General features: G+C 67.7%; 63 protein-coding genes. 35 read left to right on the top strand and 28 right to left on the bottom strand.

Going from position 1 to position 55,342, the window contains the following annotated elements; translation table 11 throughout:
* The 6 genes from ON38_RS29185 to ON38_RS29210 form a co-directional block, all read left to right on the top strand.
* The coding region (locus tag ON38_RS29185; protein ID WP_039828308.1) for a 2-oxo acid dehydrogenase subunit E2 at positions 1–626 on the top strand (626 nt) is incomplete at its 5' end.
* Between the two features lie 12 nt (positions 627–638).
* Entirely contained in the window at positions 639–1,529 is an 891-nt protein-coding gene (locus ON38_RS29190; protein WP_039828309.1) for a TIGR01777 family oxidoreductase, read from the top strand.
* Positions 1,526–2,050: a GNAT family N-acetyltransferase gene (locus ON38_RS29195; protein ID WP_039828310.1), complete on the top strand. Its 525-nt coding sequence runs from the start codon at positions 1,526–1,528 to the stop codon at positions 2,048–2,050. The genes ON38_RS29190 and ON38_RS29195 overlap by 4 nt, the downstream gene beginning before the upstream one ends.
* On the top strand, positions 2,047–2,826 hold the full coding sequence (gene lipB / locus ON38_RS29200) for a lipoyl(octanoyl) transferase LipB (protein ID WP_039828311.1): 780 nt from the start codon (positions 2,047–2,049) through the stop codon (positions 2,824–2,826). The genes ON38_RS29195 and lipB overlap by 4 nt, the downstream gene beginning before the upstream one ends.
* A gap of 71 nt (positions 2,827–2,897) precedes the next feature.
* Positions 2,898–3,920: a lipoyl synthase gene (gene lipA, locus ON38_RS29205; protein WP_039828312.1), complete on the top strand. Its 1,023-nt coding sequence runs from the start codon at positions 2,898–2,900 to the stop codon at positions 3,918–3,920.
* Positions 3,921–4,153: 233 nt separating this feature from the next.
* Complete coding sequence (locus tag ON38_RS29210) at positions 4,154–4,441, top strand: putative quinol monooxygenase (RefSeq protein ID WP_039828313.1); 288 nt, start codon at positions 4,154–4,156, stop codon at positions 4,439–4,441.
* A gap of 7 nt (positions 4,442–4,448) precedes the next feature.
* Here the strand turns inward: ON38_RS29210 and ON38_RS29215 are convergent, their stop codons facing one another.
* A complete protein-coding gene (locus ON38_RS29215) occupies positions 4,449–5,177 on the bottom strand; it encodes a nuclear transport factor 2 family protein (protein WP_039828314.1) in 729 nt (242 codons plus the stop codon).
* Between the two features lie 120 nt (positions 5,178–5,297).
* On the opposite strand from ON38_RS29215, the gene ON38_RS29220 reads away from it, so the two are divergent.
* The gene (locus ON38_RS29220) at positions 5,298–5,915 is read left to right on the top strand and encodes a TetR/AcrR family transcriptional regulator (protein WP_039828349.1); all 618 of its coding nucleotides are present in this window, start codon (positions 5,298–5,300) and stop codon (positions 5,913–5,915) included.
* A 35-nt stretch (positions 5,916–5,950) separates the two neighbouring features.
* Here the strand turns inward: ON38_RS29220 and ON38_RS29225 are convergent, their stop codons facing one another.
* Genes ON38_RS29225 through ON38_RS29240 form a run of 4 tightly spaced genes read right to left on the bottom strand, consistent with a single transcriptional unit; the run spans position 5,951 to position 8,976 of the window.
* A complete protein-coding gene (locus ON38_RS29225; protein ID WP_157181982.1) occupies positions 5,951–6,415 on the bottom strand; it encodes a hypothetical protein in 465 nt (154 codons plus the stop codon).
* A gap of 48 nt (positions 6,416–6,463) precedes the next feature.
* Positions 6,464–7,363 (bottom strand): SMP-30/gluconolactonase/LRE family protein, encoded by a 900-nt coding sequence (locus ON38_RS29230; protein WP_085995511.1) that lies wholly within the window; start codon positions 7,361–7,363, stop codon positions 6,464–6,466.
* 39 nt (positions 7,364–7,402) lie between these two features.
* Complete coding sequence (locus ON38_RS29235) at positions 7,403–8,035, bottom strand: NAD(P)-dependent oxidoreductase (protein WP_039828317.1); 633 nt, start codon at positions 8,033–8,035, stop codon at positions 7,403–7,405.
* Positions 8,032–8,976 carry an EamA family transporter gene (locus ON38_RS29240; RefSeq protein ID WP_245564370.1) on the bottom strand — a complete coding sequence of 315 codons (945 nt, stop codon included), beginning with the start codon at positions 8,974–8,976 and terminating at the stop codon, positions 8,032–8,034. The genes ON38_RS29235 and ON38_RS29240 overlap by 4 nt, the downstream gene beginning before the upstream one ends.
* 79 nt (positions 8,977–9,055) lie before the next feature.
* Between ON38_RS29240 and ON38_RS29245 the strand changes: the two genes are divergently transcribed.
* Positions 9,056–9,946: a LysR family transcriptional regulator gene (locus ON38_RS29245; protein ID WP_039828318.1), complete on the top strand. Its 891-nt coding sequence runs from the start codon at positions 9,056–9,058 to the stop codon at positions 9,944–9,946.
* Positions 9,947–10,188: 242 nt separating this feature from the next.
* Here ON38_RS29245 and ON38_RS29250 read toward each other — a convergent pair whose 3' ends face one another.
* The gene (locus tag ON38_RS29250) at positions 10,189–10,578 is read right to left on the bottom strand and encodes a MarR family winged helix-turn-helix transcriptional regulator (RefSeq protein WP_039828319.1); all 390 of its coding nucleotides are present in this window, start codon (positions 10,576–10,578) and stop codon (positions 10,189–10,191) included.
* Between the two features lie 100 nt (positions 10,579–10,678).
* On the opposite strand from ON38_RS29250, the gene ON38_RS29255 reads away from it, so the two are divergent.
* Positions 10,679–12,121, top strand: coding sequence for an MFS transporter (locus ON38_RS29255; RefSeq protein WP_039828320.1), 1,443 nt, complete (start codon positions 10,679–10,681; stop codon positions 12,119–12,121).
* 221 nt (positions 12,122–12,342) lie between these two features.
* On the opposite strand, the gene ON38_RS29260 is transcribed toward ON38_RS29255, so the two are convergent.
* Together ON38_RS29260 and ON38_RS29265 are read right to left on the bottom strand one after the other, a co-directional pair.
* Positions 12,343–12,804 (bottom strand): nuclear transport factor 2 family protein, encoded by a 462-nt coding sequence (locus tag ON38_RS29260; RefSeq protein ID WP_039828351.1) that lies wholly within the window; start codon positions 12,802–12,804, stop codon positions 12,343–12,345.
* 270 nt (positions 12,805–13,074) lie between these two features.
* Positions 13,075–13,983 carry a hydrogen peroxide-inducible genes activator gene (locus ON38_RS29265; protein ID WP_039828321.1) on the bottom strand — a complete coding sequence of 303 codons (909 nt, stop codon included), beginning with the start codon at positions 13,981–13,983 and terminating at the stop codon, positions 13,075–13,077.
* A gap of 131 nt (positions 13,984–14,114) precedes the next feature.
* Here ON38_RS29265 and ON38_RS29270 point away from each other — a divergent pair, with 131 nt between their 5' ends.
* Both ON38_RS29270 and ahpD read left to right on the top strand, forming a co-directional pair.
* Positions 14,115–14,702, top strand: a complete 588-nt coding sequence (locus ON38_RS29270; protein ID WP_030523929.1) for a peroxiredoxin — start codon at positions 14,115–14,117, stop codon at positions 14,700–14,702.
* Between the two features lie 17 nt (positions 14,703–14,719).
* Positions 14,720–15,259 (top strand): alkylhydroperoxidase, AhpD family, encoded by a 540-nt coding sequence (gene ahpD, locus ON38_RS29275; protein ID WP_039828322.1) that lies wholly within the window; start codon positions 14,720–14,722, stop codon positions 15,257–15,259.
* A 236-nt stretch (positions 15,260–15,495) separates the two neighbouring features.
* Here ahpD and ON38_RS29280 read toward each other — a convergent pair whose 3' ends face one another.
* Positions 15,496–15,834, bottom strand: coding sequence for a hypothetical protein (locus ON38_RS29280; RefSeq protein ID WP_157181983.1), 339 nt, complete (start codon positions 15,832–15,834; stop codon positions 15,496–15,498).
* Between the two features lie 177 nt (positions 15,835–16,011).
* Positions 16,012–16,947 carry an AraC family transcriptional regulator gene (locus ON38_RS29285; protein ID WP_039828324.1) on the bottom strand — a complete coding sequence of 312 codons (936 nt, stop codon included), beginning with the start codon at positions 16,945–16,947 and terminating at the stop codon, positions 16,012–16,014.
* Positions 16,948–17,077: 130 nt separating this feature from the next.
* On the opposite strand from ON38_RS29285, the gene ON38_RS29290 reads away from it, so the two are divergent.
* The 3 genes from ON38_RS29290 to ON38_RS29300 all read left to right on the top strand — a co-directional run bounded on the left by ON38_RS29290 (position 17,078) and on the right by ON38_RS29300 (position 20,141).
* Entirely contained in the window at positions 17,078–17,770 is a 693-nt protein-coding gene (locus ON38_RS29290) for an NAD(P)H oxidoreductase (RefSeq protein ID WP_039828352.1), read from the top strand.
* Between the two features lie 402 nt (positions 17,771–18,172).
* On the top strand, positions 18,173–18,754 hold the full coding sequence (locus ON38_RS29295) for an ArsR/SmtB family transcription factor (protein ID WP_039828325.1): 582 nt from the start codon (positions 18,173–18,175) through the stop codon (positions 18,752–18,754).
* 7 nt (positions 18,755–18,761) lie between these two features.
* The gene (locus ON38_RS29300) at positions 18,762–20,141 is read left to right on the top strand and encodes an alpha/beta hydrolase family protein (RefSeq protein WP_051165428.1); all 1,380 of its coding nucleotides are present in this window, start codon (positions 18,762–18,764) and stop codon (positions 20,139–20,141) included.
* Between the two features lie 25 nt (positions 20,142–20,166).
* Here the strand turns inward: ON38_RS29300 and ON38_RS29305 are convergent, their stop codons facing one another.
* The 3 genes from ON38_RS29305 to ON38_RS29310 all read right to left on the bottom strand — a co-directional run bounded on the left by ON38_RS29305 (position 20,167) and on the right by ON38_RS29310 (position 22,227).
* Positions 20,167–20,550, bottom strand: coding sequence for a VOC family protein (locus ON38_RS29305; RefSeq protein WP_039828326.1), 384 nt, complete (start codon positions 20,548–20,550; stop codon positions 20,167–20,169).
* A 235-nt stretch (positions 20,551–20,785) separates the two neighbouring features.
* A complete protein-coding gene (locus tag ON38_RS36495; RefSeq protein WP_157181984.1) occupies positions 20,786–20,965 on the bottom strand; it encodes a hypothetical protein in 180 nt (59 codons plus the stop codon).
* A gap of 296 nt (positions 20,966–21,261) precedes the next feature.
* Positions 21,262–22,227, bottom strand: a complete 966-nt coding sequence (locus tag ON38_RS29310) for a hypothetical protein (protein ID WP_039828327.1) — start codon at positions 22,225–22,227, stop codon at positions 21,262–21,264.
* Between the two features lie 444 nt (positions 22,228–22,671).
* Here ON38_RS29310 and ON38_RS29315 point away from each other — a divergent pair, with 444 nt between their 5' ends.
* The 4 genes from ON38_RS29315 to ON38_RS29330 all read left to right on the top strand — a co-directional run bounded on the left by ON38_RS29315 (position 22,672) and on the right by ON38_RS29330 (position 25,058).
* Positions 22,672–22,899: a hypothetical protein gene (locus tag ON38_RS29315; protein ID WP_157181985.1), complete on the top strand. Its 228-nt coding sequence runs from the start codon at positions 22,672–22,674 to the stop codon at positions 22,897–22,899.
* Positions 22,900–22,937: 38 nt separating this feature from the next.
* Positions 22,938–23,465, top strand: coding sequence for a hypothetical protein (locus tag ON38_RS29320; protein WP_039828329.1), 528 nt, complete (start codon positions 22,938–22,940; stop codon positions 23,463–23,465).
* Positions 23,466–23,941: 476 nt separating this feature from the next.
* Positions 23,942–24,403 carry a DUF2510 domain-containing protein gene (locus tag ON38_RS38310; protein ID WP_083873199.1) on the top strand — a complete coding sequence of 154 codons (462 nt, stop codon included), beginning with the start codon at positions 23,942–23,944 and terminating at the stop codon, positions 24,401–24,403.
* An 88-nt stretch (positions 24,404–24,491) separates the two neighbouring features.
* Complete coding sequence (locus tag ON38_RS29330; protein WP_039828331.1) at positions 24,492–25,058, top strand: flavoprotein; 567 nt, start codon at positions 24,492–24,494, stop codon at positions 25,056–25,058.
* Positions 25,059–25,196: 138 nt separating this feature from the next.
* Here the strand turns inward: ON38_RS29330 and bla are convergent, their stop codons facing one another.
* Together bla and ON38_RS29340 are read right to left on the bottom strand one after the other, a co-directional pair.
* The gene (gene bla / locus ON38_RS29335) at positions 25,197–26,153 is read right to left on the bottom strand and encodes a class A beta-lactamase (RefSeq protein WP_051165431.1); all 957 of its coding nucleotides are present in this window, start codon (positions 26,151–26,153) and stop codon (positions 25,197–25,199) included.
* Positions 26,154–26,325: 172 nt separating this feature from the next.
* Positions 26,326–26,790 (bottom strand): NUDIX domain-containing protein, encoded by a 465-nt coding sequence (locus ON38_RS29340; RefSeq protein ID WP_051165433.1) that lies wholly within the window; start codon positions 26,788–26,790, stop codon positions 26,326–26,328.
* Between the two features lie 412 nt (positions 26,791–27,202).
* Here ON38_RS29340 and ON38_RS36500 point away from each other — a divergent pair, with 412 nt between their 5' ends.
* Positions 27,203–27,850 carry a DUF4272 domain-containing protein gene (locus tag ON38_RS36500; protein WP_157181986.1) on the top strand — a complete coding sequence of 216 codons (648 nt, stop codon included), beginning with the start codon at positions 27,203–27,205 and terminating at the stop codon, positions 27,848–27,850.
* A gap of 218 nt (positions 27,851–28,068) precedes the next feature.
* Here the strand turns inward: ON38_RS36500 and ON38_RS29350 are convergent, their stop codons facing one another.
* The 3 genes from ON38_RS29350 to ON38_RS29360 form a co-directional block, all read right to left on the bottom strand.
* Entirely contained in the window at positions 28,069–28,458 is a 390-nt protein-coding gene (locus ON38_RS29350; RefSeq protein WP_245564374.1) for an ArsR/SmtB family transcription factor, read from the bottom strand.
* On the bottom strand, positions 28,455–29,387 hold the full coding sequence (locus ON38_RS34470; RefSeq protein WP_051165435.1) for a ketopantoate reductase family protein: 933 nt from the start codon (positions 29,385–29,387) through the stop codon (positions 28,455–28,457). Before ON38_RS34470 ends, ON38_RS29350 begins: the two co-directional genes overlap by 4 nt.
* A gap of 215 nt (positions 29,388–29,602) precedes the next feature.
* The gene (locus ON38_RS29360) at positions 29,603–29,908 is read right to left on the bottom strand and encodes a hypothetical protein (RefSeq protein ID WP_039828333.1); all 306 of its coding nucleotides are present in this window, start codon (positions 29,906–29,908) and stop codon (positions 29,603–29,605) included.
* An 84-nt stretch (positions 29,909–29,992) separates the two neighbouring features.
* Between ON38_RS29360 and ON38_RS29365 the strand changes: the two genes are divergently transcribed.
* The 4 genes from ON38_RS29365 (at position 29,993) to ON38_RS29380 (ending at position 32,103) form a co-directional block, all read left to right on the top strand.
* Complete coding sequence (locus ON38_RS29365) at positions 29,993–30,250, top strand: hypothetical protein (RefSeq protein WP_051165437.1); 258 nt, start codon at positions 29,993–29,995, stop codon at positions 30,248–30,250.
* A gap of 198 nt (positions 30,251–30,448) precedes the next feature.
* Positions 30,449–30,766 carry a type VII secretion target gene (locus ON38_RS29370; protein ID WP_051165439.1) on the top strand — a complete coding sequence of 106 codons (318 nt, stop codon included), beginning with the start codon at positions 30,449–30,451 and terminating at the stop codon, positions 30,764–30,766.
* A 22-nt stretch (positions 30,767–30,788) separates the two neighbouring features.
* Positions 30,789–31,685, top strand: coding sequence for a hypothetical protein (locus tag ON38_RS34475; RefSeq protein ID WP_051165440.1), 897 nt, complete (start codon positions 30,789–30,791; stop codon positions 31,683–31,685).
* A gap of 28 nt (positions 31,686–31,713) precedes the next feature.
* Positions 31,714–32,103, top strand: coding sequence for a hypothetical protein (locus ON38_RS29380; protein WP_051165442.1), 390 nt, complete (start codon positions 31,714–31,716; stop codon positions 32,101–32,103).
* Between the two features lie 273 nt (positions 32,104–32,376).
* Here the strand turns inward: ON38_RS29380 and ON38_RS29385 are convergent, their stop codons facing one another.
* Complete coding sequence (locus ON38_RS29385) at positions 32,377–33,237, bottom strand: methyltransferase domain-containing protein (RefSeq protein WP_245564376.1); 861 nt, start codon at positions 33,235–33,237, stop codon at positions 32,377–32,379.
* A gap of 545 nt (positions 33,238–33,782) precedes the next feature.
* Here ON38_RS29385 and ON38_RS29390 point away from each other — a divergent pair.
* Positions 33,783–34,007, top strand: coding sequence for a hypothetical protein (locus ON38_RS29390; RefSeq protein ID WP_039828334.1), 225 nt, complete (start codon positions 33,783–33,785; stop codon positions 34,005–34,007).
* 322 nt (positions 34,008–34,329) lie between these two features.
* Here the strand turns inward: ON38_RS29390 and ON38_RS29395 are convergent, their stop codons facing one another.
* Positions 34,330–35,196 (bottom strand): methyltransferase domain-containing protein, encoded by an 867-nt coding sequence (locus ON38_RS29395; protein WP_083873201.1) that lies wholly within the window; start codon positions 35,194–35,196, stop codon positions 34,330–34,332.
* A gap of 239 nt (positions 35,197–35,435) precedes the next feature.
* Here ON38_RS29395 and ON38_RS29400 point away from each other — a divergent pair, with 239 nt between their 5' ends.
* Together ON38_RS29400 and ON38_RS29405 are read left to right on the top strand one after the other, a co-directional pair.
* On the top strand, positions 35,436–36,284 hold the full coding sequence (locus tag ON38_RS29400) for an LLM class flavin-dependent oxidoreductase (protein WP_039828335.1): 849 nt from the start codon (positions 35,436–35,438) through the stop codon (positions 36,282–36,284).
* 702 nt (positions 36,285–36,986) lie between these two features.
* Complete coding sequence (locus ON38_RS29405) at positions 36,987–38,441, top strand: SulP family inorganic anion transporter (protein ID WP_051165452.1); 1,455 nt, start codon at positions 36,987–36,989, stop codon at positions 38,439–38,441.
* Positions 38,442–38,614: 173 nt separating this feature from the next.
* On the opposite strand, the gene ON38_RS29410 is transcribed toward ON38_RS29405, so the two are convergent.
* Together ON38_RS29410 and ON38_RS29415 are read right to left on the bottom strand one after the other, a co-directional pair.
* Positions 38,615–39,178 (bottom strand): TetR/AcrR family transcriptional regulator, encoded by a 564-nt coding sequence (locus tag ON38_RS29410; RefSeq protein ID WP_039828337.1) that lies wholly within the window; start codon positions 39,176–39,178, stop codon positions 38,615–38,617.
* 320 nt (positions 39,179–39,498) lie between these two features.
* The gene (locus tag ON38_RS29415; RefSeq protein ID WP_083873202.1) at positions 39,499–40,380 is read right to left on the bottom strand and encodes a TetR/AcrR family transcriptional regulator; all 882 of its coding nucleotides are present in this window, start codon (positions 40,378–40,380) and stop codon (positions 39,499–39,501) included.
* Between the two features lie 141 nt (positions 40,381–40,521).
* On the opposite strand from ON38_RS29415, the gene ON38_RS29420 reads away from it, so the two are divergent.
* The 8 genes from ON38_RS29420 to ON38_RS29455 all read left to right on the top strand — a co-directional run bounded on the left by ON38_RS29420 (position 40,522) and on the right by ON38_RS29455 (position 50,883).
* Complete coding sequence (locus ON38_RS29420) at positions 40,522–41,613, top strand: homogentisate 1,2-dioxygenase (protein WP_039828338.1); 1,092 nt, start codon at positions 40,522–40,524, stop codon at positions 41,611–41,613.
* A gap of 79 nt (positions 41,614–41,692) precedes the next feature.
* Positions 41,693–42,868, top strand: a complete 1,176-nt coding sequence (locus ON38_RS29425; protein ID WP_039828339.1) for a serine aminopeptidase domain-containing protein — start codon at positions 41,693–41,695, stop codon at positions 42,866–42,868.
* Between the two features lie 96 nt (positions 42,869–42,964).
* Entirely contained in the window at positions 42,965–44,176 is a 1,212-nt protein-coding gene (locus ON38_RS29430) for a CaiB/BaiF CoA transferase family protein (protein WP_039828364.1), read from the top strand.
* Between the two features lie 254 nt (positions 44,177–44,430).
* On the top strand, positions 44,431–45,522 hold the full coding sequence (locus tag ON38_RS29435) for a hypothetical protein (protein WP_039828340.1): 1,092 nt from the start codon (positions 44,431–44,433) through the stop codon (positions 45,520–45,522).
* A 294-nt stretch (positions 45,523–45,816) separates the two neighbouring features.
* The gene (locus ON38_RS29440) at positions 45,817–47,313 is read left to right on the top strand and encodes an NAD(P)/FAD-dependent oxidoreductase (RefSeq protein WP_039828341.1); all 1,497 of its coding nucleotides are present in this window, start codon (positions 45,817–45,819) and stop codon (positions 47,311–47,313) included.
* A gap of 47 nt (positions 47,314–47,360) precedes the next feature.
* On the top strand, positions 47,361–47,954 hold the full coding sequence (locus ON38_RS29445) for a hypothetical protein (RefSeq protein ID WP_039828342.1): 594 nt from the start codon (positions 47,361–47,363) through the stop codon (positions 47,952–47,954).
* Positions 47,955–48,320: 366 nt separating this feature from the next.
* The gene (locus ON38_RS29450) at positions 48,321–49,616 is read left to right on the top strand and encodes a cytochrome P450 family protein (RefSeq protein ID WP_373281260.1); all 1,296 of its coding nucleotides are present in this window, start codon (positions 48,321–48,323) and stop codon (positions 49,614–49,616) included.
* 25 nt (positions 49,617–49,641) lie between these two features.
* Positions 49,642–50,883: a cation:proton antiporter gene (locus ON38_RS29455; RefSeq protein WP_051165447.1), complete on the top strand. Its 1,242-nt coding sequence runs from the start codon at positions 49,642–49,644 to the stop codon at positions 50,881–50,883.
* A 405-nt stretch (positions 50,884–51,288) separates the two neighbouring features.
* On the opposite strand, the gene ON38_RS29460 is transcribed toward ON38_RS29455, so the two are convergent.
* Positions 51,289–51,492: a cold-shock protein gene (locus tag ON38_RS29460; protein ID WP_039828343.1), complete on the bottom strand. Its 204-nt coding sequence runs from the start codon at positions 51,490–51,492 to the stop codon at positions 51,289–51,291.
* Positions 51,493–52,020: 528 nt separating this feature from the next.
* Here ON38_RS29460 and ON38_RS29465 point away from each other — a divergent pair.
* Positions 52,021–52,338, top strand: a complete 318-nt coding sequence (locus tag ON38_RS29465; RefSeq protein ID WP_245564385.1) for a MerR family transcriptional regulator — start codon at positions 52,021–52,023, stop codon at positions 52,336–52,338.
* 61 nt (positions 52,339–52,399) lie between these two features.
* Here ON38_RS29465 and ON38_RS29470 read toward each other — a convergent pair whose 3' ends face one another.
* From ON38_RS29470 to ON38_RS36715, 5 genes are all read right to left on the bottom strand, one after another.
* Positions 52,400–52,807 carry an ATP-binding protein gene (locus tag ON38_RS29470; protein WP_373281261.1) on the bottom strand — a complete coding sequence of 136 codons (408 nt, stop codon included), beginning with the start codon at positions 52,805–52,807 and terminating at the stop codon, positions 52,400–52,402.
* 244 nt (positions 52,808–53,051) lie between these two features.
* Complete coding sequence (locus ON38_RS29475; protein ID WP_039828344.1) at positions 53,052–53,306, bottom strand: hypothetical protein; 255 nt, start codon at positions 53,304–53,306, stop codon at positions 53,052–53,054.
* Positions 53,307–53,321: 15 nt separating this feature from the next.
* Positions 53,322–54,803 carry an ADP-ribosyltransferase gene (locus ON38_RS29480; RefSeq protein WP_039828345.1) on the bottom strand — a complete coding sequence of 494 codons (1,482 nt, stop codon included), beginning with the start codon at positions 54,801–54,803 and terminating at the stop codon, positions 53,322–53,324.
* Positions 54,800–55,126, bottom strand: a complete 327-nt coding sequence (locus ON38_RS29485) for a WXG100 family type VII secretion target (RefSeq protein ID WP_039828346.1) — start codon at positions 55,124–55,126, stop codon at positions 54,800–54,802. The genes ON38_RS29480 and ON38_RS29485 overlap by 4 nt, the downstream gene beginning before the upstream one ends.
* A gap of 14 nt (positions 55,127–55,140) precedes the next feature.
* Positions 55,141–55,341, bottom strand: coding sequence for a hypothetical protein (locus tag ON38_RS36715; RefSeq protein WP_169333312.1), 201 nt, complete (start codon positions 55,339–55,341; stop codon positions 55,141–55,143).
* Position 55,342 lies beyond the last annotated feature (1 nt).

Raw genomic sequence — 55,342 nt, forward strand, 5'->3', positions numbered from 1 at the left:
ACGAGGCCGATGTCACCAAGATCGCCGCGCTGCGCAAGCAGGCCAAGGCCGAATTCGCCAAGCGCGAGGGCGTGAACCTGACCTTCCTGCCGTTCTTCGCCAAGGCCGTGGTGGAGGCGCTCGGGGTGCACCCGAACGTCAATGCCAGCTACGACGCGAACAGCAAGGAGATCACCTACCACGCGTCGGTGCATCTCGGTATCGCGGTGGACACCGAGCAGGGTCTGCTGTCCCCGGTGATCCACAATGCCAGCGATCTGTCGCTGGCCGGCCTGGCCCGCGCCATCGCCGATATCGCCAACCGGGCCCGCACCGGCGGCCTGAAGCCGGACGAGCTGGCCGGTGGCACCTTCACCATCACCAATATCGGCAGCCAGGGTGCCCTGTTCGACACCCCGATCCTGGTCCCGCCGCAGGCGGCGATGCTGGGCACGGGTGCCATCGTGAAGCGCCCGACCGTGGTCACCGACGAGTCCGGGAGCGAGTTCATCGGTGTCCGCTCGATGTGCTACCTGCCGCTGACCTACGATCACCGCCTCATCGACGGCGCGGATGCCGGCCGGTTCCTCACGACCATCCGGCACCGCCTCGAAGAGGCGGCGTTCGAGGCCGACCTCGGCCTGTAAAGGACGACGACCATGTCGGTTGTGGTGGCCGGTTCGTCCGGACTGATCGGAACCGCGCTCGTCGCGGCGTTGCGCCGCGACGGAGAGCAGGTGATCCGGCTGGTGCGGCGACCGGCCGCCGCGCCCGACGAACGTCGCTGGGATCCCGCCCAGGGTGAACTCGACCCGCGGATCCTCGACGGTGTCGACGCGGTGGTGAATCTGTGCGGAGCCGGTATCGGCGACAAACGCTGGACCGGCGCGTACAAACAACTGCTCCGGGACAGCCGGATCACCCCCACCGATGTCCTCGCGACAGCGGTGGCCCGGGCCGGGGTCCCGACGCTGATCAATGCCAGCGGTGTCCACTACTACGGTGACACCGGTGCGCGCGCGGTGGACGAGAGCGGCCCCCTGGGAACCGGTTTCCTGCCCACGCTGTGTCGCGACTGGGAGGCCGCGACCCACGCCGCCACCGCGGCCGGGACCCGCACGGTGCTGCTGCGCAGCGCGGTCGTACTCACCGGCGCCGGTGGCATGCTTCCGCAATTGCGGACGCTGTTCTCGCTGGGTCTGGGCGGCCGGCTGGGCAGCGGACGCCAGTATCAGCCGTGGATCTCCCTCGACGACGAGATCGGCGCGATCCGGCACGCGCTCACCGAGGAATCGGTCCGGGGGCCGCTCAATGCCGTCGGACCCGCCCCGGTCACCAATGCCGCGTTCACCCGCGCGCTCGGCAAGGCCCTGAATCGGCCGACACCACTGTTCGTCCCGGGGATCGCGCTGCGCCTGGTGGTCGGCGAGTTCGCGGAGGCAGCGATCCTGCACAGTCCGCGGGCGCTGCCGCGGGTGCTCGAGGACACCGGTTACGAGTTCCGGCATGCCACCGTCGGCGCGGCACTGGCCGCCGCGGTGGGCCGATGACCGCCGGCGTGACCTCGGTCCGGGAGGCGCGGACCGAGGATCTGCCCGCGATCCTGGAGATCCACAACCGCGCCATCGCCGAGACCACCGCCATCTGGGACGACGAACCCGTAGCCCTCGACGAGCGCATCGCCTGGTTCCGCAATCGCACCGAGCACGGCCGTCCGGTACTGGTCGCCGAAGTCGGCGGAGAGCTCGCCGGCTACGCCAGCTACGGGCCGTTCCGACCCAAATCCGGTTATCGCCACACGGTGGAGAACTCGGTCTATATCGCCGACCGATTCCAGCGCCGCGGTATCGGCGCCATCCTGTTGGGAGAGCTGATCGCCCGCGCCGAGAAAGCCGGTGATATCCGCGCCATGGTCGCGGCCATCGAGTCGAGCAATACCGGTTCGATCGCTCTGCACGAACGATTCGGTTTCCGCACGGTGGGCGTGCTGCCGGAGGTGGGCCGCAAGTTCGGCCGCTGGATGGATCTGACGCTGATGCAGCTCACCCTGGAGATGAGCGTAACGTCATGAAGGTGAACAACACCCGCACCGCAACCCGGTCGGCGCGTTACGACAGCACCCCCGTCGACGTGCGTGAACTGGGTCTCATCGACTATCAGCAGGCGTGGGATCTGCAGCGTGAACTCGCCGCCCTCCGGGCGGACGGCGCCGGTACCGACACCTTGCTCCTCCTGGAACACCCCTCCGTCTACACCGCGGGCCGCCGTACCGAGGAGGCCGATCGGCCCACCGACGGCAGTCCCGTGATCGACGTGGACCGGGGTGGCAAGATCACCTGGCACGGCCCGGGGCAGCTCGTCGGCTACCCCATCATCCGGCTCGCCGAACCGATCGATGTGGTCGACTACGTCCGGCGCCTCGAACAGGCCCTGATCCGGACCGTCACCGAGCTCGGTGTCGAATGCGGCCGGGTGCCCGGACGCTCCGGCGTCTGGCTGCCCGCCTCCGGGCTGCTGCCCGAGCGCAAGATCGCCTCGATCGGGATCCGGGTACAGCGCGGGGTCACCCTGCACGGCATCTCGCTGAACTGCAATGCCGATCTCGGCGCGTTCGGCGCCATCGTCGCCTGCGGTATCCGCGATGTGGGTTCGACCAGCCTGAGCCAGGAACTCGGCCGCGAGGTCACCGTCGCCGAGGTCACGCCGCGTATCGCCGAGAACATTCCGGCCGCGCTCGACGGTGGGATACCGGTCACCGAGCACGATATTCCGCGGGCCGCCACCCCGGCCGACGCGGACCACGCCGCCGCCACCGCGGCACGCGATCCGAAAGGTGCAACAGCATGAGCGAGTCAGGCCCGGAGCCGGCAGCGCAGCGTAACCACGGAGGGCCCTCGCTCATGTCCAATGGACGTAGCATGTCCTCCGCCCAAGCCCCCGCCGGCCGAAAACTGCTGCGCATCGAGGCCCGCAACGCCGAGACCCCGATCGAACGCAAACCCGGCTGGATCCGCACCCGCGCCACCATGGGCCCGGAATACACCGAGCTCAAGGGCCTGGTGAAACGCGAGGGCCTGCACACGGTCTGCGAGGAAGCGGGCTGCCCCAATATCTTCGAATGCTGGGAAGATCGCGAGGCCACCTTCCTCATCGGCGGCGAGCAGTGCACCCGGCGCTGCGATTTCTGCCAGATCGACACCGGTAAGCCCTCCCCGCTGGACCGCGACGAGCCCCGCCGGGTCGCCGAGAGCGTGCAGGCCATGGGCCTGCGCTATTCCACCATCACCGGCGTCGCCCGCGACGACCTGGAGGACGGCGGCGCCTGGCTCTACGCCGAAACCGTGCGCGCCATCAAGAAACTCAACCCGGCCACCGGCGTCGAGCTGCTCATTCCCGATTTCAACGCGAAACCGGATCAGCTCGCCGAGGTCTTCTCCTCCCGTCCCGAGGTGCTGGCGCACAACCTGGAGACCGTGCCCCGGGTCTTCAAGCGGATCCGCCCCGCGTTCCGCTACGAACGGTCCCTGGAGGTCCTCACCGCGGCCCGAGCCGACGGCCTGGTCACCAAGTCCAACCTGATCCTCGGGATGGGCGAGACCCCCGACGAGGTCACCCAGGCCATGCGCGACCTGCACGAGGCGGGCTGCGACATCCTCACCATCACCCAGTACCTGCGCCCCTCGCCGCGCCACCATCCGGTGGACCGCTGGGTGAAACCCGAGGAGTTCGTGGAACATTCGAAGGTCGCCGAGGAAATCGGATTCGCCGGCGTGATGGCGGGCCCGCTGGTCCGTTCCTCCTACCGCGCGGGCCGGTTGTACGCGCAGGCCATGGCCCACCACGGCCGCCCCATCCCGGACGCCATGGCGCACCTGGCCGCCGAAGGCACCGCCACCCAGGAGGCCAGTGCCGTCCTGGAACGGTTCGGGTCGCGGGTCTGAGGATCCCGCTCCGGTTCACCCGATTGCCATCGACGAACCGGAGCACCCGCCGCGGGATTGCCCGAAGCCGACCTGACCAGAAGATCGGTCTCACCGGGATGGCCGGCTTGTCCCGGCCCGTTCGGCAGGCCCACAAGTCACTCCAGCGGGAAACAGGACGGCCGACAGCGATGAGTCCGGCACTGCCGACTCGTCCTCAACGGTGACACCACCGGAAACCCAGGGAGACCCGCATGCTCATCGTCGCCGGACATCTCATTGTCGATCCGCCCGCCCGCGCCGCCTACCTCGACGGGTGTATCGGGGTGGTCGACCGGGCCCGCTCGGCGCCCGGCTGCCTGGATTTCGCGTTGAGCCCCGATCTCACCGATCCGGCGCGCATCAATATCTTCGAGCGCTGGACGGACCGGCAGTCGGTGGAGGCGTTCCGCGGCTCGGGGACCGGCGACGAACAGAATGCGGCGATTCGCGGCGCTGCGGTGGCCGAGTACGAGATCGGCGAGATCCGTTCGCTGACCTGACCGCCCGCTAGAACTTGACGCGCCGCAGTAGCGCCGGGATCTTCGACGCCGACATGAGCGCCTTGAACTGCCAGCTGTCGTCGCGCGGGAGGATGCCGCCGCGCTGGGTGACATCGAAGGCGTCGTAGAGGGTTTCGCCCTCCTCCATCAGCCCTTGGGCGTTGAAATGGTAGCGGTCGACGGCGGGGCACTGGATGAAGCGACCGTTGCCGTAGAGCACGGGAGCGCTGCTGTCGTAGGGATAGAGACGCAGGGGTCCGTCCCAGTGGCCGCTGCCGATGTAGCGGATCACGACCCGCACCCGCCCCTCCGGGGTCACATCGAGGTAGACCTGGCCGGGCAGCGGGTCGTAGCGCCAGTCCGGGATGGCGTCGAAGAAGGCGAAATTGTATTTCACGAATTCGTCGATGCCGACGATGGTGCGGCCGAAAGTGGTGACGTCGGTGTAGCGGACATCGGGTGCGTACAGCTCGTGGTTGAGGCTCATATCGCGCACCAGGAAACTCCACCAGTACTTCTTCGCCCATTCCATCAGCCAGGACAGATCCTGCCCGAGCCGGCCGTAGAGCTCCAGTTTCCGGTCGAATTCGACGAACCACTCCTCGGTGGTGGCCTGCAGTTCCGGTTCCGGGATCACCCGGACGGGCACCGCCCGGTTGGCGTCGAGGTATTCGGGTGCCGGCCGGGCCAGGCGGGGACGGCGCAGGGCTTGCTGGAACTGTTCGTCACTGAACACGGCACGAGCCTTTCGACGAGCGCGATCCGGGGTCGCGGTCGAGCATCAACTTGAATCGTATGATTCTTGTTGAATCAGGTGATGTCAATGGTCTCTCCGGTCCGATGCGAGGATGAATCGGTGAACGCACCCAAGCTGTGGCGCGGGCGGACCCTGGACGCCAGGTCCGCGGAGCGGCGCGAGCAACTCGTGGACGTCGGCGTCGATCTGCTCGGCACCGGCGGCTCGTCGGCGGTCACCATGCGCGCGGTGACCAGGTCGGCGAATCTCAGTCCCCGATACTTCTACGAGAGCTTCGACGACCGGTCGGCGCTGATCGTCGCCGTCTACGACCGGATCGAAGCCGAACTGCTCACCCGGTTGCGCGCGGCCGGTACCGGCGGTGATCTACCCACCACGATCCGCACCGCGCTCCGAATCTGTGCTGCCTTCTTCGAGGAGGATCCACGCCGGGCCCGGATCCTGTTGCGCGAGCCCCTCACCGACGACACCTTGCGCCGCCACAGCGCCGATCGGCTACCGGCGTTCCTGCGCAGCGTGGTGCCGGCCCTCGGCACCGCGGCCGGTGCCCTGATACCCGACAGCGAGGAAGCGCTCGCGGTCGCCGGTACGGCGCTCGGCGGCGCTCTGGTTGCCTTGTACCTGGATTGGATCGACGGACGCCTCCCGGTGGCACGCGATCGACTGGTCGACAATGCCGCGGCTGTTGTGCTCGCGCTCGCCGGGATCGACCTGTAGCCGGAAGTCGACGGCTCCGGCGTGCCGGACCCCGTTCATCGTTCGTGATCGCGCATGAGCTCCACTTTCGCCTGCGCCAGCAGCTCGGCCTGCAGCGACTCGCAATGCGCCCACCAGTCGGGGTGGTTCGCGGGGTCCCGGACGACGGTGTGCAGCCCCTCGGCATGGGCGACAATCCTGGCCCGCAATTCGTCCGAGCAGATGATCTCGACCCGCTTCTCGGCCAGCCACACACTCTCGATCAGCCGCTTCAGATCCTCCGGCACGCCATCGCGCTCGCGGACATCGAGCTCCGATTGCAGCCGCTGCGCCGTCTCCAGGTAGGCGAGAATCGCCGATTTCAATTCCTCCCGGTGGGCGAGCCGACTCTCGGCCAATGACTCGACTCTCGACTGCCGCGCGGAACTTCGTTGTACCAGCAGCGTTGCCGAGGCACCGAGCGCGGCGCCCAGTAAGGGCGTCAGGCTCGCCAGCAACGTCGAAACCACACTCGGCGTCATGGCCACATCCTCCCCCATCGACGGCCCGTTACCCCGGCCCGATATCGATCACCGGCGGACTACGACGATGTCGTAGTCGGTATCCGGGGTCGGAGGCGTGGTGAAGCGAGCATTGGGCAGGTAGAGGCGCCCCTCGAAAGCCGCCACTGTCGTGGGGATATCGAAGCGCGGGTCACGCAGGCGGCGCTCCACGGTGCCGCGAGCACCCGAATGGTCGAGCCGCACCTCGGCGATCGCGCCGACTCGATTCTGCACAACCAGCAGAACGCCGTCGTGCCACAGCAGTCCGTCGCCGTAGGGCACCGACTCGCCACCGAGGTCGACCACTCTCGCCGCACCCGTCACCGGGTCGACGCGGTAGAGCCGCCCGGTCGCCGACTGCACCACGATCAGCCCGGCACCGTCCGGTGCGGCGACGATACCGTTGGCGTTGATCGCGTCCCGCGAGAACTCGATATCCCCGGTCAGCCGTAGCGTCATCGCCTCCTCGGGCCGCGGCAGCGCGCCCGCGGGACCGAAGGGCAGGTGGTACAGCACCGGCGTATGCGAATCGGTGAACCACGCGCCCGCGGGCGTGAGCACCACATCGTTGACGTACGAATCCGCGGAGCCCAGACGATAGCTCGCCAGCACGGCACCGGTTCCGGTATCGATGACGCGCGCGTCCGCCCCCGCACCGCCCGCGACGAAGAGCCGATCGCCGTCGACCGCGAGGCCGAGCGACGGGGTGCCCGGGCCCGGGCCGAGCACCGAACCCGCGCCGGTCGCCAGATCCACCCGGTAGATGGTCCCGTCCAAGCGTGAGCCGAGGTAGGCGACGGGACGGGATCCGATCGCGATACCCTCCGGCGCGAATCCGGCCGGAAGCCCGATGACGTCCGGAAACCGGATACCCGCGGCCGGTCCGGCCCCGGCGCACGCGGCACAGAGGATCACCAGAGCTGTCATAAGACCGAACACCTGCCGCATTCCCATACCCCCGTCCCGTCAATAGCCGACAGTGAAATGCCGTTCACCACCGGTATTTTCGAGCTCGTCCAGCACGGCCACCGCGAGGTCTTCGGCGGAGATCCGCGAGCATCCGGCCGCGTCGGCGACGAGGGTCGTGGTGCCGCGCCGGTAGCTTCCCGTGCGCTGTCCGGGTCGGAGCAGGGCGGGCGGACTGAGATAGACCCAGTCGGCCGGATGCGCGCGGCACACCTCCAACTGCGCGGCACTCGCGCCCGCGACATCCCGGATCGACTCGGGCACGTACTCCGGACTGTCGAGGACGAGCCTGCCGGGGTCGCGCGGATGCCACAGCGGCGCGGCCCCACCCACCAGGAGAATGCGTACTCCGCTCGCCGCCGCCGCGTCGAGCAGCGCGGTCGTACTCGCGGCTACGGTGTGTTCCCGCCCGGCGGCGGCCCGCGTCGCGCCCACCACGGCATCGACACCACCGAACAGCTCACTCATCCGCCTGCGGTCGTCGGCGTCGCCCCGCACTGCGACCACGCCGGACGGCAGACCGGCGGGCCTCCCGGTGCGGCACACGGCCAGCGGTTCGTGCCCCCGGTGCGCGGCTTCGGCGACGACCCGCGAGCCGACCATCCCGGCGGCTCCTACGACAGCGATCTTCATCGAGCGATCTCCTTCTTCGCGAGGATGACAAGGGGGCCGCGCCGCCGGGCGGGCGCGGGTAGCTGGCCCGCCACGATCGCCGCCAGCGAGAGCCCGAAGCCCACCAGCTGGACCGGGCCGAGTGTCTGACCGAGCAGAACAGCGCCGAGGACCGCGGCGACCAGCGGCGAGAGCAGCGTGAGGATCGCAACGGAGTTCACCGGCAATGTGGTGACACCCCGGAACCACAGCACATAGGCGATGAGGCCGCCGAACAGGCCGAGCCAGAGGTATCCCAGGGCAGCGGACAGGCCGATCGCCGGCGGTGGCCCCTCGACCAGGGCCGTGAGCGGCAGGAGGAACAGTCCGCCCGCCGTGAGCTGCCAGCCGGCGAAGGCGGTCGGCCCCACCCCGGCGGGCCGGCCCCAGCGTTTGGTGAGCGTCAGGCCCAGTGCCATCGAGGCCGCGCCGCCCAGTCCGGCGGCGACCCCGCCGGGATCGAAGGCCGCGGCCGGTCCGAGCACCACCAGGCCGACCCCCGCCAATCCGATCGCACCCCAGGCCATCCGCCACCCCGAAGGGCTCTCATGCAGTAGGGCCACCGCCAGCACCGCGACGACCAGCGGTTGCGCGGCCGTCAGGGTGGCGGCGACCCCGCCGGGTAGCCGTTCGGCCGCAATGAACAGCAGCGGGAACAGCAGCCCGATATTGAGCACCCCGAGGACCGCGGCCCGGCCCCACCACACGCCGCGCGGCAGGGTGCGGGTGATCGCGAGCGCGATCAGTCCGGCCGGCAGCGCGCGCAGCAGCCCCGCGAACAGCGGATGCCCCGGCGGCAGCAGTTCGGTCGTGACGAGATAGGTCGTCCCCCAGGCGACCGGCGCGAACGCGGTGAGCGCCGCACGGGGGAGATCACCCCGGCGGGACCCTCCGGGTTTCTGCTGTGCAACTGGTGTTTTCACTCTCGAAGTTTCACGCCGCGCCCATTGATGAGTCCAACACATGTTTGTCACTGCACCGATCTCGATACAAGATTGATCCATGGAGCTGCAACAGCTGCGTTATGTGCTGGCCGTCGCCGAGACGAACAACTTCACCCGGGCCGCCCAGCGCTGCCTGGTCGTCCAGTCCGCGCTCAGTCACCAGATCGCCCGGCTGGAACACGAACTCGGCGCGAAACTGTTCGAACGCACCAGCCGCCGAGTCCGGCTGACCCCCGCGGGCGTCGCGTTCCTACCGGCCGCGCGCCAATGTCTGGACGCCGCCGAACGTGCCGCGGCGGCGGCCGCGGCCGCGGTGGGTGAGGTGCGCGGCCGGCTCGCCGTCGGCCTGATCCCCTCCGTCACCGCGGTCGATCTCCCGGCCGCGCTGCGCGATTTCCGCGGCCGTTACCCCCATGTCCGGATCAGCCTGCGGGTGGGCGCGAGCGACGAGCTCACCGAACAGGTCCGCGAAAACACCCTCGATATCGCCTTTCTCGGACTTCCCACCACCGCGCGCCCACATGGTGTCACCGCCCACGAACTCGGCCGGGACCGCCTCGTCGCCGTGGTCGCCCCTGAGCATCCGCTCGCCCGTGCGGCCTCGGTGGACCTGCCGCGCCTGGCCACCGAGACCTTCGTCGACCTCCCGGCCGGAACAGCCGGACGCGCGCAATCCGATCAGGCCTTCGCCGCCGCCGGGATAGACCGCGAGGTCGCCTTCGAGGTGTCCTCCGCCGATTACATCGCCCGCCTCGTCGAACAGGATCTGGGCGTGGCCATGCTGCCTTCCGCCTACGTACCGCAACTCACCGGTGTGGTCACCGTCGAGGTCTCCGACGCCCCCGCCCGGGTGGAGTATCTCGTCTGGAACAGCTTCTCCCGTACCCCCGCGGCCGCGGCGTTCCTCGCGATTCTCGGCGTACCCGGCCGCTCCGACGGCGGTAGGTGAAACTACCCGGCACTCGCCGCCGACCCACCCCGAGGCCGTCGACCGTGGTCGCCATCGGCGGCACCGGCAGCCGGCACCGCCGCGCCGGGCGCATCAGACCGACCGGCATGGGGTGGCGGCGTGCCGCCGGAATCTCCGGTCCCCGAGCTTCACACCTACCGGCCGGCGCGGTGATCGCACCGCGCGAACGCATCGAAGAAACCGGCCGATCCGTGCGTCTCGCCGTGGCCGGGGCGCGGCCGTCAGACCAGGTGTTTGCGCAGCACTTCCTGGTGGGTCGGGCGCGCGTCCTCCAGCCGGACGCGGCCCTCGGCCGTGAGCGCCAGGAAATTCGCGCGGCGATCGAAATCACAGGCCGCGCGCTCCACCAGCCCGGCCTTCTCCAGCCGGGTCACCGTGCGCGAGAGCGCGCTCTGACTCAGGTACATCTCGGCCTCGATGTCCTTCATCTTGACCTTCTCCGCCTGCTCCGCACCGCAGCGCCCGCCCAGGACCTGCAGTAACTCGAATTCACTGAGCCCGAGCCGATGCCGTGCCTGCAGCGCGTTCTCGAGTTCGCAGGAGGTGACGTGGTAGCGACGCAGCGTTTCGGACCACTTCGCGCAGACATCGTTGTCGGAGTCGTGGTACATGACCCGAGATTAGCATGTCAAGTCATTTTATGCCCACGCATTACATGCTCCGGCATTACATGCGTTGACATTCAATGCTCTCGCATCTAAGTTTTCTCGGGTGACCCTCACCGCACCAACCCCGCAGAACCTCGTCGCCGCAACGTCTGCCGCACCGGCTGCCGGCCGCTGGGGACCGAAGCTGTGGGCGATCCTGTTCGTCGCCGGACTGGCGATGTTCCTCGACGCGCTCGACGTCTCCATGGTCGGCGTGGCACTCCCCTCCATCGGCCACGACCTGGGCCTCGACACCTCCGCCCTGCAATGGATCGTCAACGGCTACATCCTCGGCTACGGCGGCCTGCTCCTCCTGGGCGGACGCGCAGCCGACCTGCTCGGCCGCCGCCAGGTGTTCCTGACCGCCCTGGTGGTCTTCGGAATCGCCTCGCTCGTCGGCGGACTCGTCGACGCCGGCTGGCTGCTGATCGCCACCCGGATCGTCAAGGGCGTGGCCGCCGCTTTCACCGCCCCGGCCGCCCTCTCCATCATCACCACGACATTCAAAGAGGGCCCGGACCGCAACCGGGCACTGTCCATCTTCACCATCTTCGGCGCCACCGGATACGCCTCCGGCCTGATCGTCTCGGGCCTGCTCACCGGTATCGACTGGCGGCTCACCTTCTACATGCCCGTGGTCGTCGTCGCCGCGGTCATCGTCGCGGCCTACTTCGTGGTGCCGCGCACCAGCGAAAAGGAGGAAGGCCGGATCGATTTCACCGGCGCCGCCCTGCTGACCGGCGGTATGCTCGCGGCGGTCTACACCATCGTCACCGCCCCGGAAACCGGTTTCACGGCCACCGTCGTCGCGACGACCGTGCTGGCGGTCGGACTGCTCAGCGCGTTCTTCGTGACGGAGAAGCGGGTGAGCCACCCGCTGGTGCGGCTCAGCATCTTCCGGGTGAAATCGATTGTGCGGGCCAACCTGGCGGCACTGGCAATCTTCGGCTCCTACCTCAGCTTCCAGACCATCGTCTCGCTGTACCTGCAGAACACTCTGCAGTGGGAGCCCCTGCAGATGGCTCTCGCCATGGCGCCCACCGGCATCATCGTGGCCATCCTTTCCCCGATGGCCGGTAAGCTCATCGACCGGTTCGGCACCGGCCCGATGATCCTGGCCGCACTCACCTCGTTCGTCGCCGGCTACCTCTGGTTCCTGACCCGCGGCGGCAGCCCCGACCCCGCCTACGCGGTCGACTACCTGCCCGCCTTCCTGCTGCTCGGCCTCGGCTTCGCACTCGGGTTCTCCGCCGTCATGTCGCAGGCCACCGAAGGTATCGCCGACCACGAGCAGGGCCTTGCCTCCGGCCTGGTGCAGACCTCGTTCCAGATCGGCGGCGCGGTGGTGCTCGCCATCGCCACGGGCCTGATCAGCGGTGCGGCCGCGGGCGGTATCGACGGCTACCGGCCCGGGCTCTACCTGGTCACCGCGGTCGCGGTGGTCGGTCTGCTGGCCTCGGCGTCGGCGCTGCTGACGCGCAAACAGCCGGTCGCCGAACTCGCGTAACGAGTTCCGGCACGAGAGCGGGGTCGCCGGTCCGGCGGCCCCGCTCTCGTGCCGGGAAGTAGTGGTGTCGTCGGCCACACTACGGACGGTTGATCATCCGGCCCGTCGAGCCGGTGAGGCCATACGGTCGGGCGTCACCGGGTGATCGCGGGCCTGCTACCGGGTAGGAGTTCGATGCGAAAGCTCTGCGCCAGGATCACCGGAGTGGTGGCGGCCGGATATCAGCCGGCAACAGCCGATAGAGTTTCGCCGCCACCCGCTGTCGCTGAATCACCGAAAACGTCACGATGCCCGCGTGCGGTGTCCATGTACTCCCGAACCCGGTGGATCAAGCCGTCGCGCAGCTCGAACACGAAGCAGTAGTCGTTGCTGTACCGATTACCGTTCGCCAGCGTGGCACTCATCGTCTCCTCCACTACTACCGAGTCGCCGTCGGCATAGAAGCCGCGGAAGTCCACCATGACATCGCTGACGAACAACAGGGGAAAATCGTGCGCGAGGAACTTCGTGATGGCCTCGCGTCCGATCATGTGGCTGGGGATGTCCAGGGCGGTCGCAGTGGCATTGCCGCTCTGCGCCAGCCACTCGGCGTCTTCGGTGAAGAATGCTGCGATCAGCTCGGCATCATGGGTGGCAAATGCTCGCCAGGCGGCTTGAACGACGGCCTTGCTGTCCGATGTCATGGTCCGGAGCCTACAGTCGCAAGACACGGCGGGCTGGCGGAAAAAGGACAACGTCATAGGCACCGGGCACAACTCGGTCGCCTCGGCGCAGTTGCAACCGTTCATCTCCCGGGCAGAGATCGGCGACGCTCGATGAGCGGGCATCGGCAGCGACGGATAGGTCGGACTTCGTGATCTCATCGCGGAACGGCGCTCGCGCCTACCACGGTTGCGCTCTCACCGAGAGTCTCGTCGCCATATTTCGCTTCAGCGCACGGTATGCGCGAATAATCAGAACGGCCGCTGGGTGCGAATGATTTCGGCCAGGTAGGCGTAGTCGTCTGCCCGGCCGCTGGACGCACGGAAAACCAGGCCCAACGTGCGCCCCGGAGCCGGATTCGCGAAACGCGCGGTATCGAGCGCCCCCCGTCCGGTCTCGGCCGTGACCGCCATCTCCGGGACGAGGGTGATCCCGAGCCCGCCGGCCACACACTGGACCACCGTGGACAGCGAAGCCGCGCGGGTGTCCCCGGCTCCGCCGGGATGGACGTCCGTGGAACGGCACAGTTCGAGGGTCTGATCCCGCAGACAGTGGCCCTCGTCGAGCAGCAGCATCGGTAGCGCGCCGAGCGCGGCGGGTTCGATATCGGTTCGACCGGCCAGCGGATGGCCGGCGGGGACAACCAAGACGAATTCCTCGGTGTAGAGCGGTATCTCGACCAGCCCCGCCGCCTCGGCGGGCAGGGCGAGCACCGCGACGTCGAGCACTCCGGCGCGCAGCTCATCGATGAGGCGAGCCGTTTTGTCCTCGATCACCTGCGGGGCCAGCGCGGGGAGTTTGCGGTGCAGGGTGGGTAGCAGGGCCGGGAGTATGTAGGGGGCCGCGGTCGGAATGATCCCGATACGAAGTACGCCGGCGAGGACGTCCCCGGTCGCCGAGGCCAGGAAACGGTCCGCGGCTTCCAGGGTGGCCGTGGCGGCGGGGAGCAGCCGCGCGCCGGCCGCGGTCACCAGGACGCGCCGGGTGCTGCGCTCGATGAGCTGCAGTCCGAGCCCGCTTTCCAGTGCGGCCAATGCCTGCGACAACGTGGGCTGGCTCACCTCGAGCCGGGCCGCGGCGGTGCCGAAGTGCCGGTATTCGGCGACCGCCACGAACGCACGCAGCTGTGACAGGGTGGGCTGATAAGACTGATCGGGCACGCCTATCAGTCTAGTGCCACTCATCACTTTTGCCTTTTGCCGGTCGTTCGGCAAGATTAGTTACGAGCTTTCGCCTTACCGGCTGGAAATCGACCAGACCGGTACCACTGATACGAGAAGGAGTTTCGGGCATGCCCCTGCTGACCATCGGCGACCAGTTCCCCGCCTACGACCTCACCGCGGTGATCGGTGGTGACTTGTCCAAGGTCGACGCTCAGCAGCCGGATGACTATTTCACCCGGGTCACCAGCGCCGATCACGCGGGCAAGTGGCGGATCGTGTTCTTCTGGCCGAAGGACTTCACCTTCGTGTGCCCGACCGAGATCGCCGCGTTCGGCAAGCTGAACGAGGAGTTCGCCGACCGTGACGCCCAGGTGCTCGGCGCATCGGTCGACAACGAGTTCGTGCACTTCCAGTGGCGGGCCCAGCACGAGGATCTGAAGACCCTGCCCTTCCCCATCCTGTCCGACCTCAAGCGCGAACTGGCCGCCGCCACCGGCGTTCTCAACGCCGACGGCGTCGCCGATCGCGCCACCTTCATCGTCGACCCGAACAACGAGATCCAGTTCGTCTCGGTGACCGCGGGTTCGGTGGGCCGCAATGTCGACGAGGTGCTGCGGGTCCTGGACGCGCTGCAGTCCGACGAACTGTGCGCCTGCAACTGGAAGAAGGGCGACCCGACCATCGACGCGCGCGAGCTGCTGGCCGCGAGCGTCTGAGAGCGGAAGGAGAACCGGTGAGCATCGACAATCTGAAGAACTCGCTCCCCGAGTACGCCAAGGACCTCAAGCTCAACCTGTCGTCCATCTCGCGGACGACGGTGCTCAACGAGCAGCAGCTGTGGGGCACCCTGCTTGCCGCGGCCGCCGCGACCCGGTCCACGGCCACCCTGCGGGAGATCGCCGAGGAAGCGGCCGATGTGCTGTCCGCCGAGGCCTACAACGCCGCGCTGGGCGCCGCCTCGATCATGGGCATGAACAATGTGTTCTACCGGGGCAAAGCGTTCCTGGACGGTAAGTACGATGATCTGCGGGCCGGTCTGCGTATGCAGATCATCGGCGCTCCCGGTGTCGACAAGGCCGATTTCGAACTCTGGTCGTTCGCGGTTTCCTCGATCAACGGCTGCCAGCACTGCCTGGAAGCCCACGAGCACACGCTGCGCGAGGCGGGTGTCTCGCGCGAGGTGATCTTCGAGGCGCTGCGCGCCGCGGCGATCGTGGCCGGGGTCGGGCAGGCCGTACAGGCCACCGAGGCGCTGGCGACGGCCGCGGTCTGACCCGTTCGCCCGGCCGGGCGGACCATGAGAACCCGAACCGGGTGGCGAGGAATTTCCGCGCCACCCGGTTCGTTCGTCGTCGGCACCGGGGCGGCCCGATCGGCCTACCAGCACGTGTTCCCACGGTTACCTGGTGCAGGTTCCGCGGACCTCCCGGTCGTTCCTGGCACAGCCGCGGTATCCGGTCCGGACCGGGCATACCGTTGATCGGTCACGCCGGCAGGACGTGAAATCGACTACGGCAGTGGCAGACACGCACTACCGGCGTCGAGCCCCGGCCCTCGCACATCGACTTCGATGTACTTCGCCGACGTGTACTGCCCCGGGGTGAACTGCTGCGCGGTGATGTTCTGACGGCCGATGTGTTTCGGCGTCCATTCGAAGGTCGCCGTTCCGTTCTCCGGGTGATAGACGGCCCGGCCCAGGCGTTCTCCGTTACCCGGAACCACACCACCACTGTTGACGATGGTGACCTCGCCCGCCTCGGACGGCGGTGCGTCGACCGTCGCGGTCACCGTATAGGCGCATCCGGTCCGCAGCCCCTCCGGACCGGCGTCCACATCCACTCCCGTCACGGCCGCTCCCGCACCCGGTGCCGCATACGCTGCCGCGACGCCCAGAGCGCTCAGCACGGCGACAAGCCGAAATGTCTGATATTGCTATGCATATCGAGCCTTTCGCGATCTTCGGCAGGATCCTCCGACCCTCCCACACCTGGCCGGTACCCGCCGACCGGGCGCTCGACACACAGTTCACGCGCCGAGATCGACGGTGACGCGGAAATCGCTCGGCCGGATACCCCGATGTCGTTTGAACGCGGCACTGAAACCGAACGCGTCCGCATAGCCCACAGCCTTCGCCACCTGCGCCACCGTGAGATTGCGATCGGCGAGCAGTTCCTCCGCCTCGTCCATCCGGCATTCGGTGAGATACGCCAGCGGCGACTGCCCCATGACCTCTGAGAATCGCCGCGCGAACAGGGCCCGCGAAACCCCCGCTTCCGAAGCCAGCGACGCGACCGTCCACCCGGCGGCAGGCTTTCCGTGCATGGCCTCCAACGCCGGCCCGACCACCGGGTCGGCCGGTCCGCGATACCAGCCCGGCGCACCCGCCTCCTGTCGGTCGAACCAATCACGCAGCGTGCACACCAGACCCCAGTCGAGCAGCCGGTCCATCAGCGCCTGCGCGCCCGCCGGGCGGCGCACCGCGTCCGTGGCCACCGACTCCATCCACGCGCACACCTCCACATCGTCGGAGACCACCAGAACCGGCGGCACCGCGCGGAGCAGGCGTTCGTGGCGCCGGCCCGACGCCCGGTAGGCGCCGACGATCAGCGCGGTCTCACCGGCCGGATCGTCGCCCCAGTGGCCGTCGTCCAGCGCGGCATCGCATTTGGCGTCCGGCGCGAAACAGGCGATCTCGTATTCTTCGTGCGGCGGGACCACCGTGTCCGCGCGGTCGGCGAAGAGGAACGGTTCGGGCCCACGCACGATCGCGGTGTCGCCGGCCACGATCCGCTGCTCGATCCCGCCGGGCAGCAGCAGCGTGCCTCCGCCGCGCAGCACGGTGATCATGGTGAGCGGTGCGCGGTCGGCGAACCGGATACTCCACGGGGCCTCCAGAACCGCGTTGGTGAGTACGGCGCCTTCGGCCCGGATGCCGCTCAGCAGAGTGCTCAATGGATCCACTCGATCAAGAGTAGACGAACTCCTATCAGATGTAGACCTTTACCCATAGATCGTCCACCGGATGCCGTATGGAATGAGAGCAGACCGTACAACCGAGCATCCGGACAGCCGGATCGAGATGGAGGACCCCGTGTCGCACACCACGATCGACGACGCCACGACCACCCGCACCGCCCTCGTCGTCGTCGCCCACCCGCGCCGCGATTCGCTCACCGCCCATATCGCCGACCTGGCCGCGCAGCGGCTCACCGCGGCCGGCTACCGCATCGATCTCCTCGACCTGCACGCCGAGAACTTCGACCCCCGGATGAACGCCGCCGACCTTCCGGAATGGGGAAACCGCGAGAAGACCTACTCCCCCGAGGTCGAGAGCCATATGCGGCGCGTCCTCGCCGCCGACGTCATCGTCGCGGTGTTCCCGGTGTACTGGGTGCAGGTTCCGGCGATCCTCAAAGGCTGGATCGACCGCGTGTGGAACTACGGATTCGCCTACGGCCGCAGCAAACCGCGGCTCGCGGGCAAGCGGGCGCTCTGGCTCGGCCTGGCCGGCGCCGCGGACGACGACAGCGTCGTCGACCTCATGCAACAGTCCCTCGGCACGCAGCTCAACGACGGTATCGCGTACTACTGCGGCCTGGCCGAATCGTCGGTGGGGCTACTGCCCGGCGCGGAGGAGAAACGGCAGCGGGTGGACGCCGACGGCAATCTGCTGCTCGACGAGGCACTCACCGGCGCGGTGCGCGCCGCCCATTACGCGGCGCTGGAGGACCGGGCCCGGCGCTTCGTCGACGATTTCCTCGTCGGCGACCGCGTCCCCGCCTGACCGGTACAGGCTCCGCCGCCCGGTGTGCGCACTTACTCGTATACCGGGCGCGGTTCCTGCGCCTCGACGCGAACCCGGACGTCCGGGTGTTCGGATCGGGATCGCCTGGGCGCGTCTGCGGCAGTTCTCAGACCACCATGCCGTCCGGATGAACGCTCAGACAGCAGGCGATGGCGGCCATATCGCCGAATCGCCGCCCGACCGACACTGCCGCCACCTACACCCGGCCATCGCGAGCCGGTGCTCTCGGCGACTACTCCGGCCCGGCCTGTCTCTTCACCGACTCGCCGGCCAGCTGCCCGTACCCCGTTCAGCCGCCCGCCGAGTCGGCCGGGCGCACCGGCGGGGAGAGTTGCAAAGAATTCTTTGCACAAAATGGTTTGCACAGAATATTCTGTAACCATGCCCGCCGATCCGCCCCCCAGAGAGATCACCGATCCGGCCGCGCTGCGCGCGCTGGCGCACCCGCTGCGCCAGCGCATCCTGCGCGCCCTCGCCGAGAACGGCCCGTCGACCTCCACCGCGCTCGCCGCCCTGCTCGGGGAGAACACCGGAGCTACCAGCTATCACCTGCGACAGCTGGCCGAACACGGATTCATCGAGGAGGCCCCGGAGCTGGCCAAGGGGAAAGAGCGGTGGTGGCGTTCGCCGCCGAAGGATCTGCGGTACCGAATGGACCGCGCACAGTCACCGGAGGTGCGCGAACTCCTGGAGGGACTGTTCGCGCAGCACCTCGCCGAGGACATCGGGATGTTCCGGCAGTACGAGGCGCAGCGGACCGAGCTGGGCGAGTGGGCCGACATCCTGCCCTTTTCGCGCGGCGCGGTCTACGCGACGCCCGCGGAAATCGAGGAATTCTTCGAGGACTACCTGGCACTGCTCAAACGTTTCCAAGCGACCCATCGGGAGGGCCGGCCCGGCACCCGCCGCGTACTGACCCGGTTCCTCGCCTTCCCCGCGCCCGGCAGCACCTCGGCAGAGTAGGCCCACCATGTTCTCGATCGTTCGACGTATCGCGGTAGTCGCCACCATGATCGCCGCTGTCTGCTGCGGGATACCGCCGGCCCACGCACAGGGCGACACCACGACAGTGGATATCACTTTTACTCGCGGCGACGGCACCACGACCACCGGCACCGTCCACGCGCCGCCCGGCGCCACGGACCGTCCGGGCGTCGTTCTCGTCCACGGTTCGGGCGACGGCCGCAGCACCCACTACGACCTCACCGCCGACGCTTTCGCCCGCGCCGGCATCGTGGCGTTGACCTACCGCAAGCGCACCGAGGGATACACGCCGGCACACCGCGACTATTCACAACTGGCCGACGACGCACTGGCAGGTCTCGCCGCATTACAGAGCCGTCCGGAAGTCGATCCCGCCCGGGTGGGTCTGTGGGGGTTGTCCGAGGGCGGCTGGGTCGCACCGCTCGCCGCTTCACGGTCGGCCGAGGCGGCATTCCTGATCACCATCGGCGCGAACTCGGGCCCACCGGCCGCCCAGCAGGCATGGGCGAACGAGACCAGGTTCGGCGCGGCGGGCGTACGCGGCTCGATGGTCGATACGCTCGCACGCAACGGGATTCGGCAGCTCGTCGGCGCCGGACTGTTCGCCCAGGCCGACTACGATCCGATTCCGGTGCTGGAACAGATCACCCAGCCGGTCCTCGCCGTCTGGGGCGACAGGGACCGGCTGACCCCGCCGGGTGACAGCCTGCGCGGTTTCCAGGCCGCGTTCGACCGCGCCGGGAAGCGGAACTACACCCTGGTCACGCTGCCCGGCACCCAGCACGGCGGGCAACCGACCACCGACGGCTTCGACAAGCTGCCCGGGCTGGCACCGGGATACGGCGAACTCATGGGCGAGTGGGTCAACGGGCTACCCCAGTCGGCCTCCGTCCCGCGAGTGGATCTACCTGCGGCGCAGGAACATCCGGTACGTGACCTCGATGCGGTGGCCTGGTGGGAATCCGCTCCCGTGAACCTGCTGCTGCCGGCCGTGATCGCGCTCGCGTTCGGCGGCTATGCCCTGACCAGCGCAGTCCCGGCATGGCGCCTGCCGGACCGGCGACCCGCGCGAATACTCATATCAATGGCCGTGACCGGCATCGTCGGCGCGGTCATCCAGCTCGGCTATATCCTCACGACCCGCGCGACCTCCTTCGGCCCACTGCTGTTCGGACGCACCCTGCCGTGGCTGGCGTTGCAGATCGTTGCCGTGTGCGCGGTGGTCGCGCTGGGCTACCTCGTGGTGCGCACACCCCGCTCGGCGGCGGGAATGTCGAAAGGTGCGTGGGCCCGATGGGCGGTATCGGTCGTCGGCGGGACAGGGTTCGTGCTCTGGGCGATCTACTGGGGCCTGCTACTCCCCTGACCGCACAGCCCTGCCCACCCCGGCCTTACCGGATCGGCTTCCCGACGATCCACTCGTGACCGAACGGATCCCGCACCCGCCCCTGACGCGCCCCGTACGGCTGATCCGCCACCTCGAACACGATCTCGCCACCCGCCTCCACCATGCGCCGGGCAAGGCGGTCGGGATCGGCCGACACCACCGAGAGAAGTAGTCCGCGACCGCCGAGCCGCAGCGGGTCCTGATCGAAAGCGTCGGCGTCCTTCACCTCGAATACGGCTCCGCACGGAAGTCCGAGCGCGGCGAAAACCACCCTGCCGTCCGCCTCGTGCCGCTGTTGCAGAGTGGCACCGAATACGTCGGTGTAGTAGCGGATCGCCGCGTCGGCGCCCTCGATGATCAGTTTCGGGGTGATCTGCTCGATACTCATCAGTGGAGTATGTGCGGAGCCGCCACGCACCGACTTGGAGATTTGTCTCCTGGGGCGCGGACGGTGGCGGACGACAGCTGTTCGCACCACGAACACCTGGTCAGGGCTCGTCGCACAGGCGCCGTACCTCCGAGAACCACGAGCACCCGGGAGGCAGGGCCGCGGCCGAGGGTGGAGCGTGCCCCACGGAGACACGCCCCTCCTGGGGTAGTCGGCTACCGCTGCGGCGGAAGGCTCAGAACGGCTGCCCCTGCAAGAGCGCGAACGCGCCCGCGATGAAGAACAAGGGGATGAAAAGTGCGGTGGCGACGGGATCGCCGTTGAGGTAGCCCTGGCGAATATTTTCCATTGCTGCTGCGGAACCCGAATTCATAAGTGTTGACCCTTTCGCTGTGTCGTGCTCGACACCGCCCACCGTACCGACGCAACCGCAACCAGGACCGGCAGTCGATGGGCGCAAGACTTTCTCATCCAAGGGTGGTGGACCGCGCCGACCACAGCGACTGCCGTACCTTATGCCGGTACCGAAATCGGTTCCGCGGCGTTGTCGGCACCGGGGCCGTGCTCACAACGAAGATCGAGCGGAGTGTGTGAGACGGACCGGCGCGTCACGAGGAGTGTGCAGGCTCTACCGCGCAGATGAGGTTACCTCCGACGCCGAAGCGCCCGGCCCGCATCGAAACCCGAGCGCTCGGTGACCGGCAAGCCCGTTCACCAGGGGCCGCGACCGAACATGATCTCGAAATTCTGATTGCGCGTATACGCGGGCTTGCCGTCCTTGTCGCGCAGGTTGTACATCGCCTCCGTCAACTCTTTCACGGTGGACTTCTGGACTGCGTCGGCGACCGCGGAGTACGACTTGGTGCTCGGGTCCCAGACCAGTGGATCTTTCGGTGCATACCAGAACGAATACACTTCGGGTGAACCATCGTGTCCGATACGTCCGGTTGCCATCGTGACATGTTCGGCATCGTTGTTCCACATAACGATATCGCCGCGCTGCGGTTGCGGACCGCCCGGTTTCCCGGTGTAGGTCCGACGGCCCTCCGGGATCAGCCATTTCCCCATGCGGGGTAGCCAGGCATCCAGGTAGTAGTCGTACTTTGCGCCTTTCGTGAGTGGACGCCGAGGGAGTTCCATCAACTCCCGCAACTGGTGTTTGTCCAGTACGCCGCTACGGACCGCGGCGTAGCCGATCATCTCCCAGCAATTCAGGCCGTAGTGCTCCGACAGCGGCCCGAGTGGCCCCTCCGTTTTCAGCCAGTTCTCGAACCCTCGATGACCCTTATCGAGCAGGCCGGGGTCGTAGTTCGCCCACCGGGCCTTATCGCCCGCGAGGTAGATGCGTTCGAGCTCGTCCGCAATCAGGGCGGGGCCGTTTTCCACTCGTCGCACCGGGGGCTGCTTCCATTTGCCCGGGAACTTCGTCACCCACACGGCGGGTTCGCCGGCCTTGACGCCCACCCGGCGGATCGCTGTCGACCGCTTGTCCAGCTTGTCCATCTTACTCAGGACCTTGGCTGTCTGGTCGCTGTTGCGCAGCTGGACCTCGCCACGACGCGCCCACCGCGCGATGGACTCGGTATCGCGGACGAGGATGCCGGTGACATCGTCGACCACGACGCTGATCCGGCGCAACGTCTGCGCGACAACAGGGTGGACGTTGGTGCCCGACATGCTGTGAGAATACCGGGAAGTTGACCGGGGACCCTCGAACCAGCTGGTAATAAGCATCTTTCGGGTTGGCGACGACGTACTGGTTCGATAGGACGCGCTGCCGCGAGGCCACGCCTGACACCGCACAAAGCAGACCGGAAGACGTGTTCGTACGAGACGTCGAGCCCGGCGTCGAAGACCTGCGGTACGCCGTGGTGACGGATGCGGGCCGTCACTCGGGCTTCGCGCCGGAAGCGATCCGCGAATTCCTCGGCCTCTTCCCCGGTGTCCACCTGGTCGACCCGGATGCGTTTGATGGCGACCGGGCGGTCCAGCACGCTGTCGTAGCCGCGCCACACCGAACCCATGCCGCCGGAGCTGATCGGCTGGGTCAGCTCGTAGCGTCCGGCGATCACTTTCCCCATATCGTCCCCTGCTTTCACCGAAGACGCGACCGGCGTGCAGATGGTCTCCCAGAAAGAAGTCGACGCCGCACGCACCGAACTGACCGAGAAACTCGGCCCACCACAGGTGAAGTCCACGCCCAAGGGCAATATCGAAGTATGGGAGGTATCGGGTGACCCGAAATCAACGGTGACGTATCGCCCATTCAGCAAGTCCGGCGGGCCGACACTGGACTTCAACGACGTTCCCGGGGTGCAGATCAAACGATGGCATATCCCGGGTCAGTAATCTGATCGTCGCCCCTATCGTCAGACAAGGATGAGTGCGTGCAGACATCGGCCGACCTGGAATACGAGGGGACTTCCTTCATCAACTTCCGGGACTTCGACTTCCCGGAGGGTGGCAATCCCTCACGACAATGGATCGACATCAAGCAGTTCACAATCACCGCGCCCCCACCGGCCGATCGCGATCTGTTGTCCGCGCTGATCGGCGATCAGCAGTTCCGTGACGACTACATCGGAGGCGGGGTCGACCCACAGGGCACCCGCCACGGCCCGTACTGGATCGACCGGATTACCCCGGACTCCTACACGCCCGCATCGGCCGATTCCGTCATCGCGCTGGTGACGCGCTGGGTCGATCAGTGCGGTATCGTCCCGGATGCGCTACGCCAGGCGATCGACCAGGAAGTGTTCGGGCCCGCGCGCACTGCCACACACATAGTCACACTGCCCCGGCTCGACGCCTCGGCGGTCAACGATTACGGTTTCATCCACAACGAATTTCACGAGATCATTAGGATCGACACGGTGGGCAGGACTCTCCGGCTCACAGTTGCCGCCGACGATTAGCCTGGTGCGGCACCCGTCGGCATCGACGTCGACCGCCCGCTCCGCGATCTCGGCACCGAACTCGAATGCGCAGGCCGGTTACATGCCATACCGATCGGTATCGAACAGGATCTGACGGGCTCGCCTCGACGCACGGCGGGCGCTCGATCGAGCCCGCGCCGTATGCAATATCACCCGCCGCCGACCGGAGTCACCGGCCGATGCCACCACAATCCTTCCCGCCGAGTCCGACACGGGATGTCTGCTGTCCCGTCGTAGGGCGCCGAGCTGTTTCCGAGCCGGGCGGCCGGCGGCCGGCCCACAAGACCGGCGAACAGTTCCTTGCCGAGCACCTGCGGGACGGAACCGGGGTGTTCGACGGTGATGACCTCACGACAGACAGACCAATCGCTCGTTCCGCGCGCAGCACGGCGGTCGCGACTGCCGAGTCGAATTCGATATAGCATGCTCGAAACGCCACTGCGATAGAGGGAATCATGCGCACGGTGCCACCGGATTGGTATCCGGATCCGGAGAACGAGGGATTCCTGCGGTACTGGAACGGCCGATCCTGGACTCCGGACCGGCGGGTCGCACCGGTTTCGGGAGATCGGCCAGGAGAGGCATCGAAGATCCCGTTGTTCGGTGCCCGGGGTTACGCCAAGCGGCAAACCGAGGAGCTGGCTGCCGCGCTCGCCGAGAATCGGCGACTCCGCGCGCAAGTGGAGCAATTCAACAGGAGCGGGATCGACGATATGCAGCAGCTGCGCGATCGCCTCGAGGCGGAAGTCGCCGAGAAGCAAACAGTACGGGACCCGGTCCTGCTCTGCCATCACTATTCCTTGTCGAGCTGTTCCATCAAGGCGCAGGCGCGCCTTGACGCCGACGCCCGAAGCCCACCGGCCCACGACCTTCCCCGGCGCGCTGCTCAGCCCGAGCGCCGATGGACGAGATATTGATGATCACGCCGCGCTGCCGGAGCCCGCTGGGCAGGGCATGGCGGGTGACCCGGACGCGACGTGCGGCCTCTCATGTTCTCGAGACATCATGAGAGCTGTGAACGAGCGGAAAGAACCGGTCCTGTACGCCATCGTCACCGGCTCGCCGCCCGCCCGCGACGTCCCCCGGCTCATCGACCTGGCGCGGGCCGATGGCTGGGATGTGTGCGTCGTCGCTTCACCGGACGGCCGGGGATTCATCGATGTCGACATGCTCGAAGAGCGGACCGGCCACCCGGTGCGCAGCCACTACAAAAAACCCGGCACACCCGATGTCCTGCCACCCGCCGACGCCATGATCGCGGCACCTCTCACGTGTAATTCCATGGCGAAATGGGCTGCCGGTATCTCGGATACGCTGCCGCTGGGCCTGCTGGTCGAAGCGGTGGGCAAGGGACTGCCGGTGGTGGCGGTGCCGTTCTCCAACCGGGCGCAGATGAGCTTTCCGGCAATCCGGGAAGCCAGACGGAAACTGTCCGAGTGGGGGGTCACCGTACTGGGCGGCGACGAGCAGCACGAACCCGGGACGGGCGAGAACCACCTGGACCTGCTCCCGTGGAAAGCCGCCTGGCAAGCAGTCCTCGACCATCCACGTCGCACTGCCGGTCGCGGCTGACCGCCGAAGCCCGTCCGCTACGGAATGCCCGCCGGTCGCAACCGGGGCGAGCGGCGAACTCCTCACCCACCCGCCCACCGCCGGGAGACGGAACCTCATGCCGGTACCGGGCCGGCAGCCGTCCACACCGCGAGCGCGTCAGCCGGCCGGGCTGGTCCCGAGCGCCTCCACCGCGGCACGGGTGGCGGCGGCCACGAGATCATTGGCCGGTTCGGCATCCTGCTCGGATTTCGTGGTGAGCACCGCGATGACGAGCGGCGCCCGTCCCGGCGGCCAGGCCACGGCCACGTCGAGGGCGGATCCGTAGGCCGGGGACCCGGTTTTGTTGCCGACCTTCCAGCCCGGGGGCAGCCCCGCTCGGATGCGATTGCCGCCGGTGGCGCTGGCGACGAGCCAGGCGGACAGTTGCGCGCGTTCGGGTTCCGCGAGGCTGTCGCCCACCACGAGTGCGCGATAATCGGCGGCCAGTGCGGCGGGGGTGGTGGTGTCGCGTTCGTCTCCGGGAATCGCGGTATTCAGCTCGGTTTCCCAGCGGTCCAGTCGCGAGGTGTCGTCACCGAGGGTGCGGAGGAACGCGGTGAAGCCCGCGGGCCCGTCGAGCAGTTTCAGGATCTGATTTCCGGCCGTGTTGTCGGACACCGTGATCGCCGCCTCGCACAGCGCGGACACCGTCATCCCGGTATCGACATGCTGCTCGGTGACCGGCGAGTTCTCGACAAGATCGGTGCGCGGATACCGGATCACCCGGTCGAAGAATCCCGAGGACAGTGGGTGCTCGTGCAGCAGGGCACCGCACGCGAGTCCCTTGAACGTGGAAGCCATCGGGAACCGCTCACCGTCGCGGTAGGCGACGCTGCGGCCGTCGGCGGTGTCGACCGCGAAGACGCCCAGCCGCGCCCCATGTGCCGCCTCCAGGTCGGCGAACCGGGTGGTCGCGACTTGGCCGGCCGTGCCCGCGGGCGCGGTCGCGACGGTGGTGGCGCCGGGGGCGGTATCGCATGCGGTAGCCGCCGAGAGCGCGGACACCGCCAGCGCGGCGGCCGCGAGTCGGCGGCGATCGAACGAGACGAACTGAACCAGTGCGGAGAATTTCACCCCCGCAGCACATCACCACACCCCGGAGCCGGGCCAATACACAACTGCCCCGCGGAAGAGTCGGACTCGATATCGCCGCAGTTCACCCGTGCCGGACATGCCGTAACAGACACTGCCGACCACACTCGGCCGGCAGCGGCGCGGTACCGGAACACCCGGCACCCGGGCCGGGTCACATCGGGACCGACGCGAAACCGTATTCCCGTAGCATCCGGCCTTCTCTCGCATCCGCCCACGCGGTGGCCACGAAATCGAGCGTGTCCCCGGGCAGAGCGTCGGGGTCGGCCCAGACGAGTTCGCTGCACTTACGTGGTTCGCGGATTTCCGGGGTGCCCTGCCACGACTCCGCGACGAAGAAGATGTCGACCCGAGGTTCACCGGCCCAGCGGAACATTGTGCCGCCCGGGCGTAGATCGGCCGGGGCGAGGTCGATTCCGAGCTCCTCGGCCACCTCACGGACCACCGACACGGTAAGGGTCTGGCCGCGCTCGACGTGGGCGGCCGGCAACCCGAGCTGTCCGTCCGCATAACCGCGCCCGGCCCTTCGTAACAACAGGATCCGGCCACGCTCGACGAGAAAGACATGGGCCGCCACCGGGTAGCGGTCGTGCTTGGTATCGAACACATATCCCGACATGGGCCTCCTTGTTCCGAAGTTCCGCAGCGGGCGGCTGCGGTCGCGTAGCAGGTCGGCGTACACCGTAGCGTCACGGCGCGCCGGTTCGGATGCGGTGATAGAGGTGTTTCGGCCGGCGATGGACCACAGATCGCGACGAGGCCATCTCCGATTCGGTGGCGACGCCACGGTGGCCGTCGCGGCTCCTGCCGTTTGCATCCGGAAGCGGGGCGCGAAAAACTGGCGGGCGAGCCCGGCCGCAGACGATCAGACGCATAGGAAAATTACTGAGCGACAGAGCTTTCCGCTATTGCCGCCGAGCCGGCTCACCTCGGAGGGCGATCCACGCCTTTCGAAAACCGTGTCGCCCAGCCCTCCGCTTCGATCTTCCCGCCCCGGCTCCGGGACACACAATGCGACGAAGAGGTATTCGATGACCGTATCGACACAGGACCGATTGAAGCAGCACGGACTGGAAGTGGATTCCCTCCCCGAAATAGCGGAGATCTTTCCCATCCGGCTCCGCGATCCCGGCGAGTTGGCCGGTCGTGCACTCGCCCTGCACGCACTGCTGGGCATCATCTTTCATCCGGACCCGAGGGAGGTTGCGGAATGGATGCGAGCGGAGAACTTCCTGCAAGTATTGACCGAGCGTGAGAAACAGGTCGTCGCGCTGACCGAACTGCCCGAAGAAGAGATGCTGTGGCAGCAGTCGGCCATGCGGTCGAACCTGCTGACCTGGCGAGCCGAATCCCTGTATGTCCTGCTCTGGGCCTCGGGAAGGATTCCTGACCTCGTCGATCCCAGCGAAAGGATGGACGGTTCGCTGGTCGCCGACCGGCTACCGGCGCTGGGCCGGCCCGTGCAGCCGTTCCTCCGCGAAGCCGGCCTGCGTCCCGGCCGGGAGATACTCACCGAACTGCACTACTACTTCTTCCTGAATCACTTCATGGAGGATGTGTACGAGCAAACCGGAGAAATAATCGGCGACCTGGATCCCATGCTCACCGCGGAACGGTTCCATGCCCTGCATTGGATCACCTGCGCCGGCCAGTCGGAATGGGATGCCGACGAAGAGTAGTCCCGCACCGGCCCGGTCGACGGCGTGACCGGTAGCCCGGCGCGGAGTCGAAGGCAGTGCGTAGGTGTCGACGGCAGCGTCCCGACGAAGGCTCAGCGACCGTTTCGGACTGCCCGTCCTGCTCGAACATGGTGCCAACGCCGCGGCGTGAGCCGAGTACCGGTGCCCTGACCGGACCCGCCCGCGACGCCCACTACATCGCGCCAGGGGCGGGCGATTCACTTCGGCGACGATTCCCTCGCCACCGACGTGGTCCCGGCCCGATCCCGCTCATGAATACCGGGCTGATCGGCGCAGGCGGTGATCTGATCGACGAGTTCGCGCAGCGGGGCCAGGAGATCGGTCAGTTCGGCACCGTTGAGCGCGTAGCACCGAAGGGTGCCACGCCGTTCGACGGTGAGCAGTCGCGCCGCCCGCAGGATTTTGAGGTGATGGGAGACCGCCGGTTGGGAGAGACCGAGCTGCCCGGCGATCTCTCCCACACTGGCCTCCCCGCCGGCTTTCAGCAGCAGGGCGATGATCGCCTGCCGCCGATCGTCGCCGAGGGCCGTGAACAGTGGCTGACATTCGGTGAATGTGCCCAATACGCTTTCCACGGTGGGGGTCACGCCGTCTCCCGAGCGGACAGACGGTTCCGCAACTCACGCAGACCGGTCACCGGCAACGCCCGGTTTTCCCCTTCGGCGATCCAACCGTCGAGCATCAGCCTGGTCTGATCGGCCACCTTGGTGAAATGAGCTTCCAGGTAACGGTTCAGGTCGAACGGGGGCAGCACACGCATCAATCGAAGCACGGACCGGGCCACCCACTTCGACGTGTGGACCCGGCGGCCTCCGGTTTGCGCGGCGACCACTCCCGAGGCTTCCACGCCTGCCTCGACCGCCGGTCCTATATCGGCGAGCAGGGCGGGCAGCGACCAGTCCACCGTCTCCAGCGCAGCGATATAGGGCACCATCAGCGCGGCGACGCGCTCACCACTACCCGCCCGGGTGGAACGGCGGGCACGCAAACCACCGGCGCCCAGCGCGCTCGCCACCGCCTCCGCCCGAGCCGGGTCACCGAGCACCTTCAACACCGAACCGGGTGGCACCCAGTACGCGACCCCCGGCGCCGGCACCTCACCGGTCAACGGCGCGGAATAGGCGAACAGGGACGGCCCCACCTGCACGATCCGCTCGGCCGGCCACACCCGCTCCAGCACGGCCCGATCGTGCAGGTCCTGCCCGATGGTGACCACGGTCGCGTCACCGACGGCGTCCCGCAAATCGGACAGCCACGACCCGCGCAGCGCGGTCGAGGACACACACAGCCACACCATGTCCCACGGCCCGTCCGGAGTCTCGGCGTGTACGCCCTCGGGGCGCAGTCGCTCGGCGACCGGTCCGCCGAACCGGCGCAGCCGATACAGCGTGCGCCCGGTGTCGCCCCACCCGGCCCGCCCGGGCTTGACCAGAAAGTTCACGTCCGCCCCACCGTGTCCCAGCCTCAGGCCGAAAACCTGCCCGAGCGCACCGTCGCCCACCACCAGGATCCGCATCCATCCTCCATCCAAACATTTAAATGAAAGAATATATGACCCCGTTTTCACGACTCTGTGGCGCCGACGAGCGTTCTTCCCGGGGGCCGATGCCAGGCATGAACGCAGGCCCACCCGAACGGGACAAGAAGGACATCGAAGTCATTGTCCAGATGGAGCTCGGGTCGGAAACCGTGGCAGGCAGACGCGGGGAGATGACAAACTACGGGTACGGCTCATGACCCACTCACTGTTTCCGACAGCAACTCGGTCCGTAGATCCTCGACCTCGCGGGTCATTGGGTAGTCGGCCCCGCGTAGTACGCACAGGTCTGCATACAGCGCCTCGAGCAGTTCCAGTGCTCCGACATGATTACCGATCCCCGCGAGGATCTCGGCGAGGTCGCGGCGCATTTCGAGGGCGAGTTCACAGCTGTCACTGTCCGCCGCGGCGACTTCGGCGAGTACCCCGCGCAGGGCGGTCAGCCCGCCGTCGATACCTCCGAGGTCGGGTTCCGGCGCACGTACGTCGAGCTCGGTCATGGCCCCTGACCACAGCTCAGGACCGTCAACTCCTCGAGACTGACAGCACAGCAAGCGCATCCGGTGATCAGGTCGGCCGCTGACGTGACCACCCGCCACCACGACGCCGGCATCGACGCGGGGCCCATCATCTCCCACATCCGATCCGGCCGATGGAGCTTCCTCATCCGCCCCGACCTGCCCGACGACACCGCCCTGTTCGCCGAAATGTTCCGGCTCAACATCTCCATCGTCCGCACCGGCGCCACCATCGCCCTCCCTCCCCCACCGACCGCAGCGAACTCTTCCGCCGCTGGATCCAACCCCCACGCTGCCCCTTCCGCCCCTCCGGCCGCCTCGTGATCGACTCCATCCGCGCCTGCGCCGCCCGTGGCGGCTGGCTGCGAACGCCCACAACGCCGACACCAGCATGATCCGGGCCACCGAAAACCTACCCATTTGTCGATCTCCGTCGCAGGCTGTTTCGGCTCGCACGGTGATCACCAGCGGTCTACGATCGGACCGCAAACCGGCAGAGAAAACCGGACGCAAGGGGGAATTGTGGTCGAGGTCGATCCGGAGAAGCTGCGGTCCGCCGCACAAACTTTGAGCCTTTTGTCCGACGAGATCAACACCGCCCCAGCGCTGGGGGCGGAGCAGGTCGAGGGCAAGTTGGCAGGATCCGAAGTCGGAATAAACCTCGTCGCGTCCACCGAGGCCGCTCGCCAGGCCAGGGACGCGCTCTGCACACGGTTCACGCAGCTCTCGCAGCTGCTCAATGACTCTGCGAGCACTTTCGGTGACAGCGATATAGAGCTGGCCGGTAAGCTCTCGACTATCTCGGCCCTGCTCCCGGATAGCGGCAGCGATGAGAACTAACTCTGCGCCGACTCCATCCGAGGTGCTGAGCTGGGACATCTCGGCACTGGCGGGCATCGGCGAACGCGCCGGCCTGATCGCGGATGCGGTATTGAAAGCCGCGGACTCGATGCAAACCGTGATCCACCACGACATCCCGTGGGAGGGCGAAGCACGCACCGCCGCCGGTGACAGAGCCGACCGCGAGCACACGGATATGCGCGCGATCGGGACTGCCTTCGATGATCTCGCCACGGCATGTGCGGGCGCTGCTCGGGACATGGACTTCCCGCTCGCGGAAATCAAGACTATTTTCCAGCTCTACGTCCACTCCCCAGTCGCCGTAGCCGAAGATTGGACCGTCAGCGGAGTAGAGGACTGGAACTCCGAAGCCGGTGTGCAGCTTTCCCGCTTGGCCGGCCTCGCGTCCGCCCTGACCACCGCCGACTCGCAGTGGGGCGCGAAGATCGCCGAGGCGAACGATGCGCTCCGGGTGTCCGCGCCTGACGACATCCTCTTCCAAACATCCAACAAGGGCCTGCCGCAGCCCCCTGGCGGGTGGAGCAGCGACCCGGCCTATCGGCTCGCACAGGAGATCGCCTACGGTCACGCCTGGGAGAAGCACTACGACGACTTCAAGGGCATGACCCAGGACGACCTCGCCGAGAAGGTCCACCAGATCATGACGGGCCCTAATCAGACCGAACGGCTCGGCAAAGACAAGAATGGCAACCCGGTGATGATGAGCTGGGACGGCTACATCGTCATCGTCGACCCGAGCACGACCGATCACGGAACCGTGTACCGCCCCAAGGACCCGCTGGGGGAATTCATACGCCTCACCAACCAGGTAGAGGATCCCTCGCTCGGGCCCCCCACTCCGCCCGGTGGCCTCGGAGGTACCTACCCTGGCAAGCCGGGCACGGGACCGGCTCGCTGACACCGCACACACCTCAGGAGAACCTTCAATGGGTTTCGACATGGCCTCGCTGAGCCCGAGGGAACACGAATTCCTGGACTCGGCGCTGGCGAGTTACACCGGAGTATCGACCAGCGCGCCGATACCCGTGCGCGCATTCGGGTTCGACGACCGGGACCTGTTCGACACCGAGGTCGGCAGGCTCCGCCACGCGGTCGCCGAGGGGCTTACCCTCAACGACCTCGACACCGCACGAGTTCTGTTTCTCAGCGAACTGGCCTTCGGGAGCGATCTGCTCGGCGCAGGAGTCGAATTCCAGCTCGTCAGCCCGATGCGAGACGACGAAGCGATCGTGATCTTGCGGCAGCTACAACGCAAGCTCTACACCCGCGACGGCGCCAAAGCCCTCTTCCGTCCCGATCTCTATCCGCCTCGATAGCACCGGCGCCGCCATCGCACTCCCCTCCCCCACCGACACGGTGTCACTGTCGGCGTCGTCCAGGCGTCGTTATCGGTGACCGCGTACGAACATCATCGCAGACCCGGCCGAACAGATCCTCGCTCTCGACAATCGGCTCGAACAGCTCGACGGCCAGATCCGGGAAGGACTCCGTGCTCGTCCGCGAGCCGCGATCGTCGAGTCCCTTCGGGGAATCGGGCCGATGGAAATGAGCCGCTTGCACGGCGGTGTCGGCAACGGTACTTCCCGTGACTATGCGGGCGGCAGATGGCCGAGGACCGCGAACATGGTGACCGACAGGTGATAGTCACCGACCGCCACACCCGCTTCGATGGCGGCGACGAGATCGTCACGTTCCTGTTCGGTGATCACCTCCCGGGTCAGCGCGGCCCCGCCGACCTCGTCGAACATCGGGCGCGCGGTGGCCGGGTCCCAGATCACCGCCTCCGAACCCATATCGTCGATCTCGAACCCGGCGGCCACCAGCCGACCGCGCAGGAAACGGCCGGATCTGGCATTGGGGGTGGCCTCGAGCATCGCGGCGATCATCCGGGCGACCACCGCGGGGTCCCCGGGGTGCAGGATGGCGGTCTGCCAGTCGCTGTCGACCAGCACCACCCGGCCGCCCGGCCGCAGGACCCGGGCGATCTCCGCGGTGGCCGCGACGGGGTCGTCGAGGTGCTGGTAGACGCGCTCGCTGCGCACCGCGTCGAAGTGGTCGTCGTCGAACGGCAGCCGGTAGGCGTCGGCTTCCACGAACCGGCACCGCACTCCCGCCGCCGCGGCCCGATCCCGGGCGACGGTGAGCATCGCCGGGTTCGGTTCGACACCGGCAGCCTCCCCACCGGGTCCGACCCGACGGGCGAACTCGAGCACTTCCGACCCGGTCCCCGAGCCGATATCGAGGACTCGCTCCCCGGCGCCGACGGCCAGCGCTTCGTGGGCCCAGCGGCGCATACGCCGGATCCCGGGGAGAGCGGCCTGCAGATCGAGGGCGGCGACGAGCAGGGCCATCGGGTCGGCATCGGACGTCGCGTCCGCGGTGCGCGCGGCCGCGATGGCATCCAGGTGGAAGGACGGCGTCCGTGCGGGTTGCTCGGGTTCGCTCGGCACGGATTCAGACAATAGCGAGGTCGGGGCGGTGTTTCGGCGCAAGCTCGGCATCGATTCGGTGGCGGTTCGGGCGCGAATACGCTGCCGAATGCCCGGCGCGGCCCGGCTCACACGCCTCGCGCCGAGTACCTACGCGATCGGCTTCATGTCTGCGACCGGACCCGCCGACCGGGACCTCGGTGTGCTTCACGCCCGAAAACGCGACACCGTTTCGGCACGCAACCGATGGTCGCCCGGCCGGTCGAGCTGTTCGCCGCGGATCGACACCGCTGAGCCCCATATCGAAGGATGGCGGTTCCGAGGTCCGAGTGGAGTCCGAAGTCCGAGTTCGGTGGAGCCGGCCACCTACCACGATTGTTCAGGTGGGGACCGAGTCGCGGTGGAGCCCGATCGGCGATGTAGAGCGGAGCCGCTACAAGTGAGGTGCCGATACTTCTAATTCTGTGAGAGAAAACATATCTCGCTGTAACACTCTCGCAGTGCGTCGACATGTGACAGCGTAATCATCCTTCGTCCCACCACGGGACACCAACGAAAGGAACCCTGTGAGATCCAGATTCAGCACCTTCGCCGCTGCTGTTTCCATCGCCGCCGCCGGAGTAGGCGTCGCGGCCGGTGCCGCGTCCGCCGCACCGCTGCCCCTGACCGAATCGGCTCCCGTGACCGGAACCGAGATCCAGGACGAGGGCACCGGTTCCGCCGAACAGCTGCTGCCGGCACTGCTGACGCTGGTGACCGGATCGGCCGGGGAAACTCCCACCAACGGCTAGTAATCGGCACCCGTACATCTCTCTCGACGCACGCGGCCCCTGTTCGCCGGGCGTGGCCGCTCCGATGAGAGACGTACAGCACCACCCCAAATCTGCGTAGGTCTCGGATGATTCATCCGTTACCGGCGGTCCCGGAAGGCTGCGGAAGCCTTCCGGGACCGTTCTTTTTCCAAGGCCCCACGTATCCGTCAGATTTCCTCGAGGCGTCCCTCGGTCGAGAACGCAACAGTCGCAGATGTTCTCGGTGACCGGACCGGGGCGACCGGCTCTGTATCGCGACGCTCGACCCGCCGCCTGGCCTGGTGCCGCCGCCGGCGGTCACCTATCGACGCGGCGGGAGATGGGCGAGGACCGCGAACATGGTCACCGACAGCAGATAGTCCCCGATGGCAATACCGGCGTCGATCGCGGCGGTGAGGTCGTCGCGTTCCTGCTGGGTGATCACCCCGTTGGCCAGAGCTCTTCTGCCGAGTTGGTCGAACATGGGACGGACGGTGACCGGGTCCCAGATCACCGCCTCCGAACCCATATCGTCGATGTCGAACCCGGCGGCCACGAGTAGTCCGCGCAGGGAGCGCCCGGCGGTGGCGTTGGGTGTGGTGTCGAGCATCGCGGCGGTCATCCGGGCCACCACCGCGGGGTCGCCCGGATGCAGAATCGCGGTCTGCCAGTCGGTGTCGACGAGCAGGGCACGCCCGCCCGGCCGTAGCACGCGGGCGATCTCGGCGGTCGCGGCGGTGGGGTCGTCGAGGTGCTGGTACACGCGCTCGCAGCGCACGACATCGAACGAATCGTCTTCGAACGGCAACCGGTAGGCATCACCCTCGACGAATCGGGCTTCCACACCGGCCGCGGCGGCCCGCTCCCGCGCGGCGGCCAGCATGGCGGGGTTCGGATCGACTCCCACCGCCTCGCCGCGATCCCCTACGCGCCGTGCGAACTCCAGCACCTCCGAACCGGTCCCCGAGCCGACGTCGAGCGCCCGCTCGCCCGGGGCGGTGTCGAGCGCTCGGTGACCCCATCGGCGCATCCGCCGGATGCCCGGCAGTGCGGCCTGCAGGTCGAGCACGCGGATCAGCACCGCCATCGGGTCGTCTTCGGAAACTGCTGTGCCCTGCTGTGTTTCACTCGTTATCGCGTTCAGATGGAAGGACGGGGACCGCGGCGGCGCGGAGTGGTCACTCGACATGAAGCCGACAGTAACCGCCGATTCGGCCCGGCATGTTTTCCGATCGCCGTATCCCGCGGACGACAGGCTCGTCGTGCGAGTTCGTTCGCGCTTGTGGCCGATCGCCTTCCGGCCTTATAGTCGGCGCAATCCGATCGGAGCTCCCCGGAAGTACAGCCGCAGAGTGGGAGCCCGCACCCGACGAACCGGGCGATGGAGTGGGCGGCGTAGTTTGCCCACCCATTTTCCGGAGGAATTCCATGCACATCGGACTCGGACTCCCCATCGCCGACCCCGTCGCCCTGCTCGAATGGGCGCGCCGGGCCGACGCGGGCCCCTTCTCAACTCTCGGCCTGCTCGACCGCCTCGTCTACGACAATCCCGAACCGCTGGTGGCGCTGGCGGTGCTCGCCGGCGCCACCAGCCGGATAAATGTACAGACCGAGGTTCTGCTGGCCCCGCTGCGCGATACCGCGCTGCTGGCCAAACAGGTCGCGACCCTCGACCGTATGTCGGGCGGCAGACTGGTGCTCGGACTCGGTGTCGGCGGCCGCGCCGACGACCACCTCGCGGCGGGGGTGGACCTGCGCACCCGCGGCCGCCGGATGGACGAGCAACTCGCGCGACTGCGCGAATTGTGGGCCGGTGAACCGTTCGGCGGCGAATGCGGGCCGATCGGGCCCGCGCCGGTTCGCCGCAGCGGACCGCCGATCCTGTTCGGCGGCTTCCGGCCCGCCGCGCTGGAACGCGTCGCCCGCTGGGGTGACGGATTCCTGTCCGCGGTACCGCCACAGTGGTGTGAAGAGCTGTTCGATTCGGTCCGCCGGTCCTGGCACGCGCACGGGCGGCAGGGGGAACCACGGATCGTGGCCCAGGTCAATGTCGCGCTCGGACCGCAATCGGTCATCGACGAGGCCCGGGCGGCCATCGGCGCCTACTACGAATTCACCGACTGGGCCGAACACACCGTGTCGGGTATGCGCACGACACCGGACGAGATCCGCACGGTGATACAGCAGTTCGCCGACCTCGGCGCCGACGAGGTGATGCTGTACTGCTACGGCACCGACCCCGGCCAGGTCGATCGCCTGGCGGACCTGATCGGCTGATCGGTTACGCGCCGATGGGGCGGACGCGGAAAGGTGCGGCGGTCCACGCGGCGCCCGGACCGCCCCATCGGCCGCTTCCTGTGGATGTGGCGCTTGTCCACCTCTCCCGGTCACATCGATCCGCGAGCGGTGCCTTCCGGGGAGACGGCTCCTCCCGTGGCGCGGCGAGCGCCCGTTTCGTGGTTAAAGGTGGATCGGACCGGCCGGCGGCGTGCGGCGATGCGGTCACACACCCCGCCGGCCGGATCGGGCGCCCCGGGGAGGTTGCCTGAACCGTCGATCTCCTCCTCTCCCCCGCGGCGTGCTTCGTCTCCGGTGCGTTCGTCGTTTCCGGTGGCGCGTGGACCACGCCCCGAGCGGGCTCACCGACGTGCCCACCGGCCGGGCTCGCCGGTGAGCCCGGCCTGTGGGCACCGCCGGAGCAGTCGGCTCGCCCATCGACCGACCGGCCGTCCCCACCGGAGCGGGTCGCGACCCCACCCTGACGGGAAGGTAGAGTTGCCGGGCCGAGTGTTCGCCGACCACAGCTGTCCGGCGACGTGGCCGGTTCCCGAGTTCGTCCCGCTCACGACTTCTCCGCGCCCGCTCGGCTTCCCCGATGATTTCGTGCCGGCCCGGCCGTGCGGCGGCGGCCGCGCTCAGTGAACGGAGACAGCCACCGTGGCGACGGCGACGCGCACCGACCATTCCGGTTCCTCGGTGATGGCGGCGCTACGCAGCCCGAAACTGTTACGCACCGAAGTGCTGGCCGGCCTCGTCGTGGCGCTGGCTCTGATCCCCGAGGCGATCGCCTTCTCCGTCATCGCGGGTGTGGATCCGCGGATGGGGTTGTTCGCGTCGTTCACCATGGCGGTCACCATCGCGTTCACCGGTGGCCGCCGCGCCATGATCTCCGCGGCGACCGGTGCCGTGGCATTCGTGGTCGCGCCGGTCGTGCGCGACCACGGTCCGGACTATCTGCCGGCCACGGTGATCCTGGCCGGTGTGCTGCAGATCTCGCTCGGCGTGGCGGGCGTCGCGAAACTGATGCGGTTCATCCCGCGCAGTGTGATGGTCGGCGTGGTCAACTCGCTGGCGATGCTGGTCTTCCTCGCCCAGCTCCCCCAGCTGATCGGGGTGCCGTGGCTGGTGTATCCGCTGGTGGCGGCGGGTGTCGCGATCATCGCACTGCTCCCCAGAGTCACCACCGCGGTACCCGCGCCCCTGGTGGCGGTCGTCGCGCTCACCGCTGTCACCGTGACGTTCGGGCTGCACGTGCCCGATGTCGGCGGCCAAGGAGATCTGCCCTCGTCCCTGCCGCTCCCCCTGCTGCCCGAGGTGCCGTGGACCCTCGAGACGCTGCGGATCATTGCCCCGTACGCGTTCGCGATGGCGGTGGTCGGGCTGCTGGAGTCGCTGATGACCGCCGAACTCGTCGACGACATCACCGACACGGTGTCGAACAAGTCGCGCGAGAGCTGGGGCCAGGGCGTCGCCAATATCGTCACAGGATTATTCGGCGGTCTGGGCGGCTGCGCGGTGATCGGCCAGACGGTGATGAATGTGAAGATCGCCGGCGCCCGCACCCGGATCTCGACCTTCCTTTCGGGGGTGTTCCTGCTGATCCTGGTGGTCGGACTCGGCGGGCTGGTCGCGCGGATCCCGATGGCGGCGCTGGTAGCGGTCATGATCATGGTGTCGATCACCGCGATGGACTGGCATTCGCTGGCTCCCGCGACGCTGCGGCGGATGCCGATCGCCGAGACCACGGTCATGCTGCTGACGGTCGCCGTCACCGTCGTCACCCACAATCTGGCCTACGGCGTGGTCACCGGTGTCCTCACCGCGATGGTCGCCTTCGCGCACCGGGTCGCGCATTTCACCGAGGTCGTACCCGTGGATTCCGCTGCCACCACCCGCGTCTACAAGGTGCGCGGCGAACTGTTCTTCGCCTCCAGCAACGATCTCGTCCATCGCTTCGACTACGACGGCGACCCGACCGAGATCATCCTCGATATGTCCGAAGCGCATATCTGGGACGCTTCCACCGTGGCCGCGCTCGACGCCGTCGCCACGAAGTACGCCGCCAAGGGCAAACGCGTGGAGATACTGGGCCTGAACCCGGCGTCCGTCGCACGGCACCGGCGGTTGTCGGGTCATCTGAGGGGCGGGCACTGATCCGGTTCTGTACACCGGGTATTCGCCGATCCGCTCGCTCACCCGGCCGGAGTCCGGCAGCGGTGTCCGGGGCCGGCTGCCGGTCGCACCATCGGAGCCGCCGCGCACCCCCGCGAGCGCGTAGCATGCTCCACCCCGGGTCGTGGCTCTCGGGTCGATTCGCCACCCACCGCTCAGGGACGCAGCAGAAAATCGACCAACTCGGCGTGCTCGGCGATCCCCGTCCGGGTCCGGCGCGAACCATCCGACAGATGCAGCGCACCGATCCCCATCGCGAACATCCATTCCGCCCGCCGGGTCGCGTTCTCCGGCTCGAACCCGTGGTCCAGGAAAGCCCGGCGAACCACGCGGCGGGCACGCCGGTCGGAGGCACGCACACTCGCCGCGGCGCGCGGATCCGAACGCGCCCATTCCCGCATGGCGCGCTCCAGCGTCCACTGCCGGGAACCGGTGAGCAATCCCATCATCTCGATCAGCCGTTCCCGCGGCGATAACCCGGCAAGCGCGTCCATCCGCTGATGATCCTGATCGCGCCAACCGCCCCACGCCGCCACGAGCGCGTCCTTGAACGCGGCGAAACCGGAGAAGTGATGGTAGAAACTGCCTTTGGTGACCCGCAGCCGCCGGCAGACCTCATCCAGTTTGAGCGCGCGGAAGCCCTCCTCCGCCAGCACGGTGTAGCCGGCCTGCAACCAGTCGTCCACCGTCAACTGAACAGCACCACGCGCCCGCGCCATCGGGTCAGCTTAACCGGGTAGTGGAGTTTCCCGCGCACCCGGCGGCCCCGCTGGGCCACGTCGACACCGAGACTTACGCGCGTTAGGAGACCGAGCGCTGCCCGGCCCCCTTGGAACGGCTCGTCGATGTGGGCCCGAAGAGGGCCGACGTCCTGGCTACCCGGTGGGCGCCAGTACTCGGCCTCCTGTTACCCGGCCCCGGGTGGGGGCCAATTCGGCATCGCGGCGGACGACTCCTGCATCGCCGAACTCGAGGTATTTGATACCGCTGGTCCACGGAATCGTTTGCACAGGAGCATTCCCGTCCAGGAAGCATCGCCTCACGGCCGGTTGGGTGGGTTACCACCGCTCTTCTCGTGCGCTGTCCCATAGGTCTCGGTCCACTCGGGACCGAACTCCTGGGTCATCCGCGCATTTCCAGTAGATATGCCGGAATGCGTACCGTGATCGCCCGGCCCGATCCGTCGGCGAGCCGTGGCACGGTCCGGTTGTCGCCCGTCACCGAGGTCTTCCTCCGCCGCCGGCAACCGGGCCGCCCGGGCCTCGATACCGGCGACCACGGTGTCGGCGACCAGGCGCGCGTGGCGGCGCACCGCCCGCGGGGAGAGGGGGTCCGCCGGGGCGATCCGGGTCGCCAGCGGCAGCTGCGCGAAGGGGGCGGTGGCGCCGCTGGTGATGAGGAAGTGCAGGGTGCGGAGGTCGTCACGATTGAGGATCCGCTGGCGGAGCAGCGGTTTGAGCGGTTCGGCGAGCAGCATCGACATCGGTTCGATGTGCCGGTCGTAGAGGTAGGTCAGTCTGGGTCCTTCGATGGCCGATTCCATACTGATCAACCGCACCACATCCGGATATTCGGCCTGGATCTCCAGGAAGCGGATGATGCCGGCGCGGAATTCCTCCAGCGGCGGCAGATCGTCGCGGTCGGGGCGGATCCGCAGCAGCGTGACGACATCGGTGAAGATCCAGTCCACCACTGCGTACCACAGTGCTTCCTTGGATCCGAACCGCTGATGGATCAGGTTGTGGCTCACCCCGAGTTCCCGGTTGATCGCGGCGACCGAGGCGCCCGCGAACCCGTCGCGCGCGAAGACCCGCAGTGCGACCGTGAGGATCTCGTCCACGGAGGCGGGGGAATCGCCGGTGGGCGGGCGCCCTCGCCCTTTGCGCGACCCCCGTGGTTCCGGTGCGACCTCTACGTCCATGGATACGGATTATATTGACAGCTATCAATTTCTCTGCGAGGGTGACACCGATCACTTCGCTGTGCGGTGTGGGGGATAGCAACGCGCCGGCCCGGGTCGGTGCCACGGCCGCTCCGCGCCCGACGAGGACGGGACACTGCTATGGAATCCTTTGTGCACCTGCGAAAAGGCACCACTCCCGACCGGATGCACGCTGATCTCGGCGGTCTCAAGGACGATGAACTGGGCCGCGGCGGATTCACCGGGCGCACCGCCCAGCTGTACCGGCGCAACGAGCCGATGGGCTATCGCGCCGAAGGGCCGCTGGCCCCCGTCGACGTGCTCGCCGACACGCTGAAGCCCACCGACTCCACCGACCCGGCCGGCTCACCGCTACTGCTGTTCTCCAATACCGACTGCCGGATCCTGCTGAGCCGGCGCGCGCGGGAGATGCCGTTCTTCGCGCGCTACGTCGACGGCGATCTGCTCTCGTTCGTCCACAAGGGCAGCGGACTGCTGGAGACCGAGTTCGGGCCACTGCGCTATCGCGAGGGCGACTGGGTGTATCTCCCGAAGGCCTGCACCTTCCGGCAGGTGCCCGACAGCGAATCCACCTGGCTGATGGTCGAGGCGACCGAGGAGTTCCGGGTTCCGCCGGCCGGTCCGCTGGGGCGGCATTTCCCTTTCGACCCGGGCAAGATGGTCGTCCCCGACCCGCAGGCCATGGATGACGACGGGCGCGACGAGTACGAAGTGCGGTTGATCCACGAGGGCGGCCCCACATCCCTGTTCTATCGGCACCATCCGCTGGACGTGGTGGGCTGGCAGGGAGACAATTTCCCGTTCACATTCAATATCGCCGACTACAACGTGATCCTTTCCGATACCGTCCACCTGCCCGCCACCGTGCATCTGTTCATGCAGGCCACCGGCGTGTACGTGATGAACTTCCTGCCGAAGCGGGCCGAATCGGCGCCGGGGACCGAAACCGTGCCGTGGTATCACCGCAACGCCGACTACGACGAGATCGCGTTCTTCCACGGCGGCGATATGTACGGCGTCCCCATGCCGCCGGGGCTGATCTCCCACGCACCGCAGGGTGTCCACCACGGCGCACCGGAGAAGATGCGCGAGCGGGCGCGGCGCAAACGCGAGGAGATCACCCGTATCGGGTGGACCACGATCGCGGTCGACACGCGGCGGCGGCTCACTCCCTCCCCCGAGGTGCGGGCCGCGAACCTCGGCGCGCACTGAGGGGCCGGACATCCGGGCGGTCACGTACCGCGGCCGCCCCCGCGGTGCGCGGGGGAAACGAAAGACGAAGGCAGGAACGATGTCGCATCATGTCGAACGCGTCCCGTATGTGGTGGCGTACGCGAACACCTCCGGCACCCGGGACGCCTACGGCGGTCTCACCGAAACTGTCACTCTCGATTCGGTTCTGGTGAAACCGAAGGACCTCCCGTCCGACACGGTGCTGGTGCTCATGCACCCCGTCTCCAGCGGCACCTATCTGCCGATCGTCACCGCGCTGGCCCGGGCCGGGCATCACATCATCGTCTGCAACAGCCGCTACCGCGGCGCCGACGCCGCGCTGCTCATGGAGAAAGTGGTGCAGGACCTCGGCGAATGTATCCGTGACGCCAAGAAGCGGCTCGGCTACACCAAGGTGGTCCTGGCCGGGTGGAGCGGCGGCGGCTCGCTGTCGGTGTACTACCAGCAGCAGGCCACGCATCCGACCGTGACCTCGAGCCCCTCGGGCGACGGACCCGACCTCACCACACTCGACCTGATCCCGGCCGACGGCATCCTGCTCATGGCCGCTCACATCAGCCGTCACCACACGCTCACCGAATGCCTGGACCCGTCGATACTCGACGAGACCGACCCGGCGCGGCGCGACCCGGAGCTGGATCTCTACAACCCCGACAACCCCAACCGGCCGCCCTATCGCGCCGAATTCGTCGCCCGCTACCGGCAGGCGCAACTCGACCGGAACCGGCGGATCACCGCCTGGGTGAAGGAGAAGCTGGCGGCGATCGAGGCCTCGGACCGGCCACAGGACGAGTTCTGTTTCGTCGTGCACGGCACCATGGCCGACCCCACCGTCCTCGACCCCGCCCTCGATCCCAACGATCGCACTCCCGGCGAGTCCTATCTGGGCGAACCGCAGGAGGTGAACATGGGTGCGTTCGGTCTGGCCCGGTTCACCACCCTGCGTAGCTGGCTGTCGCAGTGGAGCATCGACGACGCCCGCGGCGACGCGGTGGCCTGCGGGCCGGATATCGAGGTCCCCACCCTGGTCATCTACAACGCCGCCGACAATGTGTGCACACCCTCGCACGCCCATCGCATCCACGAGGCCCTGGGCAGCGCGGACAAGGAACTGCATGAGATCCCCCGCGCCAACCACTACTACCTGGGCCCCGATCAGCGGGAGCCGCTGGCGAAGGCGATCGCGCTCGTCGACGGCTGGTTGCGCGCCCGCGATCTGGGTCCCGCCGCGTGATCCCGCCGCGAACCCCGGCCCGGTGGGAGCACGGTGCGCGGGCCGCCCGCCCAACCCCTCGGACCCGCCCCCATGACCACCGGAGATAATGCCGCGATGGACTCCGCGACAAACGGTGCTCTCGACGGTATCCGGGTACTCGAGATCGGGACGCTGATCTCCGGCCCCTTCGCCGGCCGCCTCCTCGGGGATATGGGGGCCGAGGTGATCAAACTGGAACCGCCCGACGCCCCCGACCCACTACGCACCTGGGGGCAGGCCGAGCTCGACGGACATCACTTCTTCTGGACCGTGCACGCGCGCAACAAGAAAGCCGTCACCCTCAATCTGCGCGAGGACGCGGGACGGGACCTCTTCCTGGAACTCGCCGCGAAATCCGACATCATCGTGGAGAACCTGCGGCCCGGCACGCTGGAACGGTGGGGTCTCGGTTATGACATACTGCGCGAACACAATCGGGGCATCATCCTGGTCCGGGTGTCCGGGTACGGGCAGACCGGCCCGGAGGCCCGCAAGGCCGGATACGCCTCGGTCGCCGAAGCGGCCAGCGGCCTGCGCCATATGAACGGTTTTCCCGGCGGCCCACCGCCGCGTCTCGCGCTCTCCCTCGGCGACAGTCTGGCCGGGATGTTCGCCGCCCAGGGTGCGCTGGCGGCGCTGTACCGGCGCACCGTCACCGGGGAGGGGCAGATCGTCGACGCGGCGCTCACCGAGGCCTGCCTGGCGGTCCAGGAGTCCACCATTCCCGACTACGACATCGGCGGTGTGGTCCGCGGCCCGTCGGGCACCCGGCTGGAAGGTATCGCGCCGTCCAATATCTACCGCACCGCCGACGGAAGCTGGGTGGTGATCGCGGCCAACCAGGACACGGTGTTCCGCCGGCTCTGCGCGGCGATGGACCAGCCGGAGCTGGCCACCGACGAACGATTCGCCGACCACACCGCACGCGGGCGCAACCAGGACGAACTCGACGCGATCATCGGAGCCTGGGCGGCACGGCGACAGCCCGGGGAGATCATCGCGACGCTCGGCGAAGCCGGCGTGATCAGCGGGCCCATCAACACCGTCGCCGAGGTGGTCACCGATCCGCAACTGAATGCACGCGGCATGATCGCCGACCACTACGACGAGCGCATCGAACGGAATGTGAAAGGCCCGGGGGTGGTACCCGTGCTGTCGGCGACTCCGGGAACCATCCGCAATGCCGGGTCGGCGCGGCCGGGTCAGCACAACGACGAGGTGTATTCGGGTCTGCTCGGAAAATCCGCGGCCGAGCTGGCGGCGCTGCGGTCGCGAGGGATCGTCTAGGGCGCCGGATTCCGGCGCACCCGATCCGCCGCTCCACCGATCCTCCGAGACGGCCCGCTCGACGATGTCGAGCCGCTATCATCGAACGGTGGCGTGAGACACCATGCGGCACAGTGTCGTCGGCGACGAGCGGCCGGATGCGTGTCGGCCGCCTCGGGCGACCGGCGGCGAGCCGGTCGTTCTCCTGCCGGGTGACAGAAGAGTGACGCATGACCAGGTACGCGCATTTTGTAGGTAGCCTCCCCCGTGAACTGATGACAGGAGGTGATCGTGGCGTACTGGACTGGTTCGCGGCGCACACCGACGGCCGTCCCGTCACGGCCATCCCCTGCGATCTGGATCCCGACTGGATCCTGGCCTACCTGAAAGACATCGGGAACCGCACCGACGCCCTGGAGGTGCTGCGCCCGGGCGGGTTCGACGGATACTCCGATTTCCCCACCTACGGCGTCCGGGCCGGACGGACTCTCGAACCGCGGGATGTCTCGATGGACCGGGTCGAGCGGATCGGCGAAGTGGTGACGGCCTTCGAGGCGTTCCTCCGCGACCGGCCCGAACTGGCCGGAACCAGGCTCCAGCTCAGCCAGCCCCATCCGCTGGATCTGGCCATGTTCGTCCATGCCGGTGGCGCGGTGGCGAGCGGTCTGCCGGTCGGACTGGCACTGCGAAGGTCGAATCTCGCGCTCACCGCGCTACGGCAGCTACCGGTGTACACCGAGGCGGTCCTGCAGGAGATGCGTGAGGTACGCCGGCGGCACGGCGATCTGATCGTCTGGCAGGTGGAAACGCCGATCTCGCTGCTGGCCATGGTCAAGGCGCAGCAACTCGGGGCGCTGTGGGCGCTGGCGCCGGTGGTCGCGGGGCAACTGGCCGGATTCCTGGAGAAGGTGCACGGCATCGATCGCGAGCACGGTATCGAGACCGAGACCATCGTGCACCTGTGTTACGGCGACTATCAGCACGAGAGCCTGCTCAGCCCGCGGAATCTGGCACCGGCCGTCGCATTGCTGAACCGTACCGGCCGCCGTCTCGCCGAGCGGGAAGTGCCCGTCCCCCTGGTGCACATTCCGTGCGCATACGGCGCCCATCCCGCACCGGTCGACCCCGGCTTCTACGCGCCGCTGCGCACACTCGGGCCCGAATGGCGGGTGATCGCGGGCGTGGTCTCCACCGACGACCCCGAGCGGAGCGCGCAAGCGCTGTCCCTTTTCGAACAGGCCCGCGAGACGACCGCCTACGGGGTGGCGGCCGCGTGCGGTTTCGGCCGCAACAAGGCCGAGGAGGCCGAACAGGGTGCCGCGACCATCGCGTCGCTCGTGCGGGCGCCGGAGGGCAGCCGCGGCTGATCCGCCGGGCGCATGCCCCGATACCGATACTCGCCACCCGGCGGTTGCTGCGCGCCGCCGGGTGGGCGGGTGTCAGCGGTCGGACACCCGCGCCGGCAAGTGTTGCCGCAGTTGTTTGTTCGTGCAGGTACGTCGTGCAGATGCACGCACAATTGTGCGTTCGCTGATACACTTTTCGAGGCGCCACTCTGTTCTGAACCATCTGCGGCATCGCGATTCCGGGCCATGGACCCCGGTCGGTCCGGCCGCGGATGGCGGACCTCATGGTTCGTTCTGTTGATCCAGGAGTCAGCTATGGCGCACGATCCGCACGTTCTTGTCATCGGCGGAGGCCCGGCCGGGTCGACCACAGCAGCACTGCTCGCCCGGGCAGGTATCCGGGTGACCCTGCTGGAGCGGGATACGTTCCCCCGCTATCACATCGGCGAATCGCTACTGGCCTCGGTCCTGTCGACGCTTCGCCTGTCCGGCGCCTACGACAAGGTCGCGGCGCACGGATTCCAGGTGAAGCGCGGCGGCTATTTCCAATGGCAGGACGACACCTGGTTGCTCAACTGGGCGGCACTGGTGGATGCCGAGGCCTGGTCGTGGCAGGTCGACCGCGCCGAATTCGACGAGATACTCCTGCGCAACGCGGCCGACCAGGGCGCCGAGGTGGTCGAGGGTGCCACCGTGAAGCGCGTCGTCTTCGCCGACGACGACCGCCCCACCGCGGTCGAATGGGTACTCGCCGGCGAAGACGCGCTCCGGACCACCGAGTTCGACTTCCTGGTCGACGCATCGGGTCGCGCCGGGCTGCTGGCGAAACATTTCCAGATGCGACGGGTACACAACGGGTTCCGCAATATCGGGATCTGGTCGTACTGGACGGGCGCACGGTTACACCCGGACAGTCCGGAAGGCGCCATCAATGTCGTCTCCACTCCGGAGGGCGGCTGGTTCTGGAACATTCCGCTCGCGAGCGGGAAGAACAGCGTCGGCTACGTGATCTCCACCAGGATCGCCGCCGAACGGGTCCGCGAATACGGTTCGCGGGAGGCCTATTACCACGCCATCATCCGCGATACACCGGCGATGCAGAAACTGGTCGACGGCGCGGAACAGATCGCCGAGGTACGCGCCGAGCAGGACTACTCCTATGTGTCGGACCGGCTCTGGGGCCCCGGTTACGCGCTGGTCGGCGATTCCGCGCTGTTCCTCGATCCCCTGCTGTCCACGGGTGTGCACCTGGCCACCTACGGCGGACTCACCGCGGCGGCGTCCATCGCGACCTACCTGCGTGGCGAGATGAGCGAAGCCGACGCCCTGGCATTCCACGAGTACACCTATCGACGTGCCTACGAGCGGTTCCTCACGCTGGTCTCCCGTATGTACAAGGACTACATCGGGTCCGACGAGTACTTCGCGCACGCGAGCACCCTCACCGAGGAACACGACGGTGACACCAACGAGCAGTCCTTCACCCGGATCATGGCCGGCCTGACCGACGTGGAGGAGACCTCCGGCACCCAGGCCCGGACGGCGACCAGCACCATTGTCGGCGAAGCGGAAGGTTTCCGGGACGAGGACTACGCCGAGGGCGCGAATATCAAGTACATGGGCCACCTCGATATGTCCCCGGTCTGGAACATCTGGCGCGATCCGCTCGGCGCGGACACCACGATGGGCGATATCCGGATCACCACCGCACCGGTACTCGGCCTGACCTCCGGTACCCGCAGTGACGCCGAGAAGGACGCTGTCGCCCGACCGGTGCTGCCACCACTCACCGCCGAGAGCACGACCGACTGACCGAGAGTTCGGATCGATCTCATGAGTACCCGAGGACGGGGGCCGCAGTGACCGCTGCGCCCCTGCTTCCCGGGCCGTCGGGTGCGTTTCCGCCCGGCGGCGCGGGATTCCGGGACCCACTGACCCGGATGCTGCTCGCCCATGACGGCTACACCACTCCGGCCCTGGAGGCGATCGTCGATGCCGACCTCGCCGTCCGGATCGTGGACCAGCGCGAAATGGACGCCGCCGGTCTACCGGGCACGGTGCGCGAGGCGCTCTGTGTCCGGATGCGAGACCGGGTCCTGATCCGCAGGTCCCGGCTGATGCACGCGGAGCTGACCGTCTCGGTCAACTATGTCGTCGCCGCGCGGGGGCGGGCGCGGGTCCACGGGGTGGACGACACCGGCAATCCCATCGGCCGCAGCCTGATGTCACGGGGCCTTGCCCAGCGGCGGCAGATCCTGCGGGCCGGCCTGGCGCGCTGGCCGGATGGGCGCCTGTGCGCGGCGCGGGCCTACGTCCTGCTCCTCGACCAGCCGCTCTGCTATATCCGCGAAATGTTCAACCCCGGAATCATTTCCGCCGAACACGGCCCCGGCGTCGCGGAGGGACCGGATTGGAACGACGAACCCGATTCCGTACGCGCCGACGCACGGTGATCCCGCGCCGCCCAGCATTCACCCAGCGATTGCGATATCGCCCGCGCGGACTATAGTTCTGCACCGAACTGATGAGAGGCACGCATGAAACAGGCTGTCGCTGTGACAATTCCATGGACCCGACCGTGCCCGACGGCCGCCGGCCATGACGAATTGTCCCCCGCAGCGATATCCACCCGCCGATCGACCGGTGCATGAACGGGATGGCGACCGACTCGACCTCACCGAAAACCGCCGTGTCCGTGAGACACGTTTGCCCGTGCTGTAGTCAGTGAAATTCGTGGGGGAACAAACAGCCAGGGCGCACGAGTCCGCACGACGAGTTCGCGCCGAATCCCACCTCGTTCGAGCCTCGTAACTGGAGTCATGTCCTTGACCACACCACGCCATATCCCACTGTCGCAGTCGATGACGGCGGGGGCATATCCCGCAGCTCCCGGACCGGTCGCCGAACCGCCGAGCCCGCGGTACCCGATGTACACCCAGGAGTTCGCCACCGACCCCCATCGGGCCTATCGCGAGATGCGGGAACAGTTCGGGCCGCTGGTCCCGGTGGACCTGGCGCCCGGCGTTCCGGCCACCCTGGTGATCAACCACAAGATCGCCGTGCGCATTCTCAACGACCCCGATCACTTCCCGGCCGACCCCCGCTATTGGCAGGAAACCGTGCCGCAGGATTCTCCGGTGCTGCCGATGATGAAATGGTTCCCGGCCGCCCGGTACAACGTCGGCGACGTGCACGCCCGCTATCGGCAGGCATCCGCCGACAGCATCGACGGCGTGGACCTCAACGCGTTGCCGGCCACGGTCGAGCGTATCGCCACGCCGCTGATCAACGACTTCTGTGAGCGCGGCACCGCCGATCTGATGAGCCAGTACGCCTTCCCGCTGGCGCTGGAGATCATCAACCACATCTGCGGCTGCCCCGACGATATCGGCCGGCGCATCGCGGCGGGCATGGCCGCGCGCTTCGACACGGTACGGGCCGAAGAGGGGATGGGGATCCTCAAATCCGCGCTGATGGAACTGATCCACCTCAAGCGTGACCGGCCGGGCGACGACGCGACCTCGCGGCTGGCCGAACACACCACCGCGCTCGACGACGTCGAGGTCTTCGCGCAACTGATGAGCTTCTACGGCGCCGGTTTCGAGGCCCAGCGCAATCTCATCACCAACGCGCTGTTGCTGATGATCACCGAACCGCAGTACGGGCCCGGGGACACCTTCGGCGGAAATCTGTCGACCGACGACGCCATCGACAACGTCCTGTTCAACGACCCGCCGATGGCCAACTTCTGCACCACCTACCCGCGCCAGCCCATCCCGGTCGCCGACACCTGGCTGCCCGCCCACCAACCGGTGGTCATCAGTCTTTCGGCCTGCAACAACGATCCCGAGATCCGCAACGACTACGACACCCCCGGTGGCAGTTTCGTCGGTAACCGCTCCCACCTCGCCTGGAGTGTGGGACCGCATGCCTGCCCCGCGCAATCGCTGGCCCGCACCGCCGTACGCAGCGCGATCGATGTCGTGCTCAATGCCATCCCCGACCTGCGGCCGGATACCCGGCAGGAATTGGTATGGCGGCCGGGCCCGTTCCACCGGGCATTGGCGGGGTTGCCCGTCGTCTTCGAACCCGCTCCCCCGCTGCCCGTGATGTAGACCGTCCAGGATTGCCGAGCCACCCATGAACGCCCTGCTGACCGATCTCGTCCTCATCATCGTGGCCGCCCGGCTGCTAGGCGGGTTGGCCCGCAGGCTCGGCCAGCCCGCCGTCATCGGCGAGATCGCGGCCGGCATCCTGGCCGGGCCGACCGTCCTCGGCGCCGGACTGTCGGAAGCGATCTTTCCGGTGGAGGTGCGGCCGCAGCTCACCGCGCTGGCCGATATCGGCGTCGTGATCTTCATGTTTCTGGCCGGGCTGGAGATCGACCGTGACCGGTCGGCCGGTCACGGCCGGTCGATCCTGGCGATTGCCGTTGCCGCGTTCGCCACACCGTTCGTGCTCGGATGTGCCGTCGCGCTCGGACCGCTCGCCCGCCACCACGACGGCAACCGCCTCGCCTTCCCCCTCTTCCTCGGGTGCGCGCTGGCGGTCACCGCGTTTCCGGTATTGGCGCGGATACTGCAGGACCGCGGCCTGTTCACCACTCGGCTCGGCCAGCTCGGCCTGGCCGGCGCCGCGGCGGTGGATATTTTCGCGTGGTGCGCGCTCGCGCTGGTCATCGCCTCCGCCCGTCCCGATTTCGACGATCACTGGCGACTGGTGCTGATCGTTCCCTTGGTGGCGGTGCTGTGGTGGGTCGTGCGCCCGGTCCTGGCGCGCGGCCTCACCGCCGAACGCGGCGAGACGGCGACGGTCCTGGTCGGGGTCTGCGGGGCCATGGCCACCGCTGCCGTCACCGAATGGATGGGGCTGCATCTGATCTTCGGGGCCTTCCTCTTCGGCGTGATCTTCCCCCGTACCCGGCGCCCCCGGGTCGAACCGGGCGCACAGCTGGTGAGCAGCCTGTTCCTACCGGCCTTCTTCGTGGTCGCGGGGCTGCGCGTCGATCTGAGCGGTATGGACCGGGCCGCGGTCGTCGAGGCCGTGGTGATCGTGGCCGCCGCCGTCGCGGGCAAAATGGGCGGAACGTATCTCGCGGCCCGGCTGTGCCGTCTGGACCGCCGCACCGCGGGCGCGCTGGCGGCCCTGATGAATACGCGCGGCCTGACCGAACTCGTCATCCTCACTGTCGGTCTGACCTTGGGTGTCATCGACACCCAGCTGTATTCCGTCCTGGTGCTGATGGCCCTGATCACCACGGCGATGACGGGGCCGTTGCTGACCGTGTTCGGCGTGCGGCGGCCACCGGCGCCGGCAATCGGCGGGGAGCGGCCCGCCACGCCACCGAGCGAAGGCCGGACGACTCCGGCGGCACCCGCCTGAACAGAGAGCAGGGTCGCTACCCGGCGTCCAGGGCGATTGCGCAGCCCGATATCCGCCGGGATCGGCAGCTCGTCGGGCAGCTCGAACGTGCGGCAGCCGAAGCCCGGCCCGGAACCTCCGGGCGGGAACCGGGCCGGTCCTCCGGCGAACTCCTCGAGCCGCTCGGGGTTCCGGTAGTAACCGCCGAAAAATCAACAAATAGGGGGTAGCCGCAGCTGGGCACGGGAGCGGTGCGTGAGTAGGCGATCAGGCGTGTACGACGCAGGCAGCAACAGAACCGGCAGGAAGGGGTCCTGTTGTTGATGAGGGCCATATGGCTGTCGTTCGTATGCCTCGTCTGACCGATCCGGCCCGGAAAAGCAAGAAACCCGCGCGTATCGCGCGGGTTTCTGTGACGGTCGGCTCCTAGATGGCGCGGACGTCCTGGGCCTGGGGGCCCTTCTGGCCCTGGCCGATCTCGAACTCGACTCGCTGGCCCTCGTCGAGGGACTTGAAGCCGGAGCCGGAAATCTGGGAGTAGTGGACGAACACGTCAGGGCCGCCCGCGTCCTGCGCGATGAAACCGAAGCCCTTTTCGCCGTTGAACCACTTCACACTGCCTTGCGACATACTTTTTATTTACTTCCTGTTGCGAGCCGGGCGATCACTGCAACAACCCGTGCTCGACATCCAGCATGCCACACATCCCGAGGACGCAACGGCCGCGCTGCGCAACGGCTCCGTCGCTGCTCGAGGCCTCGCGCTACGCCCTGCCCCAGGCACACAAATAAATCTGTAGCGACAACGGTAGACATTCACGAGAGGGTGCGGTAGCTTCTGTGGCGTTGAAAGAGAAAGAAGTATCCAGACGGCACGGGAGATGACGAAACTACCCGTGACAGGTACGACCGCGGGCGCGGCCAAGGGACCAGCACGAATGAAGGTTCTGCCGCCCGCTGGGAAGCAAGTGAAGTTGCACGGAAAGAAGATGGAGTAACACCGTGAGGAGAAGGGAGGCGTTGCCCGTCGGGTCACCCGCGAAGTTATGCAGTTGGGGTGATCGCCGACGTTTCGGTTACATGTCGGAAGACGAAGTAATTCCCCCTTTCAGTGCCCCGGCGCCAGCGGCGCCGGGGCACTTCGGCGTCTGGAGACCCCCTGATTTCTGAACCCACGACCGCGAACGAGAAGTTCGACGATGACGACTACCCCGCCTACACCATGGGCCGCGCCGCCGACCTGCTCGGCACCACCCCAGCGTTCCTGCGCACCCTCGACGACGCGCAACTGATCACCCCGCAACGCTCGCCCGGCGGGCACCGCCGCTACTCCCGATACCAGCTGCGTATCGCCGCCCGCGCCCGCGAACTCATCGACCGCGGCACGCCCGTGGAAGCCGCGTGCCGGATCATCATCCTCGAAGACCAACTCGCCGAAGCCCGCGAAATCAACGCCGAACTCACCCAGCAGGATTGAGCGCAACCGGCTGCCTCGGGCCGCGAAGACGCCCGGCCGCCGCGTGGCGGTCACCGGTAGGTCAGATACCGCCGGGCGGGTCGAGTTCGGCCCACACGGTTTTCCCCCCGTCGCACCAGTCGGTTCCCCACCAGGTCGCCAGCTGCGCGACCAACAGCAGTCCGCGCCCACCCGTGTGGTCGGGTCGGCGGATCCGCGCCGGGACAGGGGAACTGTCGCTCACCTCGATCCGGAACCGGTCATGTTCGTCCACCAGCAACCGGCAGGTGCGCGGCGAACGGGCGTGGCGGCAGGCATTGCTGACCAACTCGTCACTCACCTGCACAGCATCGCTGACCTCGATACCGGCACACCGACCGACCAAGCCGCGTACCTCGGCCCGGACCTGCACAGCCGGCACCCTGTCGAGATCCACCTCGACAACCAGGCACTCCCGCCCGTGAGCGTCCTGCACCGGGTTCAGTGTCATCACACCCACCGCGGCTCCTCCTCCCGCCCCGCGAAACGCCCGCGATCTGCGGCAGCCCCCGACTGGCCCCTGCTTACCCGCCATCAACCGGCGGAAACCACACCGCCGGCCGCAATGTGGTGCCCACGGGCGCACAGGCCCTTCGTCACTTCGGGCCCGTCTATTTGGGGTACAGCCCAGATAGACGGCACTCCCGGCTGCTTCTACGGCAGGGAGTGCTCAAGCGGGTCTGCGGGGGCGGCCCTTACTTGCCGGGGTCCTTGCGCATGTGGTCTGGGATGCCGGGGGCTTCGGGGTCGTACTCGGTGCCGGCGAGGTCGTCGGAGAACTTGCCACCGAATCCGGGGACCGGGCCGGGGGCGTCGGGGTCGCGGGTGCGTTCCCACGCGTCGAACTGGGCATTGGCCGCGTCCATCTCTTCTTGGCTCATCGTTTTGTGGCCGGCGGCTTCCCACTCCTCAGGGGTGTAGAAGACTTTTCCGGCGGAACGGTCGGGCATGGTCTGTACCTCCTGCTACTGCTCGACGAGCCGGATGAAGGTCCGGCCGGTCGCTGGGTCTGTCCATCGCTGTGTGCACGCAAACGGTGTTCCGGACCGGAACAGCACTTCCATCTCCTCGGGGGACTTGGACAGTCCGGAGACGTCTTTGCCCGTTTTGGAGATGATCTGGAACTCCACGTTACTGCCGCCTTCGAACAGGGCGCCCGCCCCGTTGGGGTTCTTGGTGGTCGAGGTGAACCCGGTTTCGACGACGACCTGGCCCGGTTGGTATTTGGCCAGTTCCTGCTCGGGCAGGTTCGTATGCCGTACCACCGGGCCTTGGTGGTCGGGGAGCTTGCCGAGAGCCTGGTTCAAGGCGTCGATGCGCTGCTGGGTGTAGGCGTCGGGATCGGTGAGCGGGTTGCGTAGTGCCTGGTTGAGGTCTCGGTAGCCCATGCCGGTGTAGGAGTTGATCGTGATGTGGTCGTCTTGGGTGAGCGCTGTCTTGGGGGCCGCGGTCGGCTTCGTCGGGGCCTTCGTCGGTTTCAGTGCCGCCAGCTCGGCGAGGGTGGGCTGGTGCGTGGCCGGCGTATGGGTGGTCTTGACGCCTTTGGTGATCTTCGCCGATTTGAACGCGACCACCAGCGCGCGGATCGGCCCGGCGAACTTCTTGACCGCCGCCGCGCCGCGGGCGGTGGCCAGCGCGGCACCGAAACCGGCCGTGATCACCGAGAGGCCGATCCCGATCAGGACCTCTTTACCGATCTCCTTACCGAGTTCGATGAGCTGGTCTTTGAGCTGGTTACGCAGCTCTTGCAGCGAGACGAGGTGCTCGTTGACCGCTGTGCCGATCTCGCCGAGCTGGCCGACTACCTCGGTGGCGGCGGTGGCCATCCGCCGCAGGTCCTCATCGATGAACACCGCCTCCGGGGTGGTCACCGTGGCGAACATATCGGCGATGCGGTTCAACTCGGCCGCGAAATTCGTGACCGCCTGGTCGGCGGCCATCTCCGACCAGATCCGGGCCGCGTTGCCCAGCTTGCCGGTGTCGCCGTCGGGGATCACCACCCCGATTTCGTCCAGCAGATCGACCGCACCGGAGAGACCCTGGGCCACCAGGCCGTTCCCCGGACCGCCGGCCGACGGAAGGTCCGGGCGGCAGATGATACTGAGCCAATCCGGCAGTGGCGGGTAGGCCGGTTGCGGGGCGGTGTTGCCGATCACCGAGGACCAGTCGGCCATCGCGTGGTTGTAGCCCATCTCGCCCAGCAGCGAGCAATACGCCCAGGCCGCCTCCCACAGCATTCTCGACGTGGTGATGGCCTCGTTCGCCCGAGCGTCGTAGTCGCCGGCCCAGGTCTTTGCGTCGTCGTAGGAGCCGGCCATCTGCTCGCAGTCGGCCAGCGCCGACCACCGATCATCAACCGCCCGAGCGAACGCCATCGAGGCATTCGTCAGCGCCGTGGTGGCGTCGTAGTAGACCTGCGGATCTACATCGATCGCGGTGTCGGTCACTGCGCGCCGGGGGCCGGGCCGCGGCCCAGCATCGCCACGTTGGTCTGTGCGGCGCTGGTGTAGTTGGTGTGCGCGGTCCGGGCGGCCTCCTGCATCCGCAAAAGACCGTCCTTCATGTCCTGCACGCCGGTGAGCCAGTCGGCGTGCGCGTCGTCGTAGGCGTCGGCCGCCTCGCCGGACCAGCCCTGCCGCAGCACACCCACCCGCTTCTCGATCTGATCGAGACAGTCCTCCAGGAACCCGATGAGGTTGCCGAGCCGGTCACCGGCCGCTTCCAACTCGGTCAGGTCCACCCGGTATCCGCCGCCCAGCGGCCCACCCATTCGTCTCCGCTCCTCTACAGCCGCAGCGAACTCGGCGCGGCGGCAGCCGCGTTGTCGGCCAGATCGCCGGACAGATCCGAGTCGGTGCCCTGGAAGTCCATCCCCTGCACCCCCATCAATTCGGCCATGTCCCCCAGCGACTCCAGCACCTCCAACGCGCCGGTCCGAGCCTCTTCCCAACCGCCGCGTAGGCGGTCGCCGCTGCGGACTGCCACG

It is taken from the genome of Nocardia testacea NBRC 100365, from assembly GCF_000308775.1.
Classification (GTDB): domain Bacteria; phylum Actinomycetota; class Actinomycetes; order Mycobacteriales; family Mycobacteriaceae; genus Nocardia; species Nocardia testacea.

Excerpts from the sequence above, each read along its gene's own strand:
- ON38_RS29330 (WP_039828331.1), top strand. The coding sequence starts at position 24,492 with ATGAGAGCTGTGAACGAGCGGAAAGAACCGGTCCTGTACGCCATCGTC.
- ON38_RS29310 (WP_039828327.1), bottom strand. The coding sequence starts at position 22,227 with ATGTCGGGCACCAACGTCCACCCTGTTGTCGCGCAGACGTTGCGCCGG.
- ON38_RS29250 (WP_039828319.1), bottom strand. The coding sequence starts at position 10,578 with ATGTACCACGACTCCGACAACGATGTCTGCGCGAAGTGGTCCGAAACG.
- ON38_RS29270 (WP_030523929.1), top strand. The coding sequence starts at position 14,115 with ATGCCCCTGCTGACCATCGGCGACCAGTTCCCCGCCTACGACCTCACC.
- ON38_RS29360 (WP_039828333.1), bottom strand. The coding sequence starts at position 29,908 with ATGACCGAGCTCGACGTACGTGCGCCGGAACCCGACCTCGGAGGTATC.
- ON38_RS29415 (WP_083873202.1), bottom strand. The coding sequence starts at position 40,380 with ATGGACGTAGAGGTCGCACCGGAACCACGGGGGTCGCGCAAAGGGCGA.
- ON38_RS29230 (WP_085995511.1), bottom strand. The coding sequence starts at position 7,363 with ATGACAGCTCTGGTGATCCTCTGTGCCGCGTGCGCCGGGGCCGGACCG.
- ON38_RS29395 (WP_083873201.1), bottom strand. The coding sequence starts at position 35,196 with ATGTCGAGTGACCACTCCGCGCCGCCGCGGTCCCCGTCCTTCCATCTG.
- ON38_RS29455 (WP_051165447.1), top strand. The coding sequence starts at position 49,642 with ATGAACGCCCTGCTGACCGATCTCGTCCTCATCATCGTGGCCGCCCGG.
- ON38_RS29485 (WP_039828346.1), bottom strand. The coding sequence starts at position 55,126 with ATGGGTGGGCCGCTGGGCGGCGGATACCGGGTGGACCTGACCGAGTTG.
- ON38_RS29450 (WP_373281260.1), top strand. The coding sequence starts at position 48,321 with ATGTCCTTGACCACACCACGCCATATCCCACTGTCGCAGTCGATGACG.
- ON38_RS29400 (WP_039828335.1), top strand. The coding sequence starts at position 35,436 with ATGCACATCGGACTCGGACTCCCCATCGCCGACCCCGTCGCCCTGCTC.
- ON38_RS29305 (WP_039828326.1), bottom strand. The coding sequence starts at position 20,550 with ATGAGTATCGAGCAGATCACCCCGAAACTGATCATCGAGGGCGCCGAC.
- ON38_RS29300 (WP_051165428.1), top strand. The coding sequence starts at position 18,762 with ATGTTCTCGATCGTTCGACGTATCGCGGTAGTCGCCACCATGATCGCC.
- ON38_RS29420 (WP_039828338.1), top strand. The coding sequence starts at position 40,522 with ATGGAATCCTTTGTGCACCTGCGAAAAGGCACCACTCCCGACCGGATG.
- ON38_RS29195 (WP_039828310.1), top strand. The coding sequence starts at position 1,526 with ATGACCGCCGGCGTGACCTCGGTCCGGGAGGCGCGGACCGAGGATCTG.
- ON38_RS34470 (WP_051165435.1), bottom strand. The coding sequence starts at position 29,387 with ATGCGGATCCTGGTGGTGGGCGACGGTGCGCTCGGGCAGGTTTTCGGC.
- ON38_RS29380 (WP_051165442.1), top strand. The coding sequence starts at position 31,714 with ATGGGTTTCGACATGGCCTCGCTGAGCCCGAGGGAACACGAATTCCTG.
- ON38_RS29260 (WP_039828351.1), bottom strand. The coding sequence starts at position 12,804 with ATGACATCGGACAGCAAGGCCGTCGTTCAAGCCGCCTGGCGAGCATTT.
- ON38_RS29245 (WP_039828318.1), top strand. The coding sequence starts at position 9,056 with ATGGAGCTGCAACAGCTGCGTTATGTGCTGGCCGTCGCCGAGACGAAC.
- ON38_RS29340 (WP_051165433.1), bottom strand. The coding sequence starts at position 26,790 with ATGTCGGGATATGTGTTCGATACCAAGCACGACCGCTACCCGGTGGCG.
- ON38_RS29295 (WP_039828325.1), top strand. The coding sequence starts at position 18,173 with ATGCCCGCCGATCCGCCCCCCAGAGAGATCACCGATCCGGCCGCGCTG.
- ON38_RS29435 (WP_039828340.1), top strand. The coding sequence starts at position 44,431 with ATGACAGGAGGTGATCGTGGCGTACTGGACTGGTTCGCGGCGCACACC.
- ON38_RS29425 (WP_039828339.1), top strand. The coding sequence starts at position 41,693 with ATGTCGCATCATGTCGAACGCGTCCCGTATGTGGTGGCGTACGCGAAC.
- lipB (WP_039828311.1), top strand. The coding sequence starts at position 2,047 with ATGAAGGTGAACAACACCCGCACCGCAACCCGGTCGGCGCGTTACGAC.
- ON38_RS29190 (WP_039828309.1), top strand. The coding sequence starts at position 639 with ATGTCGGTTGTGGTGGCCGGTTCGTCCGGACTGATCGGAACCGCGCTC.
- ON38_RS29440 (WP_039828341.1), top strand. The coding sequence starts at position 45,817 with ATGGCGCACGATCCGCACGTTCTTGTCATCGGCGGAGGCCCGGCCGGG.
- ON38_RS29315 (WP_157181985.1), top strand. The coding sequence starts at position 22,672 with ATGGTCTCCCAGAAAGAAGTCGACGCCGCACGCACCGAACTGACCGAG.
- ON38_RS29225 (WP_157181982.1), bottom strand. The coding sequence starts at position 6,415 with ATGACGCCGAGTGTGGTTTCGACGTTGCTGGCGAGCCTGACGCCCTTA.
- ON38_RS29430 (WP_039828364.1), top strand. The coding sequence starts at position 42,965 with ATGGACTCCGCGACAAACGGTGCTCTCGACGGTATCCGGGTACTCGAG.
- ON38_RS29410 (WP_039828337.1), bottom strand. The coding sequence starts at position 39,178 with ATGGCGCGGGCGCGTGGTGCTGTTCAGTTGACGGTGGACGACTGGTTG.
- lipA (WP_039828312.1), top strand. The coding sequence starts at position 2,898 with ATGTCCTCCGCCCAAGCCCCCGCCGGCCGAAAACTGCTGCGCATCGAG.
- ON38_RS38310 (WP_083873199.1), top strand. The coding sequence starts at position 23,942 with ATGCGCACGGTGCCACCGGATTGGTATCCGGATCCGGAGAACGAGGGA.
- ON38_RS29235 (WP_039828317.1), bottom strand. The coding sequence starts at position 8,035 with ATGAAGATCGCTGTCGTAGGAGCCGCCGGGATGGTCGGCTCGCGGGTC.
- ON38_RS36500 (WP_157181986.1), top strand. The coding sequence starts at position 27,203 with ATGACCGTATCGACACAGGACCGATTGAAGCAGCACGGACTGGAAGTG.
- ON38_RS29405 (WP_051165452.1), top strand. The coding sequence starts at position 36,987 with ATGGCGGCGCTACGCAGCCCGAAACTGTTACGCACCGAAGTGCTGGCC.
- ON38_RS29475 (WP_039828344.1), bottom strand. The coding sequence starts at position 53,306 with ATGCCCGACCGTTCCGCCGGAAAAGTCTTCTACACCCCTGAGGAGTGG.
- ON38_RS29470 (WP_373281261.1), bottom strand. The coding sequence starts at position 52,807 with ATGACACTGAACCCGGTGCAGGACGCTCACGGGCGGGAGTGCCTGGTT.
- ON38_RS29210 (WP_039828313.1), top strand. The coding sequence starts at position 4,154 with ATGCTCATCGTCGCCGGACATCTCATTGTCGATCCGCCCGCCCGCGCC.
- ON38_RS29460 (WP_039828343.1), bottom strand. The coding sequence starts at position 51,492 with ATGTCGCAAGGCAGTGTGAAGTGGTTCAACGGCGAAAAGGGCTTCGGT.